General features: G+C 66.4%; 56 protein-coding genes, 1 tRNA gene and 2 pseudogenes (1 of these 59 cut by a window edge). 37 read left to right on the top strand and 22 right to left on the bottom strand.

The genetic code is table 11. The features are described from left to right. Positions 1 to 300: the 3' portion of a GNAT family N-acetyltransferase gene (locus ACFY2X_RS17730; protein WP_389939334.1), read on the top strand. The gene continues 282 nt to the left of window position 1, outside the view; 300 of the gene's 582 nt are visible here — the last part of the coding sequence; its start codon lies off the left edge, out of view; it ends in the stop codon at positions 298 to 300. A 119-nt stretch (positions 301 to 419) separates the two neighbouring features. On the opposite strand, the gene ACFY2X_RS17725 is transcribed toward ACFY2X_RS17730, so the two are convergent. Continuing rightward, positions 420 to 626 (bottom strand): hypothetical protein, encoded by a 207-nt coding sequence (locus tag ACFY2X_RS17725; RefSeq protein ID WP_389939332.1) that lies wholly within the window; start codon positions 624 to 626, stop codon positions 420 to 422. A gap of 497 nt (positions 627 to 1,123) precedes the next feature. On the opposite strand from ACFY2X_RS17725, the gene ACFY2X_RS17720 reads away from it, so the two are divergent. Then, positions 1,124 to 1,477, top strand: a complete 354-nt coding sequence (locus ACFY2X_RS17720) for a hydroxyisourate hydrolase (protein WP_389939330.1) — start codon at positions 1,124 to 1,126, stop codon at positions 1,475 to 1,477. 137 nt (positions 1,478 to 1,614) lie between these two features. On the opposite strand, the gene ACFY2X_RS17715 is transcribed toward ACFY2X_RS17720, so the two are convergent. After that, positions 1,615 to 2,100, bottom strand: a complete 486-nt coding sequence (locus ACFY2X_RS17715; RefSeq protein WP_389939328.1) for a hypothetical protein — start codon at positions 2,098 to 2,100, stop codon at positions 1,615 to 1,617. Positions 2,101 to 2,192: 92 nt separating this feature from the next. After that, a complete protein-coding gene (locus ACFY2X_RS17710) occupies positions 2,193 to 2,990 on the bottom strand; it encodes an arginase family protein (protein ID WP_389939326.1) in 798 nt (265 codons plus the stop codon). A gap of 2,194 nt (positions 2,991 to 5,184) precedes the next feature. Here ACFY2X_RS17710 and ACFY2X_RS17705 point away from each other — a divergent pair. The 5 genes from ACFY2X_RS17705 (at position 5,185) to ACFY2X_RS17685 (ending at position 11,950) form a co-directional block, all read left to right on the top strand. Further along, the gene (locus tag ACFY2X_RS17705) at positions 5,185 to 7,206 is read left to right on the top strand and encodes a PEP/pyruvate-binding domain-containing protein (RefSeq protein ID WP_389939324.1); all 2,022 of its coding nucleotides are present in this window, start codon (positions 5,185 to 5,187) and stop codon (positions 7,204 to 7,206) included. Next, entirely contained in the window at positions 7,203 to 8,510 is a 1,308-nt protein-coding gene (locus ACFY2X_RS17700) for an MFS transporter (protein ID WP_389939322.1), read from the top strand. The genes ACFY2X_RS17705 and ACFY2X_RS17700 overlap by 4 nt, the downstream gene beginning before the upstream one ends. Then, positions 8,507 to 9,877 carry an acetyl-CoA carboxylase biotin carboxylase subunit family protein gene (locus ACFY2X_RS17695; protein ID WP_389939320.1) on the top strand — a complete coding sequence of 457 codons (1,371 nt, stop codon included), beginning with the start codon at positions 8,507 to 8,509 and terminating at the stop codon, positions 9,875 to 9,877. Before ACFY2X_RS17700 ends, ACFY2X_RS17695 begins: the two co-directional genes overlap by 4 nt. A gap of 286 nt (positions 9,878 to 10,163) precedes the next feature. Further along, a complete protein-coding gene (locus ACFY2X_RS17690) occupies positions 10,164 to 11,315 on the top strand; it encodes a sensor histidine kinase (RefSeq protein ID WP_389939318.1) in 1,152 nt (383 codons plus the stop codon). Further along, positions 11,306 to 11,950 carry a response regulator gene (locus ACFY2X_RS17685; protein ID WP_389939316.1) on the top strand — a complete coding sequence of 215 codons (645 nt, stop codon included), beginning with the start codon at positions 11,306 to 11,308 and terminating at the stop codon, positions 11,948 to 11,950. Before ACFY2X_RS17690 ends, ACFY2X_RS17685 begins: the two co-directional genes overlap by 10 nt. Positions 11,951 to 11,977: 27 nt before the next feature. On the opposite strand, the gene ACFY2X_RS17680 is transcribed toward ACFY2X_RS17685, so the two are convergent. Then, complete coding sequence (locus tag ACFY2X_RS17680; RefSeq protein ID WP_389939315.1) at positions 11,978 to 12,592, bottom strand: hypothetical protein; 615 nt, start codon at positions 12,590 to 12,592, stop codon at positions 11,978 to 11,980. Positions 12,593 to 12,799: 207 nt separating this feature from the next. On the opposite strand from ACFY2X_RS17680, the gene ACFY2X_RS17675 reads away from it, so the two are divergent. Next, positions 12,800 to 13,288, top strand: a complete 489-nt coding sequence (locus tag ACFY2X_RS17675) for an iron chaperone (RefSeq protein WP_389939313.1) — start codon at positions 12,800 to 12,802, stop codon at positions 13,286 to 13,288. 58 nt (positions 13,289 to 13,346) lie between these two features. Here ACFY2X_RS17675 and ACFY2X_RS17670 read toward each other — a convergent pair whose 3' ends face one another. Then, complete coding sequence (locus ACFY2X_RS17670) at positions 13,347 to 13,940, bottom strand: hypothetical protein (RefSeq protein ID WP_389939311.1); 594 nt, start codon at positions 13,938 to 13,940, stop codon at positions 13,347 to 13,349. A gap of 134 nt (positions 13,941 to 14,074) precedes the next feature. Here ACFY2X_RS17670 and ACFY2X_RS17665 point away from each other — a divergent pair, with 134 nt between their 5' ends. Together ACFY2X_RS17665 and ACFY2X_RS17660 are read left to right on the top strand one after the other, a co-directional pair. Next, complete coding sequence (locus ACFY2X_RS17665; RefSeq protein WP_389939309.1) at positions 14,075 to 14,398, top strand: putative quinol monooxygenase; 324 nt, start codon at positions 14,075 to 14,077, stop codon at positions 14,396 to 14,398. Positions 14,399 to 14,545: 147 nt separating this feature from the next. Continuing rightward, positions 14,546 to 15,016, top strand: a complete 471-nt coding sequence (locus ACFY2X_RS17660) for a hypothetical protein (protein ID WP_389939307.1) — start codon at positions 14,546 to 14,548, stop codon at positions 15,014 to 15,016. Positions 15,017 to 15,185: 169 nt separating this feature from the next. Here ACFY2X_RS17660 and ACFY2X_RS17655 read toward each other — a convergent pair whose 3' ends face one another. Further along, positions 15,186 to 18,533 (bottom strand): NACHT domain-containing protein, encoded by a 3,348-nt coding sequence (locus ACFY2X_RS17655; protein WP_389939306.1) that lies wholly within the window; start codon positions 18,531 to 18,533, stop codon positions 15,186 to 15,188. A gap of 373 nt (positions 18,534 to 18,906) precedes the next feature. On the opposite strand from ACFY2X_RS17655, the gene ACFY2X_RS17650 reads away from it, so the two are divergent. Both ACFY2X_RS17650 and ACFY2X_RS17645 read left to right on the top strand, forming a co-directional pair. Continuing rightward, positions 18,907 to 19,695, top strand: a complete 789-nt coding sequence (locus tag ACFY2X_RS17650) for a response regulator (protein ID WP_389939304.1) — start codon at positions 18,907 to 18,909, stop codon at positions 19,693 to 19,695. Next, a complete protein-coding gene (locus tag ACFY2X_RS17645) occupies positions 19,685 to 21,391 on the top strand; it encodes a hypothetical protein (RefSeq protein WP_389939302.1) in 1,707 nt (568 codons plus the stop codon). Before ACFY2X_RS17650 ends, ACFY2X_RS17645 begins: the two co-directional genes overlap by 11 nt. 35 nt (positions 21,392 to 21,426) lie before the next feature. On the opposite strand, the gene ACFY2X_RS17640 is transcribed toward ACFY2X_RS17645, so the two are convergent. The 5 genes from ACFY2X_RS17640 to ACFY2X_RS17620 all read right to left on the bottom strand — a co-directional run bounded on the left by ACFY2X_RS17640 (position 21,427) and on the right by ACFY2X_RS17620 (position 26,710). Further along, complete coding sequence (locus ACFY2X_RS17640; RefSeq protein ID WP_389939300.1) at positions 21,427 to 21,669, bottom strand: hypothetical protein; 243 nt, start codon at positions 21,667 to 21,669, stop codon at positions 21,427 to 21,429. 263 nt (positions 21,670 to 21,932) lie between these two features. Next, positions 21,933 to 23,264: a serine hydrolase gene (locus ACFY2X_RS17635; RefSeq protein ID WP_389939298.1), complete on the bottom strand. Its 1,332-nt coding sequence runs from the start codon at positions 23,262 to 23,264 to the stop codon at positions 21,933 to 21,935. A gap of 89 nt (positions 23,265 to 23,353) precedes the next feature. Next, positions 23,354 to 24,262, bottom strand: coding sequence for a S1 family peptidase (locus ACFY2X_RS17630; RefSeq protein ID WP_389939296.1), 909 nt, complete (start codon positions 24,260 to 24,262; stop codon positions 23,354 to 23,356). 611 nt (positions 24,263 to 24,873) lie between these two features. Further along, positions 24,874 to 26,004, bottom strand: a complete 1,131-nt coding sequence (locus ACFY2X_RS17625; RefSeq protein ID WP_389939294.1) for a sensor histidine kinase — start codon at positions 26,002 to 26,004, stop codon at positions 24,874 to 24,876. Between the two features lie 10 nt (positions 26,005 to 26,014). Beyond that, positions 26,015 to 26,710 (bottom strand): response regulator transcription factor, encoded by a 696-nt coding sequence (locus ACFY2X_RS17620; RefSeq protein ID WP_389939292.1) that lies wholly within the window; start codon positions 26,708 to 26,710, stop codon positions 26,015 to 26,017. A gap of 87 nt (positions 26,711 to 26,797) precedes the next feature. On the opposite strand from ACFY2X_RS17620, the gene ACFY2X_RS17615 reads away from it, so the two are divergent. From ACFY2X_RS17615 to ACFY2X_RS17580, 8 genes and pseudogenes are all read left to right on the top strand, one after another. Beyond that, positions 26,798 to 27,430 (top strand): M15 family metallopeptidase, encoded by a 633-nt coding sequence (locus tag ACFY2X_RS17615; protein ID WP_389939290.1) that lies wholly within the window; start codon positions 26,798 to 26,800, stop codon positions 27,428 to 27,430. A 117-nt stretch (positions 27,431 to 27,547) separates the two neighbouring features. Next, positions 27,548 to 28,048, top strand: coding sequence for a hypothetical protein (locus tag ACFY2X_RS17610; protein ID WP_389939288.1), 501 nt, complete (start codon positions 27,548 to 27,550; stop codon positions 28,046 to 28,048). Then, positions 28,045 to 29,157 (top strand): efflux RND transporter periplasmic adaptor subunit, encoded by a 1,113-nt coding sequence (locus ACFY2X_RS17605; RefSeq protein ID WP_389939286.1) that lies wholly within the window; start codon positions 28,045 to 28,047, stop codon positions 29,155 to 29,157. The genes ACFY2X_RS17610 and ACFY2X_RS17605 overlap by 4 nt, the downstream gene beginning before the upstream one ends. After that, entirely contained in the window at positions 29,154 to 29,897 is a 744-nt protein-coding gene (locus tag ACFY2X_RS17600; RefSeq protein WP_389939284.1) for an ABC transporter ATP-binding protein, read from the top strand. Before ACFY2X_RS17605 ends, ACFY2X_RS17600 begins: the two co-directional genes overlap by 4 nt. Then, complete coding sequence (locus ACFY2X_RS17595) at positions 29,894 to 31,117, top strand: ABC transporter permease (protein WP_389939282.1); 1,224 nt, start codon at positions 29,894 to 29,896, stop codon at positions 31,115 to 31,117. Before ACFY2X_RS17600 ends, ACFY2X_RS17595 begins: the two co-directional genes overlap by 4 nt. Positions 31,118 to 31,124: 7 nt before the next feature. Continuing rightward, complete coding sequence (locus tag ACFY2X_RS17590; protein WP_389939281.1) at positions 31,125 to 31,319, top strand: hypothetical protein; 195 nt, start codon at positions 31,125 to 31,127, stop codon at positions 31,317 to 31,319. A 224-nt stretch (positions 31,320 to 31,543) separates the two neighbouring features. After that, positions 31,544 to 32,602 (top strand): aromatic acid exporter family protein, encoded by a 1,059-nt coding sequence (locus tag ACFY2X_RS17585; RefSeq protein ID WP_389939279.1) that lies wholly within the window; start codon positions 31,544 to 31,546, stop codon positions 32,600 to 32,602. Positions 32,603 to 33,652: 1,050 nt separating this feature from the next. Further along, positions 33,653 to 33,820 (top strand): annotated as a pseudogene (locus tag ACFY2X_RS17580) (2-oxo acid dehydrogenase subunit E2); the annotation flags it as partial. Positions 33,821 to 33,879: 59 nt separating this feature from the next. Here ACFY2X_RS17580 and ACFY2X_RS17575 read toward each other — a convergent pair. Continuing rightward, positions 33,880 to 34,605 (bottom strand): hypothetical protein, encoded by a 726-nt coding sequence (locus tag ACFY2X_RS17575; RefSeq protein WP_389939277.1) that lies wholly within the window; start codon positions 34,603 to 34,605, stop codon positions 33,880 to 33,882. A 214-nt stretch (positions 34,606 to 34,819) separates the two neighbouring features. On the opposite strand from ACFY2X_RS17575, the gene ACFY2X_RS17570 reads away from it, so the two are divergent. Then, positions 34,820 to 35,587, top strand: coding sequence for a L,D-transpeptidase (locus tag ACFY2X_RS17570; protein WP_389939275.1), 768 nt, complete (start codon positions 34,820 to 34,822; stop codon positions 35,585 to 35,587). Between the two features lie 175 nt (positions 35,588 to 35,762). Continuing rightward, positions 35,763 to 36,726: pseudogene (locus ACFY2X_RS17565) on the top strand (replication initiator). Positions 36,727 to 36,785: 59 nt separating this feature from the next. On the opposite strand, the gene ACFY2X_RS17560 reads toward ACFY2X_RS17565, so the two are convergent. Next, positions 36,786 to 37,445, bottom strand: a complete 660-nt coding sequence (locus ACFY2X_RS17560; protein ID WP_389939273.1) for an HAD family hydrolase — start codon at positions 37,443 to 37,445, stop codon at positions 36,786 to 36,788. A gap of 242 nt (positions 37,446 to 37,687) precedes the next feature. Further along, positions 37,688 to 37,750 (bottom strand) — tRNA-Arg (locus tag ACFY2X_RS17555). Positions 37,751 to 37,918: 168 nt separating this feature from the next. Here ACFY2X_RS17555 and ACFY2X_RS17550 point away from each other — a divergent pair. Beyond that, entirely contained in the window at positions 37,919 to 40,060 is a 2,142-nt protein-coding gene (locus tag ACFY2X_RS17550) for an AIPR family protein (RefSeq protein WP_389939271.1), read from the top strand. A 77-nt stretch (positions 40,061 to 40,137) separates the two neighbouring features. Continuing rightward, positions 40,138 to 40,398 carry a hypothetical protein gene (locus tag ACFY2X_RS17545; RefSeq protein ID WP_389939269.1) on the top strand — a complete coding sequence of 87 codons (261 nt, stop codon included), beginning with the start codon at positions 40,138 to 40,140 and terminating at the stop codon, positions 40,396 to 40,398. A gap of 263 nt (positions 40,399 to 40,661) precedes the next feature. On the opposite strand, the gene ACFY2X_RS17540 is transcribed toward ACFY2X_RS17545, so the two are convergent. From ACFY2X_RS17540 to ACFY2X_RS17530, 3 genes are all read right to left on the bottom strand, one after another. Next, positions 40,662 to 42,017: a hypothetical protein gene (locus ACFY2X_RS17540; protein WP_389939267.1), complete on the bottom strand. Its 1,356-nt coding sequence runs from the start codon at positions 42,015 to 42,017 to the stop codon at positions 40,662 to 40,664. Further along, the gene (locus tag ACFY2X_RS17535) at positions 42,014 to 43,948 is read right to left on the bottom strand and encodes an N-6 DNA methylase (RefSeq protein ID WP_389939265.1); all 1,935 of its coding nucleotides are present in this window, start codon (positions 43,946 to 43,948) and stop codon (positions 42,014 to 42,016) included. Before ACFY2X_RS17535 ends, ACFY2X_RS17540 begins: the two co-directional genes overlap by 4 nt. 324 nt (positions 43,949 to 44,272) lie before the next feature. After that, a complete protein-coding gene (locus tag ACFY2X_RS17530) occupies positions 44,273 to 45,007 on the bottom strand; it encodes an XRE family transcriptional regulator (protein WP_389939263.1) in 735 nt (244 codons plus the stop codon). 151 nt (positions 45,008 to 45,158) lie between these two features. On the opposite strand from ACFY2X_RS17530, the gene ACFY2X_RS17525 reads away from it, so the two are divergent. From ACFY2X_RS17525 to ACFY2X_RS17515, 3 genes are all read left to right on the top strand, one after another. Continuing rightward, positions 45,159 to 45,497, top strand: coding sequence for a hypothetical protein (locus ACFY2X_RS17525; protein ID WP_389939261.1), 339 nt, complete (start codon positions 45,159 to 45,161; stop codon positions 45,495 to 45,497). Between the two features lie 3 nt (positions 45,498 to 45,500). Further along, the gene (locus ACFY2X_RS17520; protein WP_389939259.1) at positions 45,501 to 45,971 is read left to right on the top strand and encodes a GntR family transcriptional regulator; all 471 of its coding nucleotides are present in this window, start codon (positions 45,501 to 45,503) and stop codon (positions 45,969 to 45,971) included. 65 nt (positions 45,972 to 46,036) lie between these two features. Beyond that, positions 46,037 to 46,585, top strand: a complete 549-nt coding sequence (locus tag ACFY2X_RS17515) for an HD domain-containing protein (protein ID WP_389939257.1) — start codon at positions 46,037 to 46,039, stop codon at positions 46,583 to 46,585. Between the two features lie 37 nt (positions 46,586 to 46,622). Here ACFY2X_RS17515 and ACFY2X_RS17510 read toward each other — a convergent pair whose 3' ends face one another. Both ACFY2X_RS17510 and ACFY2X_RS17505 read right to left on the bottom strand, forming a co-directional pair. Further along, on the bottom strand, positions 46,623 to 47,123 hold the full coding sequence (locus tag ACFY2X_RS17510) for a hypothetical protein (RefSeq protein ID WP_389939255.1): 501 nt from the start codon (positions 47,121 to 47,123) through the stop codon (positions 46,623 to 46,625). A 126-nt stretch (positions 47,124 to 47,249) separates the two neighbouring features. After that, positions 47,250 to 47,726, bottom strand: a complete 477-nt coding sequence (locus ACFY2X_RS17505) for a hypothetical protein (RefSeq protein WP_389939253.1) — start codon at positions 47,724 to 47,726, stop codon at positions 47,250 to 47,252. Between the two features lie 8 nt (positions 47,727 to 47,734). Here ACFY2X_RS17505 and ACFY2X_RS17500 point away from each other — a divergent pair, with 8 nt between their 5' ends. Continuing rightward, entirely contained in the window at positions 47,735 to 47,914 is a 180-nt protein-coding gene (locus ACFY2X_RS17500) for a hypothetical protein (protein WP_389939251.1), read from the top strand. Between the two features lie 139 nt (positions 47,915 to 48,053). Then, positions 48,054 to 48,377 (top strand): putative quinol monooxygenase, encoded by a 324-nt coding sequence (locus ACFY2X_RS17495; protein WP_389939249.1) that lies wholly within the window; start codon positions 48,054 to 48,056, stop codon positions 48,375 to 48,377. Here ACFY2X_RS17495 and ACFY2X_RS17490 read toward each other — a convergent pair whose 3' ends face one another. Beyond that, a complete protein-coding gene (locus ACFY2X_RS17490) occupies positions 48,378 to 48,857 on the bottom strand; it encodes an NUDIX hydrolase (RefSeq protein WP_389939247.1) in 480 nt (159 codons plus the stop codon). It lies immediately after the preceding gene. Positions 48,858 to 48,860: 3 nt separating this feature from the next. Further along, positions 48,861 to 49,601, bottom strand: a complete 741-nt coding sequence (locus ACFY2X_RS17485; protein ID WP_389939245.1) for a DUF5919 domain-containing protein — start codon at positions 49,599 to 49,601, stop codon at positions 48,861 to 48,863. Between the two features lie 153 nt (positions 49,602 to 49,754). Here ACFY2X_RS17485 and ACFY2X_RS17480 point away from each other — a divergent pair, with 153 nt between their 5' ends. Both ACFY2X_RS17480 and ACFY2X_RS17475 read left to right on the top strand, forming a co-directional pair. Continuing rightward, positions 49,755 to 49,973 carry a hypothetical protein gene (locus ACFY2X_RS17480; protein ID WP_389939243.1) on the top strand — a complete coding sequence of 73 codons (219 nt, stop codon included), beginning with the start codon at positions 49,755 to 49,757 and terminating at the stop codon, positions 49,971 to 49,973. Then, positions 49,970 to 50,146: a hypothetical protein gene (locus ACFY2X_RS17475; protein ID WP_389939241.1), complete on the top strand. Its 177-nt coding sequence runs from the start codon at positions 49,970 to 49,972 to the stop codon at positions 50,144 to 50,146. The genes ACFY2X_RS17480 and ACFY2X_RS17475 overlap by 4 nt, the downstream gene beginning before the upstream one ends. A 5-nt stretch (positions 50,147 to 50,151) precedes the next feature. On the opposite strand, the gene ACFY2X_RS17470 is transcribed toward ACFY2X_RS17475, so the two are convergent. Beyond that, on the bottom strand, positions 50,152 to 50,487 hold the full coding sequence (locus tag ACFY2X_RS17470; protein WP_389939239.1) for a winged helix-turn-helix domain-containing protein: 336 nt from the start codon (positions 50,485 to 50,487) through the stop codon (positions 50,152 to 50,154). Positions 50,488 to 50,616: 129 nt separating this feature from the next. On the opposite strand from ACFY2X_RS17470, the gene ACFY2X_RS17465 reads away from it, so the two are divergent. The 6 genes from ACFY2X_RS17465 to ACFY2X_RS17440 all read left to right on the top strand — a co-directional run. Then, complete coding sequence (locus ACFY2X_RS17465; protein ID WP_389939237.1) at positions 50,617 to 50,970, top strand: hypothetical protein; 354 nt, start codon at positions 50,617 to 50,619, stop codon at positions 50,968 to 50,970. Beyond that, complete coding sequence (locus ACFY2X_RS17460; RefSeq protein WP_389939235.1) at positions 50,963 to 52,312, top strand: FtsK/SpoIIIE domain-containing protein; 1,350 nt, start codon at positions 50,963 to 50,965, stop codon at positions 52,310 to 52,312. The genes ACFY2X_RS17465 and ACFY2X_RS17460 overlap by 8 nt, the downstream gene beginning before the upstream one ends. Positions 52,313 to 52,337: 25 nt before the next feature. Further along, positions 52,338 to 52,973 (top strand): DUF2637 domain-containing protein, encoded by a 636-nt coding sequence (locus tag ACFY2X_RS17455; RefSeq protein ID WP_389939234.1) that lies wholly within the window; start codon positions 52,338 to 52,340, stop codon positions 52,971 to 52,973. A gap of 16 nt (positions 52,974 to 52,989) precedes the next feature. After that, positions 52,990 to 53,307, top strand: coding sequence for a hypothetical protein (locus tag ACFY2X_RS17450; RefSeq protein WP_389939232.1), 318 nt, complete (start codon positions 52,990 to 52,992; stop codon positions 53,305 to 53,307). Continuing rightward, on the top strand, positions 53,297 to 53,437 hold the full coding sequence (locus ACFY2X_RS17445; protein WP_389939230.1) for a hypothetical protein: 141 nt from the start codon (positions 53,297 to 53,299) through the stop codon (positions 53,435 to 53,437). Before ACFY2X_RS17450 ends, ACFY2X_RS17445 begins: the two co-directional genes overlap by 11 nt. Positions 53,438 to 53,537: 100 nt before the next feature. After that, the coding region (locus ACFY2X_RS17440; protein ID WP_389939229.1) for a replication initiator at positions 53,538 to 54,958 on the top strand (1,421 nt) is incomplete at its 3' end.

Raw genomic sequence — 54,958 nt, 5'->3', positions numbered from 1 at the left:
GTCGAGCTCGGGTACCGGCTGCGCAGATCGGCCTGGGGCAAGGGCTACGGCACCGAAGGATCGCGCGCGCTCATCCGCAAGGGTTTCACCGAGCTCGGCGTCCAACGCGTGGTGGCCATGACGATGACGGTCAACACCGCCTCCCGGCGAGTGATGGAGAAAGCGGGTCTGACATTCGTGCGGACCTTCCACCAGTCGTGGCCGGAGGTCATCGAGGGCGCGGAGCACGGAGAGGTCGAGTACGCGCTGTCCAGGGCGGAGTGGGAGCGGCGGGAAGCCGAAACCAGCGGGCAGGCGTAACGGGGAGCCTCGACGGACCTGGGGAAACGGGAGTCTTGACAGGCCTGGGAAAGCGAAAACGGCCGGAGACCCAAGGTCTCCGGCCGTGTGGGTGGCCGACGCCTCCCGCGGCGCTCACTTCACGAATGGCCCCACGGCTCGCCGTTCGTAGTGGGGGGAGTGGTGGGGGGAGGAGTGGGGGTCGGGTCCGAGGCGGTCACGTGGATCCCCGCCGTACCGACGGTCGTGGTCCCGGTGGTGACGGCGCTCGTGGCCACCACACCCACGGTGAGGACAATGGCGGAGAGGGCGAGGCGGAAGATGCGGCTGTTGTTGGAGTCGCTCATTTCTACTGTCCTCTGTTTCGTCGCGGGGGCCTGCGGTCGCCGGCCGATTTGCTGTGCGTTCTCAACGTCACAGCAGCCGCCATCCGGTCATTATCGGATCTCTTCCGGCCTGCCATCAGCGCAGTTCGGGACGGGGATGAGAGTTTTCCTTGACCAATGGTGATGGATTTCGTCAGATATTTGGCCGTGCCGCCGATGGGACGCGCCATCGTGCCGATAACGCCGAGATATTGACTCGCCTGTTTTGGCGGGTGGGCCGATAGCCGGACGAAGGCGTGCCGATAGGGCGTTCCGGAAGCCTGGGCGGAAGGCCCCGGGCCAGCCGGTGTTCGTCGCATTCGACGGCCGGGGTGACGCGCGCCGGAACGGGGGTGGGGAGCCGAATGCACGGAAGACCGTCCATCGACTCGCGAAGGTCCACCACGGACGTCCGGCGCGTGATCCAGAGACAGTCGGCGGGCCCCTCACGGCGGGCTCAGGGGATGGGTGCTTTCACGATGGGTATCACTGCGCAGACGCTGGACAGCGTTTACGGTCGATCGGCCGCCGGTGTTCGGGCGCGTCTGGAGCGGGCCGGCAACGGTCACTGGGATGTCGTCGCCGACGCCGAGACCGACGGCGACGGGTGCATCAGAGAATGGCGCGGACGGAAGCTTGAGCGCGGGCTTTACCGCATCGTGTTCGACAGCGACTACTATTTTGTCGGTCTTGGTCTCAGCGCCGCCTATCCCGAGATAACCGTTGTTTTCCGCATGCAGGACGAAACCGACTTCTACCAAATAAAGGTGTTGCTTTCGCCCTACTCCTATTCGACGTACTTCGGATCGAACAACGGGCCGTTCTTTTCCTGACGGCGCACGGTGCGGGGCCCGTCGCGGGACATCGGCCTTGCCCTCCAGGTAGTGAAGCCCTTGGCGAACCGGTCGTCGCACCAGAGCGGCCACCGTGGCCAGGGCTTCGGTACCGGCGTTTCGGGAAGCCCTGAGACTTAGCGGATCTGCCAGAGGCCTTCGTCCACCCGGATCTCGGGCAGGCCCGGAACCGGTGCCGTGGCTGCGTAGAGAACGAACCGGTCGTCCTCCTCTTCCATCGCGACGCGGAGACGGCTGCCGTCCGGCAAGATCACTGTCCACAGTCCTGGCGGTTCGGTTTCGCCGTACAGCACGTAAGCACCGAAGCGCGTGGCGAACTTTTCGGCGAACTCCCGGCGTCCGACCCGGTCGGCGAGCCGTCCCTCGATGCCGACGTCGAAATCCATCGCGAAGTGGCCGTGGACCTGCTGGTAAGTGCAGAACGCGGCAAAAGTGATGTCCTCGGAGACATCCCGCAGGTCCTCGGCGACCCGATCGGCGTGGCCGATGAACAACTCCTGCTCGGCGATCTCAAAGCAGTCCAGCAGGAATTCCCGCAACTCGGCCTCCGAAACGAGGCGGGACGACAGGCCGTCATAGCCCGTGGCCCGTGTCTCTGTCACAGGGCCGGCCTAGGCGCTCGTCCTGTCCATTGGCCGCCGCGTTCGCCATCGGCGCCGCGCGGACACGCCGACCCCTGCCAAGGCATCACCGCTCACCGCCAGAGGGGAAGCGCGGCTCCCAACCGTCGGATCACCTCAGCATCGCGGGCATCGCTGGGGCCGCCCGACGGCATATGCTCCGTGATGGCTGCTCCGACCACGTTGTTCAGACGTGAGACCAGATCGATCAGCCGTTGTGGCGGCACCCCGTCCGGTTCGGGATAGCCGATAGAGCCGAATTCCGTGGGGTCGAGCACGTCCAGATCGATGTGGACGTACACCGGACCGGTAAGACCGACGAGCACCTTTTCGAGGTCCTCGACGCCGTACCGCCGGATGCCGGCCTTTTCGATGTACTCGTGTTCCGTCGCGCTGCCCGCCCGCTCTCCGGCGATTATCACCTGCTCAGGCAGCAACGGCTGCTTCGGCACAAGCGGTGCCGGTCCTTCGCCGAGCAGCGTACGCAGCACCATCCCGTGGAACGAGCCCGACCGCAAGGTCTGCGGAGTGTAGAGGTCGGGGTGCGCATCGATCCACAAGACCGTCAGTCGGTCGCCGTACCGGTCGCGGGCGGCGGCGATCGGTGCCAGATCCACCCCGCAGTCACCACCGGTGGTGACCACCACATCATCGATGCCGGCCAGGGCCTTCTGAGTCAGCCGCAGGTTTTCTACGAGCACGTCCAGCCCGCGTACCCCGGCATCGGGTTTACCACCCGTGTCGAGCACCGGCACCGTGACCCGGGCGTCGGCCGGCACCAGCTCGGCCGTACGATGGGCGCCCGCCGCGAGGCGCGGCGAATCACCTAAACCGGATCCTTGCCACTGTGGCACGCAGAGTACTGTCGTCATGATCGGGAAGCGTATGTGCCGCGTGAGTCACATCACAAACAGTTTCTGAGCGTCGACGATCGTGCTTGCTCGATGGCCTCGACCGCGGCGGGTAATGAGGCATCATCCGCCGGTCTACCCATGCTGAACTGTGGCGATAGGTTGAAAAGGGCTGAGTGCTCGCGGAAGGGTTCGTGTGGCGGGTTCGGCCTTGAAAATGTGGAGCGAGGGTGATGAACCTGTGTCCGTTCAGCTCCGCGGAGAAGAGGCGCGCCGCCCAGGCGAGTTCATGTCGGCACAGAATAACGATCGCGATCGTGATCAAAACGAGAAATTGCCGAGAATGCGAAAGTCAATAACGTCGAACCCGGATCGCCGTGTTCCGGCATGTCCGGATTCCGGTCATAACTGGGCGTTATAAAGCTGAGGGGTATTGCGAACAAGCTCAGGACCGATATTCCGACGCCTGTCGGGGCGGTGGCGGCCGCCTGGCATCCTGGTTGTATGATGCGGAAGCGACACGGCCTTCTGGAGCCGGGCCGCTCACCGGATTGACCACACGGAGATGTCGTCGGGAAACGCCTCCCGGCCATATATCTACGTATCAGTATCAATACGCTGTGTATTGCAGCCATGGAAGGGCGCATCTGCCTCTCCCATGTCGAGGATCCTTGTGGTGACCAGGGTGAAGGCGCCCGGCGTCGTTCTCGCCGCACATGGATTTGCAGATCCGAAGGCGCGGTGATAGAGCAACGCCGCTGGGCGCCTTTGGCGGGGTTGCGCAGGAATCGAGCTTGTGTCTCGACAGGCCGAAGCCACTTAATCCGGCTGGGCCGCGATCCTGTCTTCGTGATGTTCCCACGGTAATTACTCGTCATTGGGTGACCCGTCCCGAACCCTTGTGAGACCTATAAATGTCCAGGTCAGGGCCGACTTTTCGATGAGAAGGCGTGAGCCGGCGCCAGGCGAAGGATCGGTGCGGATTTTTCCCCCTCTGGGTTGCCCGTGTATTCTTCGATCTGTCGCCAACTTGGCTGGCCTGCTTGTGGAGTTACGATTGACCAAGGCAAAGCCTGACGTCGCATTAGATGAGGACGGAGAGTCGTGGCGGACCCTCCGTAACGTACGGTATTCGGTGTCACCTGTTCGGTGAGGAAACGCTAACTTACCGTCGGGCGTTATTCGACGCCCCGTGACCGTCGTGGCCTCGTCTTTGCGACGGGAACGCGTCCTTGCTGGTGTGAAGCGAGATGTGAAAATTCTCCGCAGCGCAGGCGGAGTTTCTCGCGGAGCTCGGTGGGAAGAGAGCGAGCGTCGCTGCATCGGTTGATTTTCCGTGTGCGGTCCGAGCTTGTTCTGCAAGTAATGAAGCGCGAGACGAGAAGGGGGTCTCGGCGTGCGCCAGTCTGTAAGAGAGACGAGAGGCGAAGAATTCCGGGGCGGTGACCGGCCGCGACGGGCCAGAGGCATCGGAAGCGGGATCCGCATATCCGGATCCAGCTCCAACCTCGGCTCCGGCGACGTCGGACCAGACGGCCCACGTAACCACGCCTCGGGCATATTCACCACCCGGTTCTCTCCCGGCGGGCATTTCCACGCACGTGACGTGGATCGGCCTCTCCCGGGCCGCGCCAAACACAAGCCGGCACGCTAGCCGACCCCTGAGGATTCCCCTGCGGATTCCGCATGCGCCGGATGCCCTGAACGCGTGCTCGTTGCGGAAGCTCGTCGCGTGATCCCGCGACCGGCCATGCCGCCGAGACGCGTGACCGCCCGCGCGATGCGGTGTCACTGCCGCTGACCAGCGGATGTTCCCAAACCCCGGGGCCCGAGGCCGAAAGGTTGCAAGCCCGCGAGCATCGTGCCGTCCGGCGACGGGACGGTGCGCGCGAGCATGCGCCGTACCGGACGCGCTGTCGTCGTCCACGGCATTCGGGGCTTCGCGGGCTTCCTCGCCGCCGCGAATCCGGTAAAGGGCCGGTCGCAGCCGTGGCGGAGAAGCCGTTGGGCCTGCTCCGGCCACTGCGACGGAGAGGCCTGTCACGTCAGCCCGCCGGCCGCGGCGTGCCGTCCGCACAGTGAGCGGGCGGTGCCCGGCCGTGTGGCTGTGCGCAGCTGCAATAGGAGATCAGATGAGAAGAAAGTACGTGATACCAAACACCACTGACTGGGAAGGCCCGATACTGCGGCCGATCGCAGCGGGGGGTGCGCGCGAATGGTGAGCACCGCCGACACTCTTCTGCGTACGGCCGTCGTTCCCGCGGCCCTGGACATGCCGTTGACGATCCCGGCGTTCATGAAACTCGCCGGCAGCCTGGCCGGTTTCCCCTTCGTGAAGGTCGTGGTGGACCTGCACGAGTCGACGTTCCATTTCATCGACAGCACCGGAAACCCGCTGCACGTGCAGTACATCGCGGAGCACATCCTCGGCGAACCGGTGGAGAACCTGCTCCGGGACATCGACACCTTCAACCACGACGTCTACATCCGTCCCGACCGGCGCTTCCTGCTCGGGCTGCTCGCGCTGCACCGGCGGCCGGGCGCGGACGGCGGCCAGGAACAGGTCTTCCTGTCACTGGAGACGGTGGAGGCGGACACGATGACCGCGGACATGCTGCTGTCCTTCTACCGGTACGTGCGCGAGCACCTCGACCCGTCGGTGCCGCTGTTCCTCAAGCCGGCGAACCATCTGCAGGAAGCTCACGTCGCGGACATCCCGCATGACGAGCTGCCCCGTCTCCTCGCTCACGAACTGCTGTCACAGGCGCCGTTCGTGCCCCTCAACCCCGGTACGGCGCACGGCCGGCTCCGGGTGTTCCGTTCGGCCGCCGAATACCGGGCGGGCGCGGACACGCTGGAATGGCACGACATCATCGTCATGCCGCGCGTACCCGACGACATCCCCCGGGTGTCCGGGCTGATCAACACCGAGCACACCACTCCGCTGTCGCACACCAACGTCCTGGCCACCGGGTGGGGCATCCCCAACGCCATCCAGACCGACCTCCTCGACCGTCTCGACCACGCCGGTCTGGACGGCCAGTGGGTGAGGTACCAGGTCGACCCGGCCGCCGCCGAGGTTCACGTCGAAGCGGCCGAAGCGCCCGCCGCCGACTCCCGGCCGCCCTGGACGGCCGACCGCGTCTCCCTGGAGAAACCCGAAACGGGCGCCACCTCGATCACTCCGTTGTCGCGGCTGCGCATGGGAGACCACTACCGGTTCGGTACGAAGGCCGCCAACCTCGGCGAGCTGTGCCATGTGCTGGAGCACGGCTCCCGCCGCTGGCTCGGCTTCTACCAGATCCCCCGGCCGCCACGGGCTGATCTGCTCGGCTATCTGGCCCGGCTCCTCGACGTCTCCGGTCCGGCCGACGAGGCCGTACTGTCCGCCGCCGCCGAGCGTCTCGTCAGGCGGCATGTGGAGGTGCCGCGGGGCATCGCGCTGCCGTTCTCGATGCAACAGGAGTTCCTGGAGTCCTCGCCGCGGATCCAGCAGACCATCGGCCGGCTGAAGATGGCGCTGGAGGTCGGCACCGAGCACATCGACGCGCTCTGCGCGGAGTTGCAGCAGCTGATCATCGAGACCCGGCTTCCCGACGACATACGGCAGCAGATCGACGACGCCATCGTCACCCACCTGTCGGGCGTCGGCGGGTTCGTGGTGCGCAGCTCGTCCAACGCGGAGGACCTGGCGGGCTTTTCCGCGGCAGGGGTCTACGAGTCCATCCTTCACGCACGCACGCTGGACGCGATCGCCGACAGCGTCAAGGAAGTGTGGTCCTCGCTGGTGTCCGCGCGCAGCGTGCGGCTGCGGGAGCAGGCGGGCATCCCGCTGGAAGACTGCTACATGGGTGTGATCGTCCAGGAACGGGTGGACGTTCCCCTCGGGGGAGTCATGGTCACCTGTAATCCGGCCGAGCAGCGGGACTTCCGGAACGTCTACGTCAACATCTCCGCCGGTTCGGTCGACGACGTCGTCTCCGGTGTGCGGGCGCCTCTGCAGCACCTGTACAACACGGTCGAAGGCGGCGGACGGACGATCTCGCTCGGATCCGCGCAGTCCGATCTGGACGCCGCATCGAAGGACTCCCTCGCGCGCCTGGCACTGATCGGCCGCCTGCTGCAGTCCCATTTCTCCCCGGACTACCTCTACGGGACCCCCGTCGACATCGAATGGGCACTGGACGGCGAGCGGATCAAGCTGTTGCAGATACGGCCCTACCGAGCATCGTCATGACGGGGAACGCCCCGGCCGCCGCCCAGCGGGTCATCAGAACCTACAACGGCTTCAAGCTGTTCACCGGTCTGCTGTGGTGGCTGCCCATCTTCTACGTCTACCAGCGTGACAGCGGCCTGTCCGACGCGCAGATCTTCAACATCCAGAGCATCTACTACCTGGCGTTCTGCCTGCTGGAGATTCCCACCGGCGCGCTGGCCGACCGTTTCGACTACCGCCGTTTCCTGCAGGCCGGGGCCGTCGTACTGACGGTGGCCAACCTCGTCCCCGTCACATGGACGTCCTACGGCGGATTCCTGACCCACTTCCTGCTCATCGCACTCGGCAACTCGCTGGTCTCCGGCGCGGGCAGCGCCTACCTGTACGAGTATCTGCAGCGCAGTGACTCCGTCGCCGTGTACCAGCAGGCCGAGGGCAGCGGACGCGCCTACACCCTGACCGGCCGTATCGTCTGCCTGCCGGCCGCCGGGCTGCTCATGCAGTGGAACGCTCCCTCGCCCTACTGGCTCTCGGCGGCCTGTAGCGCCGCCGCCGTACTGCTCGCACTGTGGCTCCCCGCCCTGCCTCCGGCACGCGGCGAGCAGCGCGAAGCCACGGGACAGCGGCAGTCACTGCGCGACCAGCTCGCCGCCGGGCGGGTGCTGTGGCGGTCTCCGGTGCTGGCACTGCTCATGGCCCAGGGAGTCGCGGTCTTCACGCTCGTGCGGATCGGCCAGGCCAACCTCTTCCAGCCCATCCTCTCCGTCAAGCATCTCCCGCTGGCGGGATTCGGCGTGATGATGGCGGTGACCACGCTCTTCGAGCTGGCGGGGGCGGCCCGGTCGACCTGGTTGCGGCGGTTCGGCGATGTGCGGGTCGTGTTCGTCCTCACCGCGGTCATGGCCGCCGCCCTGGCCCTGCTGGTTCCGGCCGGGCTGACCGGGACGGTGCTGTGCCTGTGCGTCTTCTCCCTGGCCTCGGGACTGATCTTTCCCATCCAGCGGCAGCTGATCAACCGTGCCATTCCCGACTCGCGGCACCGCGCCACGCTGCTGTCCCTGGAGTCACTCATCGACCGCTCCGTCTGCGCCCTGGTCGTGCTGGCACTGGGCGGTTACCTGTCCCGGGGCGCGATGAACCTGTTCCTGATCCATCTCGCCATCGGCACGATCGTGCTCATGGCGGCGCTGGCCGTACTGGTCCACCTGACGCACCGGCGGCAGCGCACCGCTGCGGCTCGGCGCGTCACCGCAGCGCAGCGCACCGCCGCTGACCAGCGGACCATCGCCGACCAGCGCACCGCCGTAAAGGAGAACGTCGCGTGAAAAAGATTCTCTACGTCTACGCCAAGGGCGGCGCACCGCTGGAGTACGCCTTCCCGCGCATCGCCGCCTGTGGTGAGCTGCACGTGCTGGCGCTCATGCCGTTGCCGGCCGCGGGCGAGGAGCACTGGCGCCCGTGCTGCGCGAGCATCACCGAGGCCTACCTGGACACCGCTCGGGGTGACGCCGTCACCGAGGAGATCATGCGGCACGCCAAGTTCATCGAGGCCGATGCCGTGGTGACGTTGTCGGAGTTCGCCGTGCTGGCGGTGGCGCACGCCGCCGACCGGCTGGGACTGGCCGGCGCCGGTCCCGCCGCCGCCGAACGAGCGCGTGACAAGCGGCTCATGCGCGAGATCTGGGCGGACACGGGGGTTCCCGTCCCCGGATTCCGCCGGATCTCCTCCGAGGAGGAACTGCGCACCGCGCTGACCGAGCTGACACTACCGGTGCTGCTGAAGCCGGCCTGGAGTGCCGGATCGATCGCCCAGCTGGTGCTGAGCTCGCCCGACGACGTGCCCGCCGCATGGGCGCAGGTCGGCCACGCCCTGGACAAGGGCAACCAGGTGGGGATGAGCGAGCTGTACGAAACGGACGCGGACCACCACCTGCTCGTCGAGGAGATCGTCGAGGGGTCGACCGACGGCTGGTACGACCTGCCCGGCTATGCCGACTACGTGAGCGTCGAAGGGATCGTCGCCGACGGCGTCTACCACCCGCTGTGCATCGCGGCGCGGCTCCCTCCGATCCCGCCGTTCAACGAGGTGGCCAGCACCATGCCCTGCGTCCTCCCCGAGCCGCTGCAGCGCAGGATCGAGGAAGTCTCTCGGCAGGCCGTGGACGCCCTGGGGCTGGGAACCTGCGGCACGCACACCGAGCTGAAGCTCCGCGCCGACGGGCGGATGGCCGTCATCGAGACCGCCGCGCGATTCGGCGGGGTGATGATCACCAAGCAGGTCGAGGAGGTGTTCGGGCTCGACCCGATCGCCATGCTCGTACGGCAGCTGCTCGGTGAGCAGGTCGCCTACCCCGAGCGGATGCTCGTCGAGGGACACGGCGCGGCGGCCTCCGTGGTCGCCGCCCCCGCCGACGCCGCCGGGACCCCCTGGCGCAGCAGGCCGCCATGGATTCCGCGCGCGGTGAACTGGTCCGACATCCTGTCGCCCGGCAGCGCCATCGAACCGGTCGCGGCGTTCGACCTGCCGCCCGGCCGTACCGTCCCGGCCTATGATCCCGCCGCCGGCGTCGCCAACTGGCTGGGAGTCTTCATGCTCACCGCCGCCGACGCCGAAACGCTGCTGCGTGACTGCAACGCCGTCCTCAACGGCCTTGAGGACGGCCTCAACCGGGCGGCCTCCCCGCCCGCGTAGCCGTACCCGGTCACAGCGGAGCGGTGGCCGCCGGGGTGTGGTTTGCCACAGGGCGGGATCGGTAGTGCACCTCATTACCGAGGAACCTCCACGTCCATAGCTTTCTTCACATGAGCCATGGAATCGCCGGCCGGGTGACCGGAACCCCACCTTCGCGCCGATCGGACACCTTTGGCCGCGGGTGGGGGATATGCGAACATCGGCACCAACGTGATGATCGGTCCGGCGGTTCTGACGGCGGTGGTGTTTGCAAGAGTACGGCTGGCGGCGCGGAGCGAGGCAGGCGATGAGCTCCGCCGGTAGAGTGCTGATCTCGGTGACGCTGGGCACCCTGTCCGCCGTGGTCGAACTGCTCTTCGTCCTGGTCGCGCTGCCGCTGGCCGGGCGGGCCGGGGCCACCTACCGCGTCTCGCCCTCGGCTTCCCCGGAGGGCGAGACGGTGGGGGAGCCGTCCTCGGCGGGCGAAGGCATCTCGTCGATCGCCCGCCGCCTGGCGGCCCTGGAGCTGAAGCGGCTCGGCGTCCCGGTCACCGGATACACCGGCCGGCAGGCCATGCGTTACCTGGCGCTGCGCTGGCCGGTCGGGTTGCTGGGCGGCATGGTGCTCGTGCTGCTGGGGACCGGGGTGACGGTGGCGATCCAGCTCGCCTGGTCGTGGGTGCGCGGGGAGGCCTTCGACGATATACCCCCGACCCCGCTGATCCTGATTTACACTTTTGTTGTTGGGACTGTGCTGCTATTTCTCGATATATGCGGACTAGTAGGGGTTCAGGCTGTGGAGCGGCACCTGGCCCTGCGGCACCTCGGTCCCACCTCCACCGAGGCACTTGAGCGCAGGATCGCCGAGCTGGCCGAGACCCGTGCGGGCATCCTCGCCGCGGTCGACTCCGAACGCCGCCGCATCGAACGCGACCTGCACGACGGGCTGCAGCAACGGCTGGTGGCCCTGTCGATGGTGATCGGCAGGGCCCGGCGGGGCCGGCCCGAGCTGCTGGGACAAGCTCACGAGGAGGCCCAGCGGGCACTGGCGGAGTTGCGTGAAGTGGCCTGGCGGGTCTACCCCAGCGGGCTGGACACCCTGGGGCTGGGCGAGGCGCTGGCAGGGGTGGCCGAGCGCTCCAGCGTTCCGGTGACACTATGCTGCTCGCTGGCCCGGCGACCGCCCATGGCGGTGGAGACGGCCGCGTACTTCGTGGTCTGCGAGGCCGTCACCAACGCCGCCAAACATTCGGACGCCACGCGGATCACCGTGGAGGTAACCAGTGAGGACGACATGCTGACCGTGCGAATCGAGGACGACGGCATCGGCGGCGCGAACCCGGAGGGCGGCGGCCTGTCCGGGCTGGCCAGGCGAGTCGCGGCACTGGACGGGAGATTCACGGTGCTCAGCCCGCTCGGCGGCCCCACGACGATCACGGCGGAACTGCCATGCGGGTGATCCTGGCGGAAGACTCCACCCTCCTGCGTGAAGGGCTCATCCGGTTGCTGGCCGAGGAGGGCCACGAGGTCCTCGCGGCGGTCGGCGACGGCCGGTCGCTCATCCAGGCCGTCGACGCCCACCAGCCCGAGGTCGTGGTGGCGGACGTCCGGATGCCGCCCACCCACACCGACGAGGGACTGCGGGCCGCCCTGGAGATCCGCCGCCGGTGGCCGTCGACCAAAGTGCTCGTCCTGTCCCAATACGTCGAGAAGAAGTACGCCACGGAGCTGATGAGCTCGGACATCTCGGGGGTCGGATACCTGCTGAAGGACCGGGTGGCCCAGGTGGCCGACTTCCTGGACGCCCTCGACCGCGTCGCCGCCGGGGGAGCGGCCTTCGACCCCGAAGTGGTCCGCCAGCTACTGGCACGCACCTCCCAGGTCGACCCCCTGGCACGGCTCACCGCCCGGGAACGGGAGGTGCTGGAACACATGGCCCAGGGGCTGACCAACGCCTCCATCGCCGAAACCCTGTTCATCTCCCAGAGCGCCGTGGAGAAGCACGTCAATTCGGTGTTCGACAAGTTGCGCCTGACCCACGTGACCGGCTACAGCCGCCGCGTGCTCGCCGTCCTGCGTTTCCTGGAATCCTGAGCCGGGGCGGTGATGGGGAAAATCGCCCTACCACCGTGAAACCACCTCCGGAAGCTGAGAAACCAGGCACTCACGACACAGGTCGTCGCGGCCCCACTCGGCGTACAGGTCGATGGGGGGCACATCCTTGTGCGAGGGGTTCTCGTCGACGACCATGCCGAAGAAAGACTCAGGACGGTGGAACGGCAATGGCTGCCCTGGCACGCGCCGACCGCACGCCGTATTGGGGCGTCTTTCTTCTCGCGCGTCGGAGATGACGAAGTCGCACAGGTGCCGCACTCCGTCGTCGCCGCGGACCAGTTCGTACCGGTGCTGTAGCTCGTCCATGTGATCACTGGTCATCGGGCCGAGCACCATGGCCCGTTGCGGGCAGAACAGGGCGTGCCAGGTGCAGTTGTTCGCCTCCTCGCCGATCTCGACCGGCACCAGCTGGTCGATCGGTGCCCGTTTGGCCTCCGGCCATTGCGGGTCCGGCTCTCCGGTGACGGCCGACCGGTAGCACTGCTGTCCGTCGGGCAGTGTCTCGCCGTAATGGTGGGCCGCGGAGTACAGCTGGTCGTACATGCATTCCACGACCGTGCTGTATCGCGCGTACTTGCGGGTGCCGTCGGGAAACCGCACGGTCGCCAGCCACGTGCCCATCAAACCCTCCCACCGCCGCTGTTGCCGACCGAGCGTAACTATCTTCCCCCTCAGGGATCACCGACGTACGGCATGGCAGACCGATGTACGGCATGGCAGAACGGACACCGGCCCCGGACAACCGATCAGTTTTGAAGAAGCCGCCGCCGCGGTGGATCCCTAGCATGAGGTTGTCCCGGTCAAGCCTTGCAAGAGAGGAAACCTGCGATGAAGGGCACGCAGACGTCCGCCAAGAGCACCAACGCGACCGCCGAGAAGACCGACGAGAAGTACGACGGATTCACGGACGAGGAACGAAGCGCGATGAAAGAGCGCGCCCAGGAGCTGAAGGCGGCCGCGCGCCGCGGCCCGCGCGCGGCCAAGGCGGACGCGGAGAGCGAGGTGCTCGCGAAGATCGCCGAGATGCCGGAAGCGGACCGCGTCCTCGCCGAGCGGCTCCATGACATCGTCAAAGCCGGCGCGCCGGACCTCTCGCCGAAGCTCTGGTATGGGATGCCCGCGTATGCCAGGAACGGCAAGGTCGTCTGCTTCTTCCAGAGCGCGCAGAAGTTCAAGACGAGGTACGCCACGCTCGGCTTCAGCGACCAGGCGAACCTCGATGAAGGAACCATGTGGCCGACCGCCTTCGCTCTGACGGAGTTGACCGCCGCCGACGAGGCGCGGATCGGCGCGCTCATCGAGAAGGCGGCGAACTGAGGCTCAAGAAGGCGGTGAACTGAGGCTGGTCCTCACGGACGCAACGCTGTTCGTGAAGTCACTGCGGAAGCTGAGAGGCCAGGCACTCACGGCAAAGGTCGTCGCGATCCCATTCGGCGTACAGGTCCATGGGGGGCAGATCCTCCGGCAAGGTGTCCAGCTCCATGCCGAGGTAAGGCTCGATACGGTGGAACGGCAATAGCTGCCCTGGCACGCGCCGACCGCATGCCGCGTTCGGACGTCTATCTTCCCGCGCGTCGGAGATGACGAAGTCGCACAGGTGCCGCACTCCGTCGTCGCCGCGGACCAGTTCGTACCGGTACTGCAGCTCGTCCATGTGATCGCAGGACATCGGGCCGAGCACCATGGCCCGTTGCGGGCAGTACAGGGCGTGCCAGGTGCAGTTGTTCGCCTCCTCGCCGATCTCGACCGGCACCAGCTGGTCGATCGGTGCCCGTTTGGCCTCCGGCCATTGCGGATCCGGCTCTCCGGTGACGGCCGACCGGTAGCACTGCTGCCCGTCGGGCAGCATGTCGCCGTAATGGCAGGCCGTGGAGTAGAGCCGGTCGTACATGCATTCCACGACCGTGCTGTATCGCGCGTACTTGCGGGTGCCGTCGGGAAACCGCACGGTCGCCAGCCATGTGCCCATCAAACCCTCCCACCACCGCCGTTGGCGGTTGAGCGTAGTTATCTTCCACTGCGGGATCAACGAATTAAGCGGCGCAGTCCGGGCACGGAGAACACGCATCCTTAACACGTTCAACACGCGGAAGAAGCCAGCTCATGATCTTCATCGCCGTCAAGTTCACCATCCGTCCCGAGCGAAGCGAAGAGTGGCTCTCGCTTGTCGGCGATTTCACCCAGGCCACCCGGCGGGAGCCGGGCAACGTCTTCTTCGAATGGTCCAGGAGCGTCGACACGCCCAACCAGTTCGTCCTGCTGGAGGCGTTCGCCTCGTCCGCGGCAGGCGAGGCCCACGTGGGCTCCGAGCACTTCAAGACCGCCATGGCATGGATGCCGGAGGTGATCGCGAAAACACCGGAGATCATCAACGTCGAGGTGCCCGGCGAAGGCTGGTCGCAGATGGCGGAACTGTCACCGGCCTGACCGGCCGATTGGAGAAGACCGCGGAAGGCCCGGACCACGCCGGCTGAGTCACACGGCTGCGCAATCCGGGAGAGCAGATCGCGCGCGCTCCGACTGCATGCTGATCAGCGACCAGATCGAACCGATCGCATGCCCTGGGAGTTGCCCGTGATTCAGAAGCTCCGCCGTCTCTGCGCGTTCGCGGCCGCGTTCGCCGTTGCGGCGATCGCCATCCCGGCCACCGCCGCCCATGCCGACGCCACCGGCGGCTGCACGACGTACTACCGCACCGTCGACCAGGTCTACATGGAGATCGGCTCCTGCATCTCGAACGTCAACGGGGAACTGAGGCCGGACACCTGGGTCCGCTTCCAGTACCAGGGGTCGGCTCCCTCAGTCCCGCCACCCTGCTGGCTCAACATCCACCTGTACCGTAACAACGATCCCCTCCCGGGTTCCGGAAGCTCCTGCACGTCCTACATCCCCGGCAACGGCAGCATGGGCCCATGGGTCAATGTGAAGGGCAGTTCCTACATCGACCCCTACTGGTGGCCGGTGACATACCGCACCGGAGTGGTCGTCAACATCAACAACGGGCATGCGACCGACATGTTGTGGAGTCCGTGGCAGGAGGCGTGACTGGCGGCGTAGCCCGGTGACAGCGACAGCCCGGTCTTCGGCCGGCCGGGCTGTCGATTTCATCGGAAGTCACCCATCGGATTGATGAGGAGCTCGGCGCCGCCAACGCTGCGGCCATCCGCGGCGGTCATGCTCTTCAGGGGGCGGATACCGCCGGCCTGCCGCACGGTCAGGATCGGATGACGTTGATGCTCCGGTGGAGGGTGCGGGCGTTGCGGATCTTCTGCGTCTTGTCCACAAATACGGCGAGGTTCCGCATGTCCGCGAGCGGGGACAGATCAAGCGCCTGCGCCGTGCTGCTGAGGATGACGCTCTTCAGGGCCGGCAGAGAAGAGAGCGGGGCGAGGTCGTTGATCCCGCTACAGCCGTACAGGTTGAGATAGCGAAGGCAGGGAAGACCGGAGAGCGGGCCGAGATCGGTCACGGCGGTGTACTGGAGCGACAGAGTGTGAAGGCTCTGCTGGCCAGCCAGCGGGGTCAGGTCCTTTACGTTCCGGCATCCCTGCAGATTCAGCTCGCTCAGGCGGCGGTCACTCAGCGGACTCAGATCGTTCACCCAGTCGCAGTGCCTGAGCATGAGCCAGGCCAGTCCGGGGACGGCCCGGACGAGTGCCGGCAGGCCGCCGTCGACCATGGAGTCTTGCAGCGATACATGGTCCAGCTTGGGGAAGCTCGCGAAGAACGCCGGATCCCGCGGCAGGTGTGCCCGGTAGAGGGCGAGGCTCTGCAACCCGGCGTGGCGGGTAATGGGGGTGAAATCTCGTACTCGGTTCATGTCCCCAAGCAGCAGCGAGTCCAGGGACGTGACCGTGTCCAGGAATCCCAGGTCGGTGAAGTCGACTCCGCTGAGCTTCAGCTTCCTCAGTTCGGGCAGCCTGGAGAGCACCTTGAGGTCGACCTGCCGTGCGGGGCTGAAGTGAATCCAGAGCCAGTCCAGTTCGGGATGGCAGGCGAGATCCTCCAGGGAGGCGCCGCCCATTTCCTGCAGCGCCAACCAGGACAGCGGCGGAGCCGTCCGAAGGAAGTCCAGACGGTCGACGGGACAGTTGACGTCGATGGCATCGATCTTCCTGAGTCGGCCAAGGCCACCGAGTAGCCGAGGGTTGTCGATGTCCAGGCGCCTGTTCGGCGGCGTGACCTCGGCGAGGATCTTGGCCGCGTAGGTGTCGGGATCGAAGTAGCTCCAGCCCGTGATCAGCTCTCTTTTGACGTCCCCCCTGGTGTCACCGGCGTATCCGGTCAGCTTCACCAATGCCTCGGGGCCGTTGATCAGCCAACAGGTGCGCACGGTCGCGACCGCCTTGGCCGTTGACAGTCCGCGCAGGCCCTCGGGCAGGCGGCGGAGTGCCTCCTCGCCGGCCAGAGCCAGCGACCTGGCTTCGGCGTCGTTCCTCGGCGGTATCACCTCGGCCAGGCAGGCGTCGATGCGCTCCCGCAGATCGGCGGGAAGCTCCTGGACGGTCTCCAGGCATCCCGCCACCAGCAGCCGCAGCCGCCGGGCGTACCGCCTGTCCCGCTCCGCCCGGTCCAGCAGTCCGGCGAGGAGTTCGCGGCGTACCGGGGCGTTCGCGTGGCCGGCGGCCATCACCACCGTCTCGCGCCACTGGTCCAGATGCGCCCGCTCGACCAGCGGTTCCACGTCGGCGTCGTCGGCCGCTTGTTTGGCGGCGAGATACTCCTGCACGGTGCGGTGGACGAAGTCGATCCGTCCCGTGGCCGGTTCTCTGATCACGCCGCTGCGCTGGATCAGGTGGTCCAGGACGGCCTCGGCCGTCGCGTCGATACGGGGCATCGACGCGACTTTGTCGGCGATCCGGCGGAGCGCGGTCGCCTTGGACAGTTCAGAGCGACCCCAGACCGACAGCTGCCAGGCCAGATCTTGCAGGATGCGGATCGTCTGTTCGGGTTCGAGCGTGACCTCGGCGGCGATGCCACGCTCGACGTCGCGGCGCACCAGCAGCAGTTCGAGAGCCGCCGCGTACAGCCCCATCCGGTTGCGCGGCAGCTGCGTGCCGCGGTCCAGGTTGAGCGCGCAGAGCATCGCGGCCAGCAGCGGGGTGGAAGCGAGCACCTGCAGGTGTCGGCCGCTCTCCAGCCTGGCCAGCAGCGCGCCCTGATACTCCTCCAGCTTCGAGGAGGTGCACGGCAGGCTCTTGGAGCCCTTCATCGCCAGGTGCCAGTGCCGTACCAGCTCATGCAGGTCGTGCGGTGTCATCGGCTCCAGCATCACCGACTCGAAGCCCTCTTCCTCCAGCCATCGCGCGTCCGCGGCGGCAGGGCGGGAGGTAACGACGGTCCTGATATCGGGGTAGGCGGACATCAGGCCGCCGAGCCACTGCCTGACGGCCGGGCGGTGCCGTACGGCCAGCTCGTCGACACCGTCGACCAGCAGCAGCGCCCGTCCGGACTCCAGGATCCGGTGGGCCCACCCCGTGGGCATGCGCCCGGCCAGCGGGCCCGCGACGTCGGCTATGAAGCTCTCCGGTCCTGGCAGGACTCCCGTGTGGTGACTGCGAAGCTTGACGACGAACGGGACGCAGCCGTTCCACCCGGCCAGCTCGTCCACGAAGCCACCGCGTGCCGCCGTGACCGACAACCAGCGCAGCAGCGTGCTCTTGCCCGATCCGGCATCGCCTCTGAGCAGGGTCCTGGAGGCACGTCCCAGGGCGCTTTCGGCGCGCACTGTGGTCATGCCGTGCTGGGCGGGCGCGTCGGTCAGGTCACCGAACCGCATGCGTTCGTGGTCGGGCCTTCGGCTTTCGGCGGAGACACTCAGGCTGATGTAAGCGATGCTCAGCGTGGCTCGCGGCCGGTAGTTGTCCACCCGGACGCCGAACAGTTCAACCTCGTCCAGCGTCCGGCTGATGTGCTCTAGATAGCGGCGCTCGAACTCAGCGTCGTCCTGGACTCCCGACGGGGCGTCCAGGGTGCGCGCGGGCAGCTTCGCCAGCACCGTCGAGACCTGCCTGCCCAGCTCGTCGAGCTGCTCGCCGAGCCGGGCCGTTCTGCCGAGCAGTTCGGTGGCGACTCTGGGCAGATACTGCGGGAGCTGCTGCAGGATGCGCACCACGCACTCGACGCACTCTTCGAGCAACACGTCGTAAAGCTGCCCGCCGGCCTCGCCGAGTTGAGGACGGGGGTCGGCGAGTCCCTGGCGGATCCGCCTGGTCAGCAGGATCGGATCGGCCGCGGCGTCGAAGACGGCCCGGTCGGAGAAGTCGGCCCGCTTGAGGGTGTCCACGGCCTCCAGCAGCGCGGCGGCCCTGTCGCTCTCGGACAGGCCGCCGTATTCCCGCTCGACAAGCGTCATCAGCCGCCGGTCCACTCCGTCGGCGATCGCCTCCACCTGGCGCTGGAAGCTGCGCCGGACCAGGCGGTCGGGGAGCTCACTCCTGATCAGCGTGGCCAGGTCCGAGTTCCGCTCGGTCTGGGCGGAGCGGACCGACAACCATTCCTGCGCGGCGCGCTGGGCGACGGCCTTCGCCGCTGCGGCGGCTGCGGCTTCCAGTGCGGGCATGGCACTCCTCGGACGTGGAGATCAGCTGGGCAGGGGCAGCACTGGTGGATCCGCCGCCGACCGATCCGGGTTCCCTTCGCATCACGGTCAGCGGCCGCCAGGGCCGGCAGGCCGCAGGGGTGCGGGTGTCGCGTCGCCGTCGACGGTACATGGGCCGTCGAGCGGCGGCTAGATCTGCTCCGGGAGGACGGCGCCGGCTATGACCCCGAGGCCGAGCTGGGGCGGGGCACCAGTGTGGAGATCGTCTTTCCCCTGTCCCCGGAACCGGGGACGGCCGCCAGGACAGACACGACAGCCGTCGGACGAACATGATCTGGAGGTGTGAGCAGGGCTCCATAAGAAACAGGGACCGCCGGACGGCAGGAGGCTCCTCGTGCACCCGATGGAAGCGATCTTCGAGCGGGCGCTGGAGCCGTACGCACGTTCGGTCCGCGAGGCGGCTCCGATCATGGACAGAGACAGCCCCGCGCGACGGCTGGTGATCGTGGACGACGACGACATCAACCGGCACGGCCTGGCCGCGATCCTCTCCATCGCGCCGGGCCTGCAGGTGGTGGCCGGGCTGGACCACGAACGGGCGATGGCATGGCAGGGCTGGCCCCGGATCGACGTGGCCCTGGTGGACGCTGCCGACGAGCGCCGCGCGGACGACCACTTCCCCGGCGTAGCGGTAGTGGAGACTATCCGCACGACCAGCCCGGACACCGTGGTCATCGTCATCACCGGCCACTTCTTCGACGGCGCCATCCGCCGCAGGATGAAGGAAGCCAGGGCCGACTACTTCTACCACCGCGGCGAACTCGCCGACGCCGCCGTGCTCGTGGCGACCGTACGCGACCCGCGGCGGGCAGTACCGCCACCGGCCGACCCCGAGGAGGAGATCAGGCACGGCGTGTCCCGCCACAGCAGGGTCAACCGGGCCGTACGGCATGCGCTGGAACGAAACCTGCCGGAGACGATCGCTGAACGACGGAACCCCCGCTCGCGCGTCTGGGAACGGCTGCGCCGGGAATTCAACCGGGAAGCCGAGCTGACGGCGATGACCTCCGACGGCCGGACACCGGACCGCCGCCAGGACCTTCCGTCATTGCCGCAGATCTCCCGGCTCCTGCAGTGGGCCACCCGGGTCAAGACCTCGCCGCATCAGGCCGATGACGGCTGAACTGCCGCCGTTCGCCCGGCTCGCCGCCGCCACCACGGCCTTCACGACCACGCAGTTCTTCATCAACCTGCGCCTCGTCGCACGGATCGCGGTGTGCGTCATGGCCGTGGCAGACCGGCGGCTCACCCCGCCGGTCGCGCTGACCGCCTGCGCGATCTGCTTGGCCTACGATCTGGCGTTCTACCTGTGCCTGCGCCACGGCCTGTGCTTTCCGCCGTGGCTACGCCTGGTGTTGGACATGGCCGACGTGGCGGGCTGGTCAGTCGTCATGGGCGATCCGATCGACGCCCCCGCGCTGCTGGCCGCACCGCTGGCCTTCGAACGCGCTCTCGTTCAGGGCACCCGAGCCCTTGCCGTACCGCTGGCGGCAGGCTTGGCCACCAACGCCGCCCTGCTCACCGCGGCGCGGCCGTGCAGCGTGTCCCCGTTCCTCTGGCCGGCTTTCGCCGTATTGAGCGGCCTGGGGCTGGCCCGCTACCTGGAGCTGCGCCTGTACGCGCACCTGCGCACCGCCCTGGCCGACCGGGAGGCGGCGCGCGGCCAGGCCGAGCTCGCCGGGAGGCACAGCATCGCGGTGGGCGCCGACACCGTGGTCGACCTGATCACCCGCACGTGGCCATTGCTCGCCGTACCGGGAAAGGCAGTGCACTCGCCGCTGGCGGCCTGGCGCCAGCACCTGGCCGAGCAGGCCATCGGCTGCGCCGACTACCTGTCCGCCGCCCTGTCGCGCTGGGAGCAACGGCACAACCTGGCCAGCCCCGACCTGGCCAGGGACGTGCAGTTACGCACCGAGAGCGGCTGTGGCTCCCTGCTGCTGTCTCGTCGCCAGGTGGCCAGGCTGGAGGCCGAACTGGTACGGCTGGAGCCTAGAAACCTCGTCGTGGTGACGGTAACGGAGCCCAGACCGCTGGGGCAGCGCCAGGAGATACAGATCGGCGAAGATCTGGTGATCCTTCCCGAGGACACCCCCGCCCGGGTTCCCTCGCTTGACCCGGGCCCCAGCATGATCGCGCTGGGAGCGGTCGGCAGCCTGTCCCATTCCTGGCCCAAGCTGGACGCAGTGCCCCTTCCAGTCGGCCTGCTCCTGATGATCAGCGGGCTGGTGGCCGCCTGGTGGTCTCACCGCCAGATCGTCACCGACGGCGACTCCGCGCACGGGAGAGTACTCGCGGCGGCGCTCGCGTTCGGCACGGTGGACGCGCTGGTCGCGACGACGCTGCTGACCAACCTCACGGCGGGTGGGCTGACCAGGATGCCGTTCCTGCACTTCCCGCTCTTCGCCGGGCCGCTCGCGGTCATGTACGTCCGCGACCTGTCGCGCAGGCAGCGAGCCGTCGCCGTCGCCGCCTCCGCGGCCGTCTTCGCCGCTTGCTCCGCCCTCCTCCCTGTTCCTGTCCGCCTTGCCGACCTGACCGCGCTGCTGTGGCCGCTGGCCTTCACCGTCGGCGCCTCCACTCTGCGTGACCTGCTCATCCAAGAGAAGGCGGCTTTCGACGAGGTGCTCGCTCAAGAGCGTGCCGTGGTTATCCAGGAGGGCTACCAGAATGGCCGCCAGGCGGTTCTTGAGCTGGTACGGCGGGCGCACGAGGAGGCGGAGCGGCGGCTGGCGGAGGACGGCGCCCTGATCGGCCCGCTCCTGGTGCCGGAGATCCAGCACCGCCTCGCCGAGGTGCGCCGCCGCCTCACCAGCCTCTGACTACGCACTATTCCGGCTGGCCCGGCCCGCAGTGCTCACCGGAGCCGCGTGTAGTACCAGTAGTTCTCGTTCCACGGCCTGCCCAGGTTGTAGCACTCATACGTGTACGGTGTGCTGTCGTTTACCCGCGCGCCCTCGCACACCGCGTAACTCCCGAATGGCCCGATAGCCTCGGCCGTGCCCCCACCCCACGGCAGATCCTCATCGGCGTGAGCCGGACCGCTGATAACGACAGCAGCGAGAATCCCGCCGACCAGCACCGCAACCCGCTTCAGCATGTAAGAACGCCCCTTCCCGTGTCGCCACCATTGGACACAGGGAACAGTAGGCTCAAGCCCCGCGCGATCCGACCCACCACATCACGCACCGGGGCGCGGTATCGCGGCAGCGAAATGAGCCGCCGATGTGGCACGTGACCTCTCACCGTGCTGCTATCCCGCTGTCCAGCCGCATCCCCGGCCCGCCTGGCAACATTGCGTGGTGTCAAACATCTTCGCGGACTTCATATCGGAGACCGTGGCGGGCCGAGTCCCTGGCGCGGTTACCCGACTTTGGGATGCGCGCGGATGCCGCGGTACAGGTACTCGGCGCCGTCAGGTGATGTGACGAAGACCGTGGACACCCATCGGTCGGATTCCGGCTGCTTCTCCAGGAACCGACCGTCCGCGACGGCGACGAGCTCGCGCTCCTGCGGTGGCATGAGGGTCGCAAGCGCACCGGTCGGCGTCACGAGGGTCCGCAGTCGCCCGTCGTGAAGCATCACCTCCACCCGGGTGCCCACCCGTTCGTACGTCCCGACGTACCGCTCCAACTCCATCTGGACGGGGGCGACAGGGGGTGTCAGCGGCGCCGGCACGGTGAGGTCGCACAAGGTCGAGAGCAGTTCGGAGAACACCTCCCGGGAGAACGCGCCGAACACGTCGGTGTTGGCCAGCAGCGCCACCGCGACTCCGGCGTCGGGCACGACGCGCAGCGCCGCAGCCTGGCCGATCGTGTCGCCGTCGTGGCCGAAGGCCGGCCGGTCCCCGTCGAACAGGGCCCAGCCCAGGCCCCAGCGGTCATAGGTTCCGTGTGGATTGGGGACGGCGACCTGCGGCCGCCGCATGTCGGCAAGACCGGGTGCACCGGCGTCGAGGTGCAGTTTGGCGAAGGTCACCACATCGGTGGCGGTGGCGCAGATGCCGCCGTCCGGGCCCCCGTTGCGGGGAAAGCTCCATACGGGTGCCGGTCGGGCCTGGCCGCCCCGCGTGAGGTGTCCCATGGCGGCGCGAAACCGAAGCACGTCCTCGGGCAACGTCCAGGTGTGGTCCAGCCCGGCTGGGTCGAGCAACTGCTCACGCATTGCCGTATCCCACGAGGTGCCGGTCAGGAGCTCGATGACACGGCCCAAGATGACGTAACCGCCGGTGCAGTAGGAGAACATGGCGCCCAGCGGGTGACACTGGGGCAGGTCCGCACACGCGTCGACGTACCGTTCGAGGCAGTCGTCACCCCGCCCGGTATCGATGAACAGGTCCCCGTTGATTCCCGAGGTGTGGGCCAGCAGATGCCGCAGGGTGACGTGCTCGGTCACGTCCGCATCGGCGACCCGGAACCCCGGCACAATCTGGGCCACCGGGGTGTCGAGCGTGACCAGACCCTGCTCCACCAGCCCTATCACCACGGTCGCGGTGTAGGCCTTGGTGATGGACCCGATCTGGAACAGTGAATCGGTCGTCGCCTCGACGCCGGTCCCGGTGTGCAGAACCCCGGTGGCCAGCGCTTGGACCTGCCCGTCGGCCAGCACCGCCAACGAGGCCCCCGGCACCCCATGCCGGCGGGTCAGGTCGTCGAACCGGTCCTGCCAGCTTGCCAAGTCCATCGCAGTGCCCATCCCGGCTCCTCTCACACGGTGGCCTGCGGGCACCCTACGCCGACGATGATCACCGTGTGCGGTAAGTGATCAAGGGCAAGGTCGACGGTTCAGCTGTGAAGCTCTGCGGGAGCGTGTTCCCTGATGGTGTCGGTGATCCAGGAGCGGTAGTGGGTCACGTCGGTCCAGACGCCGACTCCCGGCTCGCCCTCAGGGTTGGTGGAGCAGCCGGCGCCGCCGTCCATGCGGTCCTGCACGTCGTCGCCGTCGCGCGAGGTGGCTCCGATCAACTCCCACCGGCCACCCACCCTGCGGATCTGCGGACCTCCGGAGTCGCCGTTGCAGGCGCTGGCCGCACGCCCGTGGCGCTCGCCAGTGCACAGCTCGCTGCCGCGGTTGAGGAAAGTGCACCGGTTGTCGTGCACGCGTACGGTGTCGAGTTCCTGCAACTGCCGGGGACCGTTCTTACAGGTCGGATTGTTCCTGTCTTCGCATGCCATGCCCCAGCCGATGACGCGGCTCGGCTCGCCTACCCGGCCGGGGTCGTCGGCGATGCGGATGGGCTCGAGGTCTACCCGTCGGTCCAGCTGGACCAGCGCGATGTCGTCCTCGGGCTTCCCGCTCAGGCCGGGTTCGTCGTAGCCGGGATGGGTGATAGCGCGCTTCACGCTGGTGAGAGCTCCGCCCTTGCCGCGGTCGAGAGAGCCGACCCGTACCTGCGTCCTGCCAGGCTTCATGAGTCCCTTGCAGTGGGCGGCGGTGACGACCCAGTCCGGGGCGATGAGGGAACCGCCACAGTGGTGGCCGGGCAGTCCTTGCAGCCGGAAGGAGACCATGAACGAGTAGGGCTCCGTCGCAGCCCTCCCACCGATGATGGCGAGGCGGCCTGCGCTCGCTGGGTGGGCTGAGGCCGTTTCGTGGAGGGTGGCCGCGGCGGCCGTTGCGGCGCTGGTCAGTGCGAGCCCGATGGCCATGAGGGTGGCGAGCACCGCTGATCGTCTGCCAGTTGCCTTGAACACAGATCTCCCATCAGTTGAGGGGTGCGGCTGGGGAGACACCTTGAACGTTCCGTAATTCAGTTACGGTTCTTCGGCGGCAAGCTCAACTGGTGGCAGCCGCACTGACACAGCTCATCCACCGGTTCGCACCGCGAACTTCCGGTAGCGACGAGTCGGACGATTCCACGGTGGTTGGGCCAGAAGCACCCACCGGCTCGACACGTAGCTCCACAAGGCTACCTGCGACTCCTGACCGAACCCGACACAGGACAAGCCGCCCACCGCCATCGGGGTCAGAGGCCGCCAAGGTATGGATGGCGGTTGGAGAGGGACGGCACGGAAACGAGCGCGTGCTGATCCTGATATTGAAGCGCTCCGGCTTGGTGGAGGCGCTGGTGTTCGCGATCGAAGTGAACGCATGGCAGGTGGCCAGGTCCCCGTTGGAGATCACGGCGCGGAGCTTGGGGATCACTTCGGCTCCAGCCAGTCCCCATCGGCGCCGGTGATCTTCAACCGGTCACCCACCAGATGGCGGGCTGTGCCTTCCACCACGCCGGTGGCGATCGGCCGGCCCTGAGCCAGGGCGTGCGCGTAGTCCAGGTAGTCGCGGTGGCTGGTCGCTTCGACCAGGGCTACGACGAGGGTGACTCACGGGCTCCGTTCGGGAACGACGATGGCCATGACACACTCCGCGATCTGGAGGAGCGGTACGCGGGTAGTTGCACCGTGACGCGGAGCCCGCCGGCGAGGCGAGGGGTGAGGGTGAGGGTTCCGTCGTGTGCTTGGGCGATGCTTTTGACGATCGCCAGGCCGAGGCCGGCACCTGCGTGGTCGGTGCGTATGCGTTTGGTGCCGCGCTGAAACGGCTCGACAAGCGTGGAAACCAGGTGTGGGGCGAGCTTCTCGCCGGTGTTCTCGACAGTGAGCACCACAGCCTTGGGGTGAACGCTGGTCGTGACCCATACCGTGCCCTGTTCAGGCAGGTTGTGGACGATCGCGTTGTGCACGAGGTTCGTGGTCATCTGCAGCAGGAGCGCGTGTGAGCCGATGGTGGGGGTCATGTCGCCGGAGGTTTCGATGGTGAGGCCGCGTTTCTCGGCGAGGGGGAGGAGCGTTTCAGTGGCTTCTTCCGCTATGAGGGACAAGTCGACGTGTTCTGGGGTGAAGGACCGTTGGTCGGCGCGGCTGAGCAGGATCAGCGCTTCGGTGAGGTCGATCGCTCGGGTGTTGACGGCGTGGAGGCGGTCGACGAGTTCGCCGGTGTCGCGGTTGCGATCGTCGCGGGCCACGTCGAGAAGTGCCTGCGTGATCGCCAGCGGGGTGCGCAGTTCGTGGGAGGCGTTGGCTGCGAATCTCCGCTGTTCGGCGACGTGTGCTTCGAGCCGTGTGAGCATGGTGTCGAAGGCGTCGGCGAGTTCGCGGAACTCGTCTCTGCGGCCCGGTAGTCGGATTCGGTGGGAGAGTGATCCGCTCGTGGTCATGCGGGTGGCCTCTGTGATGCGGGCCAGGGGGGCGAGCATGCGCCCGGCGAGAATCCACCCTCCCACGAGACCGAACACCAGCAGGAACGCCAACACGATGGCCGCGACCGGAGCGAACGAACGCAGGATGGCGGAGCGGTCGATTATCAAGTCACCGGTGGTGTAGACCGCATCATCGGGTAGGCCTCGCAGGAAGTAGACCAACACGGCGGCGAGTAGCAAGGCACCTGCGAGCATGAGGAAGCCGGCGTAGCTGAGGGTGAGTTTGAGGCGAACACTCAAACCAGGCGCCCTACCCACGGTCCCCTCCCTCACCTCCGGTGCCGGATGCTGTGTCGATGCGGTAGCCGACGCCGGCCACGGTGGCGATGATCCCGGGTTCGCCGAGCCGTTTGCGCAGTGCCGAGACAGTGATGCGCACGGCGTTGGTGAAGGGGTCGGCGTTCTCATCCCACGCTCGCTCCAAGAGTTCTTCGGCGCTGACGACACCGCCTTCGGCAGCGACGAGGACTTCGAGTACGGCGAACTGCTTCCTGGTCAGCGCGACGTAGCGGCCGTCGCGGTAGACCTCGCGGCGGAACGGATCCAGACGCAGGCCTGCGATCTCTCGTACGGGTGGTCTGTTGTGGGCGCGCCTGCGGTCGAGTGCTCTGAGACGGAGCACGAGTTCTCGGAGTTCGAAGGGCTTGGTGAGGTAGTCGTCGGCGCCGAGTTCGAACCCGGAGGCCTTGTCGTCGAGCCGGTCGGCAGCGGTGAGCATGAGGATAGGCATGCCGCTGCCGGAGGCGACGATGCGTTCGGCGATCTCGTCGCCGGAGGGGCCGGGGATGTCGCGGTCGAGGACGGCGATGTCGTAGGCGTTGATGCTCAGCAGTTCCAGAGCGGTGTCACCGTCACCGGCGATGTCGGCGGCGATCGCTGCCAGGCGTAGGCCATCGCGGATGGCCTCTGCCAGGAAGGGTTCGTCCTCGACGATCAACACACGCATGCTCCCGAGGCTACGAGCCGGCGCATATCGTCGGCATATCGAAAACCACATACGTGCTGGCAACACCACGCTGCCTTGACTGCAGGCATGACCTACAGGGAACCAGCACGAACAGCGGCCCGCCGTACTCGATCGAACATCGTCGCTGCCCTTGTAGTCGTCAGCGCGGCGCTTATCGGTGTTTTTGTTTACCAGTCGCTGGCGTCCTCGTCCTTTTCGGCCGCATCACCCATCGACATTCTCCATGGCGACCACCATGGTGCACTCGGCGAGGCAGATGGCGCCGTCCCTGACGGCGTGACGGTCTTCGATGACGAAATTCCGGCCGTGGCCAACCTGGACCCCGATCTGCTCGGTGCCCTGCGCCAAGCTGCAACTGACGCCGCGGACGACGGGGTCGAGTTCTTCGTCAATAGTGGCTGGCGTTCCCCGGCGTACCAGGAACGACTACGCCATGAGGCGGTCTCGAAGTACGGCTCAGAAGAGGAAGCGGCCCGATGGGTGGCCACCGCGGACACGTCTCCCCATGTGTCGGGGGACGCGGTCGACGTTGGGCCCTCCGATGCCACGGCGTGGCTGTCCGAGCACGGCGCCGAGTACGGGCTGTGCCAGATCTACAGCAACGAATCCTGGCACTACGAACTGCGCCCCGAAGCCATCGATGACAGCTGCCCGCCCATGTATGCCGACCCTACGCACGATCCAAGGATGCAGCAGTGACCAGCACGCTCGGCATATCTCAGCCCAGATCCGTCGACCTCCTACCGCCGGGCATCCGCCTGATTCACCCAGCCACCGCAGAAGAGCTACACCCATCACCACACGCGGGGAGAAAACATGAGGAGAAAACTACGGCCGCTGGCCGTCCTTGCCATGGTCGCCCTGATCGGCGCGGGCTGTTCGAACGTATCTGCCGAGAACGGCAACGGCGGCAACAAGAGCGCCACTGATCGGGATAAGGCGGTGAAGTTCGCCGAGTGCGTGCGGGAGAACGGCGCCAGGGAGTTCCCGGACCCGGACGCGTCGGGCAAGTTCGCCTATGGGATAAAGCTGGGCTCGTCGTTGGACCCGAGCTCCGCGGCGTGGAAGAAGGCCATCGGCGCGTGTAAGGACCTGCAGCCACCGGGCTGGATGGGCAACGGAAAGCAGACCGCCAAGTCGAGGGAGGCGCGCCTCAAGTTCGCCGCGTGCATGCGCGAGAACGGCGTGAAGGACTTCCCGGACCCCGCCGGTAATGGGCCCCTCGTCAACGTCCGGAATGCTCAGAGCAAGCCGGGGTTCACGGCCGCGATGCAGAAGTGCCGTGATCTCTTGCCGGGCGGACTGGGGGGCCGGTGAAGCGGAAGACTTGGGTGCTGGCCGGGGCGGCCGTCCTGGTCACCGTCACCGGCGCCGTGGTCGTCACGGTCTACCCGACCCTGGCCACGTCCGATGCCGAGCAAGCGACCCCGGCCGCGCAGGAGTCGCCGGCGAACACCGTGAAGGTGGAAAAGGGGAAGCTCTCCTCCATGGTCTCCCTGGATGGGACCCTGACCTATCAGGCGCAATCGGACGGCTCGCCGTACTCCGCGATCAACCAGGCCCGCGGGATATACACCAAGCTGCCCGATGAAGGCGACAAGGTCGACTGCGGCGACGTGTTCTATCGGGTGGACGACGACCCGGTGCTGCTGCTGTGTGGCACGGTCCCGGCCTACCGCGACCTGGACAGAGGCGATACGGGCAAGGACGCCCGTCAGCTCAACTGGAACCTGCACAAGCTCGGCTACGACGCCGGCGCCGGTGTCGCTATCGATCCCGGCGACAGCGATTTCACCTGGAAGACGGAGCAGGCTCTCAAGAAGCTCCAGGACGTCAAGGGCTTTGACGAGACCGGAGCGCTTGATATCGATGATGCGGTCTTCCTGCCCAAGTTCGGGCGGATCTCCAAGGTGACCGGCAAGCTCGGTGGATCCGCCCAGCCGGGTGCACAGGTCGCGCAGGCCACATCCGACACGCTAGAGGTGCAGGTGGACCTTGAGGCTTCGCAGCAGGGTGAGGTGAAGGTGGGCGACCGTGCACAGATCACTCTGCCCGGCAACAAGCCGGTGACGGGAAAGGTGGACCGGCTCGGGAGAGTCGCCCAGACCGCTGGGAAGGACGACGACGCCGGGGACGCGACCATCCCGGCCTACATCACGCTCGACAAGCCAGAGGAGGCACGCGGGCTCGACAGGGCCCCGGTCCAGGTGGAAATCACGACCGCGGGAGTGAAGAGCGCCCTGAGCGTCCCGGTTACCGCGCTCGTCGGGAAGTCCGGCGGCGGGTTCGCGGTCGAGGTCGTGCGCGACGGCGGGCGACGCGAGCTGGTCGCTGTGGAGCTGGGTCTGTTCGACACCGGGAATGGACAAGTCGAGGTCGAGGGCGACCTGGCCGAAGGCGATCTAGTGGTGGTGCCGTCGCTATGAGTGGCGAAGCAGTTCTGGAACTGGACGGGGTGACCAAGGTCTACGGTGAGCAGCCGCCGGTGCCCGCCCTCCGGGGGGTGTCCTTTTCCGTCCGGCGGGGCGAGCTGGTGGCGATCGTCGGGCCCTCCGGGTCGGGCAAGTCCACGCTCCTGCACGTCATGGGGACGCTGGAGCGGCCCAGCAGCGGCGTGGTCCGGATCGGTGGGGTCGACGCGGCGCGGCTGAGCGACCGCGAGCTGTCGCTGCTGCGAGCCCGGGAGATCGGGTTCGTCTTCCAGCAGTTCCACCTGGCCGAACATGCCACGGTGCGAGAGAACGTCGCCGACGGGTTGCTCTACGCCGGCGTCCCCGCCGCCGAGCGGTACAGGCGCGCGGATGAGGCGCTCGAACGGGTCGGCCTCTCCGAACGCGCGAAATTCAAGCCCACCAAGCTCTCCGGAGGGCAGCGGCAGCGGGTTGCGATCGCCCGAGCCCTCGTCGGGCGTCCGGCGATCGTTCTCGCCGACGAACCGACCGGGAACCTCGACAGCACCACCGGCGCATCGATCATGGAGCTCATCCGCGAGCTCAACGCCGCCGGCGCCACCATCATCATGATCACGCACGATGCGGGCCTCGCCGACCGGTTGCCTCGCCAGATTCGGGTGCTGGACGGCCAGGTGGTCTCCGATACCAGCCACGATCGCGGCGTCCTTGTGGCGCCCATGAACGGTGCGGGGGCCAAGGGAGGGGTGCCATGAGTGCCAAGGGCGGACGATTGCAGCTGAAGGACGGGCTGCGGGTGGCGAGTGTCGGGCTGCGCGCCAGGCCGCTGCGCGCCGCGCTGTCCGCGCTCGGGATCGCGATCGGAACGGCAGCGATCGTGGGGGTCCTCGGGTTGTCCTCCTCCTCGCAGGCCGGGCTGCTCGCGGAGATCGACCGGCTCGGCACGAACATGCTGACCGTCGAGGCCGGACAGAGCCTCGCCGGAGGGGAAGCGAAGCTGCCCCTCGAAGCGCCGGCGCGGATCACACACCTGGACAACGTCCAACTGCTGGCACACACCGGCCTGATGAAGGACGAGAAGGTCTACCGGAACTCGCTGATCCCGGAGGGCAACTCCGGTGGCCTCCAGGTGCGGGCCACCAGCCTGAACCTGCCGTCCGTGCTCAACACCGGCGTCGCACGCGGCAACTGGCTCAACGAGGGCATGGCCCGCGGGCCGGTCGCGGTGCTCGGTTCGGCCGCCGCGGAACGGCTGGGCATCGACCGGGTCCAGCCCGATCTGCGGATCTGGCTGGGAGGCCAGTGGTTCAATGTCGCGGGCATTCTGAAGCCCTCGCCGCTGGAGCCCGATATTGACAACAGCGCCTTGATCGGTTATCCGGCCGCCCAGAAGTATCTCGGCTATGTCAGCGTGGTCCACGGCGAGGAGAAAGCCGGCCCGCCGAGCTCGATCTATGTGCGCGCCGCCACCGGTCACGAGGCGGCGGTGCAGTCGGTGCTGGCGCAGACCGCCAACCCCGAGGCGCCGAACGAGGTGAACGTAAGCCAGCCGTCCGACGCGCTCACCGCCCGTGCCGCTGCAGCGGGGGCGTTCGACAGCCTTTTTCTCGGGCTCGGGGTGGTGGCACTGATCGTAGGTGCCGTCGGTGTCGCCAACATCATGATCATATCGGTTCTGGAACGCCGCTCGGAGATCGGCCTCCGCCGCGCCCTTGGTGCGACGAAGGGCCAGATCCGGACGCAGTTCCTCGGTGAGTCGATCCTGCTCGCCGTCATCGGCGGCGTCGTCGGCGTGCTGGCCGGGGCCGGGGCAACGGCCATGTACGCCAGCGCGAAGAGCTGGGCCGTCGTGATCCCTGCCGAGGCGTGGTCGGGCGGCATCGCCTCGGCCATCCTGATCGGCGCGTTCGCCGGCCTGATGCCGGCCGTTCGAGCGTCTCGGATGCCGCCTACCGAGGCATTGCGAACGGTATGAGCGGGAAGTGGACCTCTATCGAGAGGCCACCCCGCGGCCGCGCGTCCGCGGCTTCGCCGGCCTGCTCCGGCCCCGCGAAGGCAACCCCGACCGTCTCGACGCGTGGATCGCCACCGCCCGCGCTGCCGATCTGCCTCACATGCATGCCTTCGTCCGTGGCCCCGACCAGGACCGCGACAGTCCCGCCGCGCGGCCCCGGTAATGGCAGCGGTGAGGTTGTCACCGACCACCCATCCGCCCTCGGTCAGGTCCACTCCGCGAGGCCGTGGCCCCCTGACCTTCGCCCGAATGGTCCGAATAAGAAGAATTCAGGGCAAATGTGATCCCAATGTCATAAAGATCCGCCATCGTGGAGGGGTGCGAACGTGGCTCAGCGATCAAGTTAGGAAACGACTGGGCACGTTTGGCCTTCTTGCGCCATCCATCGTGCAGTGTGCCGTGGGCGCCGCGCTGGCCTGGATCGTCGCCGTTCATCTGCTCGGCCACGCCCACCCCCTCTTCGCGCCGATCTCCGTGATGATCTGCGTGGGTGTGGGGCTCGGTCAGCGGCTGCGCAGGGTGGCCGAGCTGGTGGTCGGCGTCAGTCTGGGTGTGGGCATCGGCGACCTGCTGGTGTCCTGGATCGGCTCGGGCCCCTGGCAGATGGCGCTCGTGATCGCGCTGGCGATGACCGTCGCGGGGCTGCTGAACAGCGGTGAGCTGTTCGTGTCGCAGGTCGGGTCGTCCGCGGTGCTGGTCGCCATGCTGGTGCCGGGCGAGGACGTCGGCGGGCTGGACCGGATGGCTGACGCGCTCACCGGCGGCGTCATCGGCATCGTCGCGGTCGCACTGCTACCCGCCAGCCCGCTCACCATCGCGGGCAAGCATCTGTCCGGCGTGCTCGACGCCCTCTCCACCGTGCTGGAGCAGGCGGCGGAGGCGATCGAGAAGTGCGATGTGGACCTGGCCGCCGAGGCCCTGGAATGCGGACGCAGGACACAGACGGCGATCGAGGAATTCGAGGCGGCGCTGGAGAACAGCAAGGAGATCATCATGATCTCGCCGCTGCGCTGGCATCACCGGGCCAGGCTGGCCAGGTACGAGACCGCCGCCGTACCGGTGGACCTGGCGCTGCGCAACGCGCGGGTGCTGGTCCGCCGCACGCTCGCGGCGCTGGGCGAGGCCAGCCCGCCGCCGGTTGCGCTGGCCGAGTCGCTGCGCGAGGTCTCAGAGGCGGCGCTGCTGCTCCAGCTCGAACTGGGGGCTGGGCGCGAGCCGATGCTGGCCAGGCAGGCGTTGCTCGCCGTCGCCGCGCGGGAGCGGCCCAAAAACCTGGGCTTCTCCGCGAACGTCACTATCGCGCAGCTGCGCTCCATCGCCGTCGATCTGCTCGAGGCGACCGGGATGGACCACAACGCGGCCTCGGCCGCGCTGACCCCGCTGAACGAGCCGAGCGACGAGAGCCCGGTTGAGGCCGAACAGCCCGAAGGCTCGCCAGATCCGTGAGACGGTCGATTGCGATGGACCAGGCGGGGGCAGGCCCAATACTTGCGAAGACATCCCACATTGCCAAGTAGCCGCCGCTGGAAGTTCCTCGGGGGTTGACGGTTCGCGGCGGGATGGACCGCCCAGATCGGTGTCCCTGTCTGATCGGTCAGGGGCGTCAGGCCGGGGTGGGCGGCGGCCAGGGCAGTAAGGTCGGCGCGCTGGTCACCGATCGGGGCGATCAGCGTTTCCAAGCGGAGTGTTTTCCGTGGACCTCGACGACTGCGCGGCTCATGATTGAACCGCTTGTGAGGGGTCTTGCTCGCCGTGCGAACTGCTCAAACGACTGCAAGATCGTCCCGCGCATGTCCCGCGATCATTGACCTACGGCTGCACACGGCTGCCTTCGGCTGCGGGGAGGTGCGTGAGCCTGACGAACGAAGCTGCAGGTCAAGTGCATACATGCTGGTTGAAAGAGTGCCCCGGCATGATTCGAACATGCGACACCCACTAAGGACGTGCACGGCGACGTTGGCACTGTCATCAGCGGCAACACCGGCCCGATCCACAGGGTCCCGCCAGTGATCACCGCAAACCAACGATTTCGCTGATCAGTAACGATGCGGTCTATCGCTACCGGGACCCTGGTCCGGTCGGGCTGACGAGCCCGGTTCACGGGTGGGACAGGGCCGGGTCAGCCGTTGGCCCAGGGGACGAGTCCGGGCGCATGGTCGGCGATCATCATGTGTGGTCAACGAGGTACTGACGTCACTCTCGTCACGCAGAGCTAACTCGCTCGATCAGGGGCGGGACATGATCGCGGGCGCCATGCTGTGGGGAGGCTCTCGGCACCCAGAGCGCATCGGGCTCTAGGGATCTTGCAGAGCGTCACACAGGCTTTGTCACCTGCGGCGCGGTGTTCGAGTAAGCCGTCATTAGCTCCACCTCGACAAACGCCCCGCCGATCACGGTGTGGGGCGTTCGTGTCATCAGCCCCCTCGAGCTTCCCCTTCGCCTTCTGTTCGGCCTTGACCCGCGTGCTGAGCGCGTCGGCGTCCTGGCGTTGGCCAGACTAAGGACTTGTCGTGGGTCGTCGGCGGCCGGCTCGCCGTACGGATGATGATCACGCCGGTATTGTCGTTCGATCACCGGATCATCGACGGCGACCTCGGTTCGCTGTTCCGCCGTGACATGAACGCGATACTCGCGGATCCGTCGCGCATGCTCGTCTGGGGCTGAGAGACGACCGAGGGCCCGGATCACGTTGATCCGGGCCCTCCGTCGTTCGGTGTCGCGTGTCAGCCGGTGACCGGGACGTCGGTCTTCACCGGCGTCGGGGTGGGCGCGGGCTTGGGCTCGTCCTGCTTCTGCGTGATGTTCTCGTCCCACTCGATCCAGTCATGGGTCACCGTTTTCGGATCTCCCTTACCGGGGTGGGTCGGGGTCGGCGTGTTGCTCGGCGTCGGCGTCGAGGTGGGCGTCCGCGTGGGAGTGGGTGTGGACGTCGGAGTCGGAGTCGGAGTGACTGTCGGCGTGGGCGTCTGGGAGGGCGTCACCGTCGGGGTGGGCGTCTGGGAGGGCGTGGGTGTCGGGGTGGGCGTCACCGTCGACGTGGGTGTCGGGGTGGGCGTGGGTTCACACTCGACCCAGAACACCTTGTGCTTGGGTGCGCCCTTCTTCCCCTCGAAGGTCCAGAACAGCTTGTAGTGCCCATTCGGCAGAGCCATGTCGACGGTACGGCCATGCCCGTCCTCGTCGAGCACGAGGGCGCCGCTCTTCACTGTGGTCTGGTCACCCGTGGGCGGCCAGGACTTGATCTCCCAGCTCACCTGCTCGGCCGCGTCGAAGTTGAACCCGACCAGATAGAACACGCAGACGTGCGGCTCGTCGCGCTGGTCGTCCTCCGGCGTCGTCCACTTGTGGATCTTGACGTCGCCGTTGTCACCAGGCGGCTTTCCCTGGAACGCTCCAGCTGAGGCCGTACTGGAGATGGCGAGCACCGCGAGTGCCGCCACTGCGAGCATGAGCGCCGCTGCGATCCAGCGACGGACTAAAGGGAGTCGGGGGGGTGTCACGCGCACCTCGGGATGTATGAGTAGCTGGAGCCTCATAGGGCTCATATGTGTAAAAATGTCACACCCGTTGGCCCAGCGTATTCAAACGTTCCAAAACGTTATCTAGCAGGTCAGATAGTTACGCGTTCGTGTCGTACGTGTCATAGCACCTCAGGAGCCGATCGTGCCGCTCGCTGCCCCCCACCGACTCATTGGCGCCGCGCTCGTCGCCATGAGCCTTGTCGCCTCGACCCCCGCCGGCGTCGCCGCGTCGCCCGTCGCCGCCTCCGTCACGGCGACCGCACTCCCCGAGGCCACCACATTCACGGAGCTGAGGGGCCTCCCGCAGGACACCGACATGTACGGCAAGCTGAGCGGCGTTGTGGTCCACCCCGCACGCACGGTGGCCGTCTACCCGCAGCCCGGCGGCAAGCCCACGGCCACTCTCCCGGCGAAGCAGCTCGGCAGCCAGACCTGGGTCCCAGTGGTGGAGGCGCGCAAGGGCTGGTACCGCGTGCTCCTGCCCAGCAAGCCCAACCACGTGACCGGCTGGATCAAGGCCACGGGCCTGAAGAAGGCGCGCAGCCGTTACCGCGCCATCGTGAAGCTGGGCACCAGGCAGCTGACCGTGATGAACGCGAAAAAGAAGCTCGGCGCCTGGACGGTGGCCGTCGGCGGCCCTGAGACGCCCACCCCGGTGGGCAGGACCTTCCTGCTGGCCCTGATGTCGCCGAAGAAGAAAACGTACAGCCCGCTGATTCTGCCGCTCGGCACGCACTCGGCGACGCTCGACACCTTCGGCGGCGGTCCCGGCACGGTCGCCTTCCACGGCTGGCCGGACCGGAAGGTGTTCGGCAAGGCGGTCACGCACGGCTGCATCCGGGTGCCTGCTCGCGCGCTCAAGGTGCTGGCAGGACTGCCTCTGGGGACTCCGGTTCTGATCGCTCCCTGAGGATGAGGGCGGCGGCAGCTCAGGCCGCACCGCCATAGGCGCCGTCCGCCCCACCCAGCGAGCCCGCCGACCCGGGTGCCACGCCACCGCACAGAGCCAGACCCACCGCCGCTGATTCGTCAGCCTCTCCGCCACCGGAACCGTCCACACCCGGCGGGAGAAGAACGGCACCGTCCTGCCGTGCCACCCCCGGCGGGACGCGGCCACCTGCCCGCACGGACGGGTCATGTCCTGCACCGCCCGGCACAGGACCGACGAGGGATGCCTCGGCGAGCCGCTGTGCCCGGACTGCTACGACCACGCGGGCAGCGTGCTGTTCAACGCCATGTCCCCGGAACTGTGGCGGCGCTTCACCGAAGCACTCCGGCAACGCGTGGCCAAACTCGGGGGCCTGACCCTTCGGGAACTGCGCGACCAGGTGACGATCTCCTTCGCCAAGGTCGCCGAGTATCAGCGGCGCGGGATCGTCCACTTTCACGCCGTGGTCCGCCTCGACGGCCCGGACGGCCCCGCCTCGCCCTCCTGCCTGGGCAACAGCTGACGTCCTGGCGGACGCCGTACGGCATGCCGCCTCCGCCGTGACGGTCACCGTTCCCAAAGTTCCCAGTGAACTCACACGAGCTTTTCAGTGGGGCACTCAGCTCGACGTCCGGCAGATCACCATGGGCGGCGACCTCACCGATCAGGCCGTAGCGGCCTACATCGCCAAGTACGCCACCAAGGCCGCCGAATGCGTCGGCACCCTCGACCGGCGCATCAACCCCCTAGACGACCTGGCCGTACTCCCGATCCGCGACCACGCCCGGCGCCTCATCGCCGAGTATGGAACGGCGGACGATGGCAGGCTGTTCCACACCTCAAAGGGACGTCCCTACTCGGGCTCGGCGCACTCCTATGTCTGGCAGGAGACGCGGGCGCTCGTCTTCACTGAGGCTCAGGTGAACTCGCCTCTTGCTGCCCGGCCGTACGACCTGCGGCACGCTGCCCTGTCCCTGTGGCTGAACGCAGGGGTGCCGGCTACCGAGGTGGCCATGCGTGCGGGGAACAGCGTGGAAGTCCTCCACCGTGTCTATGCCAAGTGTCTGAACGGCCAGCGAGAGAGGGTAAACGGGAAGATCAACAACGCACTCAACGAGTGATCCGCAACGGTCCGCGTCACCAGGCCTCGACTTCGGTCGGGGCCTTTGTCGTGCCTGTTTCAGGCGGTCGTGTTGTCCCCGTGCAGGATCTCTATCGCCTGGATGACGTCGGTGACGACGTGGTGTGCCGAGTGGCCGTGTCCTGGCCAGGTGCCGCGGTTGATCCAGATCGTTCGCAACCCGGCGGCCCGGCCGCCGCTGATGTCGGCGACGAGATTGTCCCCGATCATCCATCCACCCTTGGCGACGGTCGTCCCGCAGCGCTGGGCGGCGATCTCGAACAATCCGGTGTCGGGCTTACGGATGCCCTCGGCTCCTGACAGGGCCCAGGTATCCACGACATCGGCCAGACCGGTCTTACGGATCTTCCCAAGCTGGTTGTCCGCCATGCCGTTGGTGACGATCGCCACCCGCCATCCGGCTGCGCGGAGCCGGGACAGCCCGTTCAGCACCTCGGGCCGGCAGCGAACGAGATGGGGCATGCGCCTGCGGTACCTGCCCCATAGCTCCTCGACTGTGTCGGGCAAGGCGAAGTGTTCCCGTACCTTGCCGAAGAAGACCTCGCGATGGGGGACGCTGTCACGATCAAGCTTGAGCAGCAGGTCGACCCCGTCGCGCCCCAAGCCGTGCTCCTCGGCGAACTCTCTGGCCCAGTCCTGGAACGCCTCGTCGAGATCTATAAGGGTGTTGTCCAGGTCGAAGAGCGCGAGTCGTTGCACGATGGCTCATCCTAGATCTACAGCCTCCCAGAGCCTGGGGCGCCAGCGGAATCGGAAAGATCCTGCATGCTGATGGCCCTCCGAAATGGGGGGCGACCTGCGGAAACGCCTTCAAGATCATTCCGCGTATATTCCGCGACTGCTGGCATACGGCTACCTATGGCTGCACTGGGTTGCCTATGCGTGCTGAGACATGATCATGGATAGCCCCAGGTCGGAGCTGTATTCGCTGGTAAGAAGAGTGCCCCCGGCATGATTCGAACATGCGACACCCGCTTTAGGAGAGCGGCGGCCGTATGGCTGGCACATGCAGTGTGAGCTGCGCGAACGCCTCGCACAGCCCGTGCCCTTTGCAAGATCATCCCACACATGTCCCGAGAACACAGCCAAGGTCATAGTGGGATCTACTACATTTAGGGCGGCGACATGGCTGCTCGCCCTGCCCTGGAGAGGACGGGCGCAGACGACAACCGATGCCATCAATCGTGTGGGGTGGTGAAGTGGCGTACCCGGTTCAGATACGCAACCTCAAGCGGCAACTCAAGGCGCGGTTTCGGCCTCTGATTGACATGTCGGACTGGGCGGGAAGGCCTGATGAGGAACAGTGCTTCCTGAGCCGGGCGGTGGCTGCGCTGGCAGTGAAGCTGGAGACGGTAGCCTCGGATGAGGACGCTGCCCGAGCAGTTATTGATGGTGCCACGGATCGTGGGATCGATGCCGTTGCAGTTGAGCAGCGCGGGGATCGACAGCACATCACGCTTGTACAGGCAAAATGGAATGACAAAGGGGAAGCAGGCTTCGGTGAAGCCGATGTCTCCGCTGTCATGCGCGGCCTGGACTACCTGCTCGATCTGGATTTCTCCCGGTTTGGGAGCAAAATCGATCGGCATGCGGCGGAAATCGATGCTGCACTGAATAGCCCTTCTCCTAAAGTAACTGTAGTGCTGGCGCTAGTCACCGGAAGTGATCTGCACCCAAATACTAGGGCTCTACTAGAAGAAGAAATAGACAAACATAATCTTGATGACGACCTCGTAGACTACAAGATCATAAATCTGCGTGATTTGCATCGGGAAATTCTTGGGGAGCATGCCGAACGCAAGGTGAATCTGGACGTTCAGCTAGATGGTGCGGGTAAGATAACCGACCCCTTTCTTGCCTATTACGGTACCGTTTCCGCTGGAGAAGTGGCCGATTGGTACGGAAAATATGGACGGCACCTTACTGCTCGCAACATTCGAGATGCCCTCGATCTTAGCGACGTTAACGAGAAAATCAGGACTACTCTGATTAGAGAGCCTGAATACTTCTGGTATTTGAGTAACGGCATCACTCTCATTTGTGATCGGATACGCAAACATGGTAAAGGTGCTCCCATTGCGGGACGGCCAGCAGGATTCCGTCTTGAGGGTGCAAGTGTAATCAATGGTGCGCAGACTGTAAGTGCCGTCTACCGGGCAGTGCAGCAGAAGCCAGGAAAGACGGCAACCGGTAGGCTCCTAATTAGAATTATTTCATTGGAGGATTCTCCTGACGATTTTGGGGACCGGATCACTGTCGCAGCGAATACTCAGAATCCAACTGAAGAGCGAGATTTCCGGTCTCGTCGACCTGAACAGGCTGACCTGCGTCATGAGTTTGCCCTATCGCTGGGGTTAAACTACGTGATCAAGCGCGGCGAGTCTGATCCGCTAGAAGCGGAAGGCTGCACGATGACGGAGGCCGCCCTAGCGCTGGCTGCTGTTAAATCTACTGAGTTCACAGCGATTGCAAAGGGGAACGCCTCGGCGCTCTGGAAGAATCAATACTATCGCTCGCTGTTCACTGGCAAGCTTACAGCTCATCGAGTATGGCGATGCGTTCAACTTCTACGATGCGTACGTAAAGCTCTCTCGGAGGAACAAGAGCACCTTGCTGGTCGTGCCGCAAGTGTTGCAGCCTATGGCGACCTCCTTCTCACTCATGTTCTTTTCCGGACTATGGACACAAGCGATATTGACGCTGATGAATCGGACGCATCCGCCGCTTGGGATGTGAGACTCACTGAGGTCCGAGAGCGCGTCAGGAAAGCTCTGGGATGGCTGGTGGTAGTTATCGACGGCGCCTATGGAGTCAATAGCCACATAATTACGACTGTACGTAGCCCTGATCGCGTTGAACTTGTCGCGAATGCGCTGTATGAGCGTATCCTCAGTGGCGAGGAGCCTCCTAGCGGCTCTCTGCCGATGCTAAACCAGGTGACAGGTTCCTCTGGAACATCTGCGCCACGTGCAGTGTGGACGATCGTCGACGCTGGTCTGATACCGGATGGGTCGACTTTGGAATTTCGCCCGGTTACTGCTCCCGAGCGTCGACAATTGCCTAGATGGCTAGAGGAAGACCCGAACCGGGCGAGGGCCACATGGCAAAACAACAAGAGTAGGCCTCTTATCTGGCATGCGGATGGCGAGGCGTACGCGCCTTCTGCGCTAGTGCGAAAGATGCGTCGAGAAGTAATGGGAAACGACCAGCAGATCCAGGGAACGCTGTATTGGCATGCTCCAGGTAAAGGATCTCTGGTTGACATCGCCCAGGAGATCCGGGATAGCTCAGAGGCTCAAGAGGAGGATAGCTAACCTGCGGATAAGTTCTAAAGAAAGTGAGTCGTGAGCGGTGAGGGATGCAAGCCATTGCCGTTTAGGAGTGTTCATTCATGCCTGTCGTTGAGCTGGAATTCGGGTTTGGGGTAGCACGCTTCGCCATGCCCTTCACCAACAACCCTGTCAAGTATCCTCAGTACATGGTCAAACTTCAGATGAAGAGCGGCGGATGTTGGCACAATGTCCGCAGCGCTGCCCGCTACTACCTGATCAGCTCCTACCTCGGCATCGCCCGCAACCACAGTATCCATCCACTAGACGCTCTCCGTAATTCCCTGGCCGGGAACCTCTGGACGTCACCCCAAAACGCCTGAACAATCACAGGTCTGAATGGATACCTTCGATCCACGTTCGTCCAAAGTCATCCAGGTCTGTTGTTAGGCAACGGTGTTAGTAAGATTACCCAGATCAACCACGGAATCCGGTGGCAAGGCCTGACGAAGGAGGGCCTTGGCGGCGATCGCCCCGGCCTGTACGGCGGTTACCGAAGTCAGCGATCGTCACGGCCTCAGCCTTGCTTGGCACGAAGAAGCGGTACCCGCTTGCGCCGGCTCATCCCCAAATCCCTACTGGGTGATCAAATGGTCGAAGTCGCAGCGGCGATCTCCGCTTCAAGCATCTCGATTGCTCGACTCTCTGCCTTACTAGCTTCCGCAAAGTCGTCCCAGCACGTGGTCGCGGCATTGCCAAGCGCATTGTCCATCGGGGGAAGAATCACTTCGCCGAGGTCCGACGGGTTCACCGCGTCCACAACGGAGCCAGCAGAGCACGCCTTGACTTGCATCTGAACCTGGGGTATCGCGAAGGCGAGATAGAGCCAACCAGGATTGACGCCAGGATTCGGCCGTACCCGCATCACGTGGTTGTTAGCCAACCATCCAGCCCTGTCCGAAGCGATAAGAGCCGGTTGAGCAATCCGTTCTTCAGCGCGGCCCTCTGCGCCGAACGCAATTATTCCCTCAGTCAGTTCGTAGTCGGAGTAGTCAAATGATCGCGCGGCGATATGCTTGAGATTGATCGGGAGGGACTGCAGCAGCTGGCGGCCTGAGACGATCGGCCGTCCGTGTTCGGCCTCGACGTAATATCGCCGGTACCGGCCAGGGATGAATGATTCTGCGACGTCTCTGGCGCGAACCCCACCAGCATCCTTAAGAGCAGCGCGGATGTCGGCTACAGCAGGGTCATGAAACGCAGCGTCCAGACGCCCGTTGAGTCCTGCAGCGTTGAGTGCCCACCCCGCAGCGCGCCGCTCTCTGACCGCGGGCTTTGGCAGATTGGCCGCAAAGTCCTGTGTGACCTGGTCGAGTCGAATCCGGGCGCGCTCTCGGAGCTCCATGGCGTGCCGCATGAGATCGGATACTCCACGCTGTACCGAGCGTACGAACGGAACGGAGATCGCCGCCACTTGCTCCACGGTGATGTGGTCGATGACCGATCCACTCAGGTCGCCTCGGAGTAGGTGCTGGCCAGTAGAGGTTCGCAGGAAAGCGAGTGTGTAAAACCGGTCGGCCTGGTCGTCGATCGACACACGAATCATGTCGTGCGAAAGAGCAAATTTGGCGAGGTGAGCATCAGCGATGGTCAGCGGCCCAAGATTCCGTCCAGAGCAGCTCTGCAGCAGATCGCCTGCTTTGATCAGGTAATTATCAAGGTTTTCCGTGCGAGCGCGGGAGAGTCTATCTGCCTCAAACGGAAGGTAATCAAACACGTCGTAGGGGCGAAGGTAGGAGATGAACTCCTCGCCGTCAGCAGCATAGGTACGCTTGAACCGTCCCGGCGCCCAAACACTGGCGTAATCACCCAGCGTCCTCAGCTCGACATCGGCAAGGCCCGCGAGGGCATCTCGGATCATCATGGCTGGTGCCGTGTGATATCTGGCATCCAGCCGGCCACTGGCGAGCAGTTCCCCGGCTTTGGTTGAAGTGACGATCATCGTTGCTCACTCTGCCAATGCAAGTAGGCGGTAGCGACCTCGGGCAACTCGTCGTCGATCTGGCGCTCAGTCACTGTAACGTCACGCAGAATCTCCACACCAGTCGTCTGGTCGATCTCGACAACCGTCTCGGTACGGCTGACCAGCGCGTCTTCGCCGTCGGCTGTGCGTCGGTAAATCAGGTTTCCTCGCTTGTCATGACCGACCTTCTCCGCGACGGCCATGAACAGCGGGTAGTCAAGGCCGGTCGTTTCTGCTTGGGCGACCTCGTCGGCGCTGAGCCTGCGCATCAGGACCATCGACGTCTGAGTGTCGTTCTTGGGCTGGAACAGGTCTCGGTGCATGTCGACTACCGCGAGGATCTGGGCGTGCCGAAGGAGCCAGTGGCGGACGTAAGCCAGGCCTGGGTTGTTGAGGATGCCATTGGGAATGACCATCGCCATGCGTCCGGTGCCTGGCTTAAGCAGCTGGAGGGCTCGCTCAATGAACAGAATCTCCGGTGGCTGCGACTTCTGAAGCACGGCGTTGCCGTGGCGGTCCCGCCGGATTGCCCAGTCACCGTTATCGTTCTGGTCCCAGACAGCGGCGAGATCGTACTGTGACAAAGTGTCCGCGTCGTCGACGGGCAACTTGGTGCCGAACGGCGGGTTGGATACGATGACGTCGATGGATCCTAGCCGAATGGCCTTGCGGAGCTCCGGCCGCCATGTGTGCGGGTTCTCCAGAGTGTTCGCCTGCCACAGTCCGCCAGAGCCGTCATTATTCATGACCATGTTCATCTTTGCGGCACGCACCAGTGCCGGGTTCAGGTCAATTCCGAAGACGCACTGTGACAGGTAATCCTGGCGACGGCGGAACAATTCCTCTCGTTCGGCATCGGTCCCGTTGGAAGGGTCTATCCACTCTGCGCGTTCGTTGCGCTCAATGTGGTTGAGGGCGTGATTCATCGCGGTGATAAGGAATCCGCCAGTACCGCATGAAGGGTCAAGAACCCTTTCGTTAGGTTGCGGATCAATCATCGTTACAGCCATGCGGCAGGCGTTCCGAGGAGTGAAGAACTCGCCGCGGTCTCCGCGAAGGTTTGAGCCTACGATCTCCTCGTATGCGACGCCCTTAACATCGACCGGTGAGGCAAGGAGCGAGTACCCCTGCAGCTCAGTTACCACGTAGGCGACGACGGAAGGGCTGAGGTCGATGTCATGGTCCCGAGCCTCGAAGATCGTCGGGTATTTCTTGACGACCTTCTCTGTGAAAAGATTTTGAATGCGTTTCTTTGCTGTCATTGCGACAGTCGCATTCTCTCGCTCGCTGGGAGTTGCATAAAAACTAAGAGTGCGGGACCGCTCATCCTCGATCTTTGTAAAGATCAGCTTAAGTAGCTCCCAGAAGGCATCGGTTTTCTGCTTGCCCTCGTGAGCTGCAATGTAGTTGTGGCATCGCCGAAAAGCGAACAGAAGATTATCGGCGGTTGCAACTTTTAGGTCACGCCGCTTGGGTCGTTGAGCGTCTTCCTCGGTCTGTCCGAAAGCAGGGATATCGATGATCTCATCGAAGGTCCAGCCGCCCTTACCATTGGGGCGCTTGGCGTAACAGAAGCGATCGTCGCCGTTTGTCCATATCCCGTACTTGACGTTGAGGCAAGAGGCCATATACGACTGAAGCTGGCCGATACCTTCTGTCTTATGCGTTGGCTTGACGTCGGCCTTTTTAGTCTCAACCAGGATAAAGGCGTTGGCCTGGGTGTGCTCCGAACCAGGATCGAAGACCACGATGTCCACACGCTTCCGTGCAGAACCCATTTTTATGGCGAACTCAGGTTCGCAGTCTTTCGCCGGGTACTTGTACTGCCTGACGAGAGCTTTCTCGATGTTCTGTCGAACGTACTCCTCGGGCGTATCCCTGACCAACTTGCCGGTGAGGAAGTCCGTCACCTGCCCCTCCGGGACGGACCCGACAGGGACGACCGTAGGGCTGGTTGGAAGGGAAGGCGCAGGCATGCAGTGTCCTTTGGAGGGCGAGGGTAATCCGTCCGTCCCGGGCAGCCTATGGGATTCTGTGGCTTCGCTACGCCAGGTCGGTACTGCCCGCACGAGGCTTGTCCCCTACTTGGCAATGCGCGCGTGGGCGGCGCCGGCCGCGACCGGCCGGAGAGCCGCAGCGCGGCCAGCGACCGCCCGACGCGCGGCGGGTCGCCGCAGGCGGCACGCCTTTAAAGACGGGTAGATAAGTTTCTTCCGATCTTGGAATGAGTGTCATCAGCCACTTTGAGCTGCGGGTACTGCGCCGGACCAGACTCGTTCGAAGCTGTCGAGGTAGGTGGTGGCGGTGCTGTCGGGTTCGGTGCCGGTGATGTAGATGACGGGGGCTTCGGGGGCGCGGGTGCCGTAGGCGTGGAGGTTGACCAGGAGGTCGTTGTCGGCGCGGTAGATGGAGTTGTACAGGATCGTGCCGTGGAGGCGGATCTCGACTCCGTCGACGGCCTGGAGAGGCCGGTAGAGCGTGCGGGCGTTCTTGGTCCTGGAGACCATGACGTCGCCGCCGACGCCCTCGTCCACTCCGCGGGTGGCGACGTGGGAGCTGGTGGGGTCGCCGAGCAGGATGCGCACCCGCACTCCGGCGGACGCCTTCTGGGTCAGGATGCGGAGCAGTCCGGCGTCTTCGGCGAGGAACAGGCCGCTGTAGACGAGGATGCCGATCTCGGTCTGTGCGGAGTCGAAGAAGGTGCGCCAGGTGTCGGCCGGTACGGCCCAGCGGTGCGGGTAGACGGCCTTGATCTCGGTCGACAGTCCCGGGCGGCGGCGGACGCTTTCGGGCCACAGGTCGTTTTCGTCGACGTGGAGGAGGTCGGCGACGGCGAGGCGGTGGCGGGGGTGGGGGACGCGGCCGGCCAGCCAGCGGGAGACGGTTTTGGGGTCGACGGTCAGGTGGGTGGCCACGTCGAGGGGTTGCAGGCGGGCCCGTATGAGGGCGTGGCGAAGGTTCTCGTTCATGCGGGTGTACCTCCCGGAGCAGGTCGGTACCAGCGACGCTAACATAAGACGTCCCTAGACGTCCCTCAAGTCGTGGTGCCCGCGTCCGGCCCCGCACAGAAAACTCGGCGGCATCCACCCAGTACCTCTGAGCCGACGGGAGCACCCGCCCATGAACAGAGAGAAGATCATCGCCCACCAGCAGGACCTGCTGGCCAAGCTGCGCGGTTACCTCACACAGATGCACGTCCCGACCTTCCTGACGGCCGACCACAACGGCCAGCCCTGCCTGGAGATCACCGACCACAACGCCCGCACCCGCCGCGTCTACGTCCAGGTCGTCTTCTACTGGTTCTACTGGGGCGACCGGCCCGACGAGCGCACCTCGACGATTCACCTGCCGATGGCCGCCGAGGACATCGCCGCCGCCCTCCGGCGAGGCTGGCGCGAGGGCGAGCAGGGCACGCTCACCATCAACCTGGGCAACATCTCCGGTGCGCACGGCCGCTGACGCATGACCGACGACATCGACGGATGGTTGACCGGCAGGCAGGTCTACGACCGGATCGCCGAACGGCTCCGCGCGCAGATCACCGCCGGTCACTACCCCCCGGCCGGCGCCCTGCCCTCGGAGGCGGCGCTGGCCCAGCGTTTTCACGTGGCCCGCAGTACGGTCCGGCGCGCCCTGGCCATCCTGGAGGACGAAGGGCTGATCGACACGATGCCCGGCGCGGGACGCCGGGTGAAGAGCACCGAGCAGCGGGCGGCGCTGTACCGCTACCAGGCGATCGCCGCCGCGTTGCGCGAGCGGATCACCACGGGCGCCCTGGCGGCGGGGACGGCTCTGCCGAGTGAGAGCGCGCTGCGGCGGCAGTACCGGGCATCGCGCAACACCGTCCGCCACGCCCTGGCCGAACTGGAACGCGAGGGGCTGATTGTGACGCGACACGGTAAGGGACGTTTCGTCCGCTCTGTGGAGTGTTGAGACGTCCTAGGACGTCTGGCGTCATCTCTGGAAAGGCTCTGGAGACGGTTTCTATGGTGAGGCGCATGGGACAAGCCGAGTGGGCGCGTGACCTGGCCCGGCAACTGCTGGAAGAGGCGTTGCCGCGCCGGTGGGCGCACACCCAGGGGGTGGCCGCGCGGGCGGTGTCGCTGGCGCCGATCCTCGGCGCGGAGGCCGACCTGCTGACTGCGGCGGCCTGGCTGCACGACATCGGATACTCGCCCGTGTTGGTCGACACGGGCTCTCACGCGCTGGACGGCGCCCGTTATTTGCGTGACGTCCACCAGGCCGACGATACGATCGTCCGGCTGGTGGCTCACCACACGTGTGCGGAGTATGAGGCGGCCGAGCGCGGCCTGCTGGATGTGCTGAATGCCGAGTTCGACAAGGAACGCCCGGAGTTGGTGGAGGCGCTGACCTACTGTGACATGACGACCAGCCCGGATGGTTTGCCGGTCGAGGCGGAGGCCCGGCTGCTGGAGATCCATTCCCGGTACGGCCCCGAGCATCTGGTCAGTCGGTCGATCGCGAAGGCGACTCCGTGCATCACCGCGGCCGTGCACGCCGTACAGGCCGCGTTGGAGCGAGGCTGACCTCTACGACGGGAGCAATCCAGGTCATCTCTCGGGGTCAGTAGCCGCGGTGTTCGGCTTTCCGGCGGATCTTCGCGCTGCCGTACTCGCCACGCCGCAGGCACCTCGGACACGGGCACGGGAATCTGCCGTGGGCGTTGAGCATGTACCGCCAGCCGGTGACCCGGTTGACGCTGCGGACCCGGTGGATCTCCCCGGCGCTGATCGCCCGGGGGACGAAGACCTCATACCCTCGGGCGTCCTCGCATCCGGCGATCAAAGCGGCGGCCTCGGCGCTGGAAAGCTCCTCATGGGCCCGCGCGTAGTGGCCCACGAACACCGGCTCGTCGTCGGGCAGCCGGAAGCCGACGGCGACCATCGTACGTCGGCCGTCGCGCCGTAACTCCCGGCCCCACTGGTGGGTGAGCTGGTAGGAGGGCAGGATCGGCAGGCAGAACACCCCGGCCGTGCCCTCATAGTCGCGGCTGCGGGCGCGAACGCCGGCCCGCCGGATCGAGCGGACGTCATCGGCCGGGGTGAGGTGCGTGAACAGGGTCATCGGGCGCGCCCTCCGGGCGTCGTCTCCACCATGATCGGCACCTTACGGGCGCCAGCAAGGCGCGGCCACAGGTTTTGGCTCCGGTGCACAGCCCGTCGCAAGCGGTGCGGTGGCCGCGGCAGCGGGTCAGCTCACCCCGCCCACGATGGCCTTGCCCTCTCGTGCCGCCGCCGCGTAGAACGGCCCGAGGTCCTCAAACCCCTCATAAGCGCCGTCCGCCGTATCCCGCTGCGCGGTGCTGAACCCCCATCCCTCGCCCATCAGGCCCTGCGCGACGGCCGCCACCTGGCCGGGATCGAGGACGAAGGCCGGGCCGTAGTCGAACTCGTAGCCGTCCACGTCGTTCTCGCCGTTCTCGCCGGTCGCCGCCGCGAGCCAGGGATAGCACTCCTTCCACTCCGCGGTCCCATGCTCGGTCTCGGCTCTGCCCTTCGCGATGGCATCGAGGGTTCGGTAGTCGTCTCCGAACATGTCGGTTTCCGGCTGGAAGCCGGCGGGCGCCTGCCCGTCGTCGAAGAAGATCTCTCCGATCAGATCAGGGTCCGCCTGTACGGACTCCAGCAGCTCGACATCGATCTTCGCCAGGTTCAACCACATCGACATGATCGTGAATGGTAGCCGTGCCGGTCGAGGCCGAGATAGGCCTGGCGGAGATCTGCTCCCGGTACGGCCCCGAGCATCCGGTCAGCCGGTCGATCACCAACGCGACTCCGTGCATCACCTCGGCTGTGCGGGCGGCGCAGGCCGCGCTGGCTGATGGTGCTCTGCCAGATGGCAGGGACGGCCGCTGACGGCAGACCGGGGCCAGGACGCCCTGACGGCTGGCCGACGGGGCTCTCGCTTATCGTGGTCATGCGCCGTACGCCTGTCCCGTGCGGCACCCGCACGCGGAGCACGCGCACCCTTCAGCACAGCGAAAGAGACCGGCTCATGATCTTCATTGCCGTCAAGTTCACCGTTCGTCCCGAACGCAGCGAGGAATGGCTCTCGCTCGTTGACGACTTCACCCAGGCCACTCGACAGGAGCCGGGTAACGTCTTCTTCGAATGGTCCAGGAGTGTCGAGACGCCCAACCAGTTCGTCCTGCTCGAGGCGTTCGCCTCATCCGCGGCGGGCGAGGCCCACGTGGGCTCCGAGCACTTCAAGACCGCCATGGCGTGGATGCCCGAGGTGATCGCGAAGACGCCGGAGATCATCAATGTCGAGGTGCCCGGTGACGGCTGGTCGCAGATGGCGGAACTGACACCGGCCTAGCTAGCCGATGTACGGCCCGGCGGCCTCGGCCAGGAAATGCCCGATCCGCAGGCGCATCGAGCGATCCATGGTCAACGCGTCGATCTCGTCGCGGGGCACCCAGCGCACCTCGCGGGACTCGTCGCTCGGCGTTGGCTCGCCGGCTATCGCGCGGCCGGTCAGCACGATGGAGAACTCCTGGCGGGCCTCACCATTGGAGGTGTAGAGGATCACGTGCTTGGGGTCGGTGTAGGTGCCGACCAGGCCGGTGATCTCGCAGGTGATGCCGGTTTCCTCCAGCGTCTCCCGGATGGCCGCTTGTGGCAGGGATTCGCCGAGGTCGATGGCGCCGCCGGGGACGGCCCAGTTGTCGTTGTCGGTGCGGTGGATCATCAGGATGTCGCCGGCGTCGTTGACGACGATGACGTTGACCGAGGGGACGAGGCTGTTGGGCACAGGGGCGGCGGGGTCGTCGTAGAAGTCGATCCGGCGGGCCGTCATGGGTCAGGACTCTACCGGGGTGGCGCGGTTCCAGACGGCTTCGAAGCTGCTGGTGTAGGTCGAGACCATGTCGCCGCCGGTGACCTTGCGCAGGTGCATGACCGGCGCGTCGTAGGCGGCCTTGCCGTACACGTGGGTGTTGACGAGAAGCTGGTCGTCGGCGCGGTAGATGGAGTTGTACAGGATGGTGTCGTGGAGACGGATCTCCACGCCCTCGCGCTGCCGTAGTGACCGGTAGAGGAAGAGGGCCGTCCTGATCTGGGCGGCCATGCCGTCGTTGACGCCCTCGTCCGCGCCGCGCTGGGCGACCTCCGCGCAGTCGGGGTCGCCGAGCAGGATGCGCACCTTCACGCCCGCGTCGGCCTTCTCGGCGAACAGGCGCACGATGCCGGTGTCCTGGGCGATGAAGATGCCGCTGTAGACCAGCACGTCGATCTCTTCCCGGGCCGCTGAGAACAGACGTCCCCAGGTGTCCTTGGGTACGGCCCAGCGGTGCGGATAGACGGTGACGATCTCGCTTTCGGACACGGCTGCGGCCTGCGCAGGGGTCAGCGCGTCCGGCCACAGGTAGGCCTCTTCCACGCCGAGGAGTTTGGCGACCGCGAATCGATGCTTTCGGTACGGTATGCGGCCCTGGGTGATCCACCGCTCCACGGTCTTGGCGTCCACTTGGACGGCTTCGGCCAGCGCGTCGACGGTGGTGCCGTGTTCGAGAAGGGCCACCCGCAGCCGCTCGTTCGCCATCTCACCTGCCCGTAGAGGGGACGTCCAGGGACCTGGCAATCGTAGACCGGACGTCCTGTACATGTCCCATCCTGTAGTGATCACGTCCTGACTCTTCGTCGCACTCTCGGTATCGCAAGGCACCACCGACAGCGACCGAGAGGAGAGACGACAATGATCAACTACATCCGGCCGATCGACGAGACTCCCGCCTGCGAGTGCGGTGCGGCCCTGGAACAGGGACGATTCCTCTGCCGCAAGTGCCGGGCGCGGGACCGCTGGGTGCGGCGTCAGACGGCCAAGCGCAGGACGACCGGCAAGAGAAGCGGGCAGACCCGGCGTCCGGCCAACCGTCCGCGCGGCATCGTCGAGGCGGGGGTGATCTGGACGTGACCGCGATCCCGCTGATCATCGGCCTCGTGCTGAGTGCGACCGTAGCCGTCGGCTACGTGCTCGTCCTGGTCGGGATGCGCCAGGAGGACCGGCGGATGCGCCTGGCCGACGCTCCTCCCAGCCGCGCGGCGGGTCTGGCCCGGCGGGTCACCGGCTGCCACGTCCGAGGGTGAACGTACTACTCGCGGTCGGCGAGCTGGGATTCCACGCGTTCCAGCCGGGCTGACAGATCCCGCAGCGTGGCGCGGATCTCGGCGAGCTCGTCGGAGGCCGGCGGGGCCGGGGCGGCGTCCTCGCGGACGAAGACGCCCTTGCCCTGCTGGCCGATGACCAGCCCTTCGGTCCGTAGGACGCCGACGGCGAGCTTCACCACGCTCAGCGAGGCGTCGTAGGTGGTCGCGAGCTGGGTGGTGGAGGGCAGCGGGTCACCGGGGGCGAGGGAACCGCGCCGGATCTGCTCGCGCAGGTCGTCGGCGATCTGCAGGTAGCCGGCTCGCCCGGTGTTCTTGACCATCCGCTCCATCTTCCGTCGCGTGTGCTCTCTAGTTCAGCACAAAGACGCGACCAAGCCAACCATGAGAACGTTGACAACTAGGCTAACTAGGTTGACTATGTTGTCTGAGACGAACAAGGAGGTCCATCCATGCGCACCATCCCGATCCCCGTCGACACCCACCGACTCCGCTTCACCTGCGTCAAAGCCGCCCGTCCCCGCGTCGTCGACCAGGACACCGGCAAGATCAAGACCGACAAGGACGGCAACAAGGTCTACGAGTCCGTCCTGCTGGCCGAGGACGAGTTCGGCCGGATCGAACTGGTCAAGGTCGGAACCTCCGGAGAACCGCCGATCGCTCCCGGTCAGGACGTCGTGCCGACCGGTATGGTCGGCTACGTCTGGGAGATCCCGAGCAACGGCGCCTCCCGCTGGGGCATCAGCTACAAGGCGGCCTCGATCGTCCCCGTCTCCGGCAAGCCAGGGGGAGGCGGCGATGCCTGACCTCCTGCGGCTGCTCCTCACCCTGGCCTGCACGGCGGTCGTGCTCTGGACCTGGCAGCGCGTGCATCACCGCTCCTTCTGGCTGGTGGCCGGCTACCCGCTCACCGCGCTCGGCATCCGGGCCTCCTGGCGCAAGGTCGCCCTCGGCTGCGGCCTGACCAAGAAACGGGCGCGCTGGGCCTTCACCCTCACCCCCGGCGCGCTGATTTCCACCGGCACCGTGAAGGTCCGGCGGCGCTTTCGCCGGGTCGCCGTCGACACCACGCCATGGATGCGGCTGCCCCTGCCGACCCGGCACGGCTGGCGCGTCACCCTCCACCTCCTGGAGGGGCAGATCCCCGACGACTACAGCCAGGTCGCCGAACGGCTCGCGCACTCCTGGGGCGTGCACGCCGTCCGGGTGTCGTCCCCGCGTCCCGGACGGGTCGTCCTGGCCGCCACCATCCGCGACCCACTCGTCCGGGTCGACCGGCTCCCTCCGTCGGACGAGCTGCTCAAGGTCACCGTGGGCCGCCTGGAGACCGGTAAACCCTGGGTGATCGACTTCCGGACCGTCCCGCACTGGCTCAACGCCGGGGCCACCCAGTCCGGCAAGTCCAACCTCGCCAACGCCCTGATCGTCGGGCTGGCGCCGCAACCGGTCGCGCTGGTCGGCTTCGACCTCAAGGGCGGGGTGGAGTTCACCCCCTACGCGCCCCGGCTGTCGGCGCTGGCCACCACCCGCGCCGAATCGGTTGGCCTGCTCGATGACCTGGTGGCGCTGATGCTGGAGCGGATGGGCCTGTGCCGTACGGCGGGCGCCCGCAACCTCTGGCAGCTTGCTCCGGCGGTGCGGCCGGTGCCGGTCGTGGTCCTGGTCGACGAGCTGGCCGAGCTGTATCTGATGGCCGACAAGTCCGAGAAAGACGAGATCGCCCATACTTCCACGGCTCTGCTGCGGGTGGCCCAACTCGGGCGGGCGTTCGGGATCTATCTGTTCTGCTGCGGCCAGCGGATCGGCTCTGATCTGGGCCCCGGCGTCACGGCCCTGCGTGCCCAGTGTTCGGGGCGGATCTGCCACCGGGTCAACGATCCGGAGACCGCGACCATGACGCTCGGCGATCTCGACCCGGCCGCGCTGGCCTCGGCGCGGGCGATCCCGGCCGAGACGCCGGGGGTGGCGATCGTGGCCTCCCAGGACGGCCAGTGGTACCGGGCCCGGTCCTTCCATGTCTCCGAGACCATCGCCGAACACGCCGCCCGGACCTACGCCGATCTCACCCCGTCCTGGACGGAGATCACCGCCCACGCGCCGACGACCGAGTTCGACACCGCCGACCTGGACGAACTCCTCACCGCCTGAACCACCGACAGGAAAGGGGGACACGATGCGCCGCCTCATCCGTTGGCTGCTGGACACCGGGCCGATCCTGGTGCTGGCCGCCATCGCGGGTGCCGGATCGTTCACCCACATCCGCGACACCGCCGCCGAGCACGGTCAGGACGGGTGGATGGCCTGGGCGGTGGCGGTGTGCGTCGACCTGACCTGTGTCATGGCCGCCCGGGAACGCCAGCGCGACAAGCACACCGGCCGGACCTCCGACGGCCCGATCTCCTGGCCCACCCTCGTCCTCGTCTTCGGGATCGTCCTGTCGCTGGCCGCCAACCTCAACCAGGCCGACCCGTCCCCCTGGGGCTGGATCACCGCCGCCACCCCGGCCGGGGCGTTCCTGATCGCGGTCTCCATGCTGGAACGCCGCGCCTCGGCTCTCTGCCCCGCGCCGGAGCACGAACCGTCCCCCGTCCCGGACATCGTCCCCGAACCAGCCCCGATTCCCGTCCTCGTTGAGCGGGACGGGCCGTCCCTAGAGCTCCTCGACTACGCCCGGCGCGTGGCCGAGGAATACCAGACCGCGCACAGCAGGCCGATCAGCCGCGACACGCTGCGCGCCCGTCTGGGTGTGTCCCACCAACTGGCCTCCGACCTGCTGCGCACCCTGCGCACAGCGCCGGACGCCCTATGAAAAGGAGAACCAACCCATGTCCATCGACACTCACCGTCGCACCGCCTTCATCAGCGGCCTACGGAACCTGGCCATCTTCCTGGAGGCCAACCCCGCCGTCCCCATCCCGACCGACCCGACGATCATCACCTACTACCCCGAGCAGACCACCGATGACGGCCTGCGCGCCGAGATCGACCGGATCGCCACCCTGTGCGGCACCACCGTCGACCCGCGACTGCTGCCGCTGGGCCACTACACGGTCGCCCGCTGCTTCGGCCCCATCCACGCCGAGTGGACCGCCATCCTCAGCACCGCCTGTACCGACGCCCCAGAGCCGCCACATGAGTTCTGACCCGCCCGACGAGCCGATGACATCGGCTGAGATCCCGCCCCAGCGGTGGCGGTGCTGCCACTGCGGCAGCACCGGAAGCGACAGCCTCGGCACCACCTGCGAGCACTGCGACGGCCTCGGCTTCTGCTGAAGGCTGTCGGCGCCCCCGGCCTGGCCGTACATCCGCCAAGACGCCTGCCAGGTCGGGGGCCATCCCCCCTCACCCCAACGAGTGAAAGGAGGAGACCATCTTGCCCACAACCCACCCCAATCCGCACGCGATCGCCGGCATGATCACCCGCCTCAACGACCGCAACTACCCCCGCTGGGCCGCCCAGCTCCGCGCCACCGGCGGCTGCCGCCAGCCCATCCACATGCGGGGCCGCGTCCTGCACGTCGACCGCGCCACCGGCCGGCTCCTGCACTCCTACACCACCACCACCGAACCCGACGGCGTGCTGCGCCTGCCGTGCAAGACCCGCCGCGCCTCCCGCTGCCCGGCCTGCGCCGAGATCTACCGCGCCGACACCTACCAGCTCATCCGTGCGGGCCTGGTCGGCGGCAAGGGCGTCCCCGCCTCGGTCACCGCCCACCCCTGCCTGTTCGTCACCCTCACCGCCCCCTCCTTCGGAACCGTCCACACCCGGCAGGAGAAGAACGGCAAGACCCTGCCCTGCCACGCCCGCCGCAACGCCGAAACCTGCCCGCACGGGCGGGCGATGTCCTGCACCACCCGGCACGGCGCCGACGAAGCCTGCCTCGGGGAACCGCTGTGCCCGGACTGCTACGACTACACCGGCAGCGTGCTGTTCAACGCGCTCGCCCCCCAGCTGTGGAAGTACGTCACCGACGCCCTGCGCCGCCGCGTCGCCAAAACCGCTGGCCTGACCCTGCGGGAGCTGCGCGAGCAGGTCACGATCTCCTTCGCCAAGGTCGCCGAATACCAAAAGCGCGGCGTCGTCCACTTCCACGCCATCATCCGCCTCGACGGCCCCGACGGACCCACCTCGCCGCCCCCGGCCTGGGCCACGGCGGAGATGCTGACGCACGCCGTCCAGCACGCCGTCAAAGCGGTGACCGCCACCGTCCCCGCCGCCGGTGACGACCCCTCACGCGTTCTGCGCTGGGGGCGGCAGCTCGACATCCGCGAGATCACCATGGACGGTGAGCTGTCCGACCAGGCGGTGGCCGGCTACATCGCCAAGTACGCCACCAAGGCCGCCGAATGCGTCGGCACCCTGGACCGGCGCATCAACCCCCTCGACGACCTGGAAGCCTTCAACCTCCGCGACCACCCCCGCCGCCTCATCGCCGAATGCCTGCGCCTGGGCGAACTCGACGAGCTGGCCGACCTCCGCCTCGCCCAGTGGGCCCACATGCTGGGCTTCCGCGGCCACTTCTCCACCCGCTCCCGCCACTACTCCACCACCATGGGCTCCATCCGCGACGAACGCCGCGACTTCGCCCACGCCGAAGAGATCACCACCGGCCGCCTGCCCCTGTTCGACGAGGACACCGTCCTCGTGATCGCCACCTGGGAGTACGCAGGCAAGGGCTTCTCAACCGGTGACGCGCTTCTAGTGCCGCATCAGGCAACGTTCGCCCTGCTTCGCCGGGCGCAGAGGGAGTTGGTCTGGCAGGGTTCGGCTATGGGCGATCATGGACTGGATGA

Source organism: Streptosporangium sp. NPDC000396, assembly GCF_042898655.1.
Taxonomy (GTDB): domain Bacteria; phylum Actinomycetota; class Actinomycetes; order Streptosporangiales; family Streptosporangiaceae; genus Streptosporangium.
Note: the sequence above shows the minus strand (reverse complement) of the source record. Positions and strands in the feature narration are given on the sequence as shown.

What these genes read in the sequence shown, in the direction of transcription:
- ACFY2X_RS17725 (WP_389939332.1), bottom strand. Translation starts at nt 626, where the DNA reads ATGAGCGACTCCAACAACAGCCGCATCTTCCGCCTCGCCCTCTCCGCC.
- ACFY2X_RS17720 (WP_389939330.1), top strand. Translation starts at nt 1,124, where the DNA reads ATGGGTATCACTGCGCAGACGCTGGACAGCGTTTACGGTCGATCGGCC.
- ACFY2X_RS17710 (WP_389939326.1), bottom strand. Translation starts at nt 2,990, where the DNA reads ATGACGACAGTACTCTGCGTGCCACAGTGGCAAGGATCCGGTTTAGGT.
- ACFY2X_RS17705 (WP_389939324.1), top strand. Translation starts at nt 5,185, where the DNA reads ATGGTGAGCACCGCCGACACTCTTCTGCGTACGGCCGTCGTTCCCGCG.
- ACFY2X_RS17700 (WP_389939322.1), top strand. Translation starts at nt 7,203, where the DNA reads ATGACGGGGAACGCCCCGGCCGCCGCCCAGCGGGTCATCAGAACCTAC.
- ACFY2X_RS17690 (WP_389939318.1), top strand. Translation starts at nt 10,164, where the DNA reads ATGAGCTCCGCCGGTAGAGTGCTGATCTCGGTGACGCTGGGCACCCTG.
- ACFY2X_RS17685 (WP_389939316.1), top strand. Translation starts at nt 11,306, where the DNA reads ATGCGGGTGATCCTGGCGGAAGACTCCACCCTCCTGCGTGAAGGGCTC.
- ACFY2X_RS17680 (WP_389939315.1), bottom strand. Translation starts at nt 12,592, where the DNA reads ATGGGCACGTGGCTGGCGACCGTGCGGTTTCCCGACGGCACCCGCAAG.
- ACFY2X_RS17675 (WP_389939313.1), top strand. Translation starts at nt 12,800, where the DNA reads ATGAAGGGCACGCAGACGTCCGCCAAGAGCACCAACGCGACCGCCGAG.
- ACFY2X_RS17670 (WP_389939311.1), bottom strand. Translation starts at nt 13,940, where the DNA reads ATGGGCACATGGCTGGCGACCGTGCGGTTTCCCGACGGCACCCGCAAG.
- ACFY2X_RS17665 (WP_389939309.1), top strand. Translation starts at nt 14,075, where the DNA reads ATGATCTTCATCGCCGTCAAGTTCACCATCCGTCCCGAGCGAAGCGAA.
- ACFY2X_RS17655 (WP_389939306.1), bottom strand. Translation starts at nt 18,533, where the DNA reads ATGCCCGCACTGGAAGCCGCAGCCGCCGCAGCGGCGAAGGCCGTCGCC.
- ACFY2X_RS17645 (WP_389939302.1), top strand. Translation starts at nt 19,685, where the DNA reads ATGACGGCTGAACTGCCGCCGTTCGCCCGGCTCGCCGCCGCCACCACG.
- ACFY2X_RS17640 (WP_389939300.1), bottom strand. Translation starts at nt 21,669, where the DNA reads ATGCTGAAGCGGGTTGCGGTGCTGGTCGGCGGGATTCTCGCTGCTGTC.
- ACFY2X_RS17635 (WP_389939298.1), bottom strand. Translation starts at nt 23,264, where the DNA reads ATGGGCACTGCGATGGACTTGGCAAGCTGGCAGGACCGGTTCGACGAC.
- ACFY2X_RS17620 (WP_389939292.1), bottom strand. Translation starts at nt 26,710, where the DNA reads ATGCGTGTGTTGATCGTCGAGGACGAACCCTTCCTGGCAGAGGCCATC.
- ACFY2X_RS17615 (WP_389939290.1), top strand. Translation starts at nt 26,798, where the DNA reads ATGACCTACAGGGAACCAGCACGAACAGCGGCCCGCCGTACTCGATCG.
- ACFY2X_RS17610 (WP_389939288.1), top strand. Translation starts at nt 27,548, where the DNA reads ATGAGGAGAAAACTACGGCCGCTGGCCGTCCTTGCCATGGTCGCCCTG.
- ACFY2X_RS17600 (WP_389939284.1), top strand. Translation starts at nt 29,154, where the DNA reads ATGAGTGGCGAAGCAGTTCTGGAACTGGACGGGGTGACCAAGGTCTAC.
- ACFY2X_RS17595 (WP_389939282.1), top strand. Translation starts at nt 29,894, where the DNA reads ATGAGTGCCAAGGGCGGACGATTGCAGCTGAAGGACGGGCTGCGGGTG.
- ACFY2X_RS17575 (WP_389939277.1), bottom strand. Translation starts at nt 34,605, where the DNA reads ATGCTCGCAGTGGCGGCACTCGCGGTGCTCGCCATCTCCAGTACGGCC.
- ACFY2X_RS17550 (WP_389939271.1), top strand. Translation starts at nt 37,919, where the DNA reads ATGCCATCAATCGTGTGGGGTGGTGAAGTGGCGTACCCGGTTCAGATA.
- ACFY2X_RS17545 (WP_389939269.1), top strand. Translation starts at nt 40,138, where the DNA reads ATGCCTGTCGTTGAGCTGGAATTCGGGTTTGGGGTAGCACGCTTCGCC.
- ACFY2X_RS17540 (WP_389939267.1), bottom strand. Translation starts at nt 42,017, where the DNA reads ATGATCGTCACTTCAACCAAAGCCGGGGAACTGCTCGCCAGTGGCCGG.
- ACFY2X_RS17530 (WP_389939263.1), bottom strand. Translation starts at nt 45,007, where the DNA reads ATGAACGAGAACCTTCGCCACGCCCTCATACGGGCCCGCCTGCAACCC.
- ACFY2X_RS17525 (WP_389939261.1), top strand. Translation starts at nt 45,159, where the DNA reads ATGAACAGAGAGAAGATCATCGCCCACCAGCAGGACCTGCTGGCCAAG.
- ACFY2X_RS17520 (WP_389939259.1), top strand. Translation starts at nt 45,501, where the DNA reads ATGACCGACGACATCGACGGATGGTTGACCGGCAGGCAGGTCTACGAC.
- ACFY2X_RS17515 (WP_389939257.1), top strand. Translation starts at nt 46,037, where the DNA reads ATGGGACAAGCCGAGTGGGCGCGTGACCTGGCCCGGCAACTGCTGGAA.
- ACFY2X_RS17510 (WP_389939255.1), bottom strand. Translation starts at nt 47,123, where the DNA reads ATGACCCTGTTCACGCACCTCACCCCGGCCGATGACGTCCGCTCGATC.
- ACFY2X_RS17505 (WP_389939253.1), bottom strand. Translation starts at nt 47,726, where the DNA reads ATGTCGATGTGGTTGAACCTGGCGAAGATCGATGTCGAGCTGCTGGAG.
- ACFY2X_RS17500 (WP_389939251.1), top strand. Translation starts at nt 47,735, where the DNA reads ATGGTAGCCGTGCCGGTCGAGGCCGAGATAGGCCTGGCGGAGATCTGC.
- ACFY2X_RS17495 (WP_389939249.1), top strand. Translation starts at nt 48,054, where the DNA reads ATGATCTTCATTGCCGTCAAGTTCACCGTTCGTCCCGAACGCAGCGAG.
- ACFY2X_RS17490 (WP_389939247.1), bottom strand. Translation starts at nt 48,857, where the DNA reads ATGACGGCCCGCCGGATCGACTTCTACGACGACCCCGCCGCCCCTGTG.
- ACFY2X_RS17485 (WP_389939245.1), bottom strand. Translation starts at nt 49,601, where the DNA reads ATGGCGAACGAGCGGCTGCGGGTGGCCCTTCTCGAACACGGCACCACC.
- ACFY2X_RS17480 (WP_389939243.1), top strand. Translation starts at nt 49,755, where the DNA reads ATGATCAACTACATCCGGCCGATCGACGAGACTCCCGCCTGCGAGTGC.
- ACFY2X_RS17470 (WP_389939239.1), bottom strand. Translation starts at nt 50,487, where the DNA reads ATGGTCAAGAACACCGGGCGAGCCGGCTACCTGCAGATCGCCGACGAC.
- ACFY2X_RS17465 (WP_389939237.1), top strand. Translation starts at nt 50,617, where the DNA reads ATGCGCACCATCCCGATCCCCGTCGACACCCACCGACTCCGCTTCACC.
- ACFY2X_RS17460 (WP_389939235.1), top strand. Translation starts at nt 50,963, where the DNA reads ATGCCTGACCTCCTGCGGCTGCTCCTCACCCTGGCCTGCACGGCGGTC.
- ACFY2X_RS17455 (WP_389939234.1), top strand. Translation starts at nt 52,338, where the DNA reads ATGCGCCGCCTCATCCGTTGGCTGCTGGACACCGGGCCGATCCTGGTG.
- ACFY2X_RS17450 (WP_389939232.1), top strand. Translation starts at nt 52,990, where the DNA reads ATGTCCATCGACACTCACCGTCGCACCGCCTTCATCAGCGGCCTACGG.
- ACFY2X_RS17445 (WP_389939230.1), top strand. Translation starts at nt 53,297, where the DNA reads ATGAGTTCTGACCCGCCCGACGAGCCGATGACATCGGCTGAGATCCCG.